The sequence below is a fragment of the Streptomyces sp. NPDC028368 genome, assembly GCF_055565615.1.
Genome location: NZ_JBVHTY010000031.1, coordinates 1 through 40,658 on the forward strand (window position 1 = coordinate 1; position 40,658 = coordinate 40,658).

The following is a 40,658-nucleotide window of genomic DNA, read 5'->3' on the forward strand; positions in this document are numbered from 1 at the left end:
GGCCCGCTGGGCATCAGTTACCGACAACGGCGGGATCTTCGGTCCAGGACGACTCACACTCAACCAACGACGAAACTCCGACTCAGGTCACTAGCCTCTCACCCACCACTGACAATCGATCTTGGAGTCCAGGTCGGATTCGGCAACCCCTGCCGTGAGGCGGCCGACGCCCGCGGCGAGCGTGAGGCCGACGGCTGGCTCTCCCGCTTCCGCGCCCGACCTGGGTAAGCCTTCTCCTCGAGCGGGCCCCGGGACGTAGCGGCCAGCCGATATGCCCAGGGCAGGCAGGGACGCAGTCGGGACCGGTCCAAGGTTGATGGGGCTACACGAATGAAGCCGATGTGTTCGGTCCCTTGTGGTGGCTGACTGGATGGTGGGTGTGCTGGTTTCTCAGCAAAGCTGCCGGCGGCGTGCCACGGCGGTGGCATGCTCCCTGCCATGGATGAGGATTCGCAGGACAAGACAACGCCGGGGTTGTGGGGGCGTATCGCGTGTGCCTGGGCGGTCGCTTTCGCCGCGCTTCATTTTTTCTGGGCGCTGGGCGGCAGCTGGGGCCTCAGCGTCTCGGCGGGGCCCCTGGCCGAGGAACGCCCCGGGTGGTTCGTGGTGGTGGGCTTGTGGGGCGTGGGGTTGCTATGCCTTGTCGGCGGTGTGCTGGGATGGCTTCTCGCCCGGCCGCGGCCTCGTGGCCTGGCAGGACGGATGGTCAAGGCCCTGGGCTGGTGTGCCTGCGCTGTGCTGCTGGTGCGCGGCATCTCCGTCGAGGTGCTGCTGCTGACCGACACTGCGGGCCAGGGAATAGACGTAAGCCCGGAACAGCGGCTGTGGACGCTGTTGTTGTGGAATCCCTGGTTCCTGGCCGGCGGTCTCGTCTTCGGTTTGGCCGCACGGGGGTCCGGAAAAGCGGAGGGCCCAAGTAGCAGCGCCGCCTGACGGTTCCTCGGGGTGCGCGACCGAGGGTGTCCAAGATCGTTCTGTGACGAAGGAACTGGACACCCTGCTGTGACGGCACCGGTATGTGAAGGTCGATGACGAGCTGGAGGCGGAGCGATGGATGGGCCGCCCGCCGCAGTTGAGCGATGCCGAACTGGTCACGCTCGCCGTGGCCCAGGCCCTGCTCGGCTTCCGCTCCGAAGCACGGTGGCTGCGGTACGCGCGCAAGAATCTCGCCGCGATGTTCCCGTACCTGCCGCTGCAGGCCGGGTACAACTAGCGTCTCAAGTCCGCGCTGCCGCTGGTCAAGAAGGCGATACGGAAACGATGCTCGCGGTGGACACGGACTTCTGAGCCAGCGAAAGCGCCAGGCGTTCGGACCAGGACCTCCAGGTAGTGGTCCAGCTCCAGTTGGACGGCGCCTTTGGCGATCAGCCGCTCGTGCCGGGCCACTTCCATGCTCTGGTCGTAAACCACCAGGTGAGAAGCGTGCAGCACGACCCGAACCCGTCTACCGATCAGCCGGACAGGGACCGAGTGGCGGTTGGTGCGGCCGCGCGCGACGAGGCGTACGACGTCGAGTTCACGTCGGGTCAGCGGCTCGACCGGCTCGACCGGCCCGCCCGGCCCGGCCTTCGCGGTGCGAACCGGGCAGGCCTCGGAGATGGTCGGCCGGCCGCGAGGAGGGTGCCAGGTGCGCGAGCAGGCGGACAGTCCCGAAGGAGATCGGCGAGCTTCCGGCCGCCGCGGCCCGCACCGGATGGCGCGACGCGCGATTACGGGCTCTCCAGCCAATCGGTGTACCAGGTACGAAAACCGGGGCTCACCGGTACGAAGCCGCCCCAGTCCGGATCGATCTGCCAGACCTCGCCGGCTCGCGGGCCATTCAGGGCCAGCCGGATGAACATGCCGCAGCCCCGTTCGGCCAGCATGAGCGTGCCCCGGGTCAGCGCATCGGCCGGTGCGCCGATCCGGCCGGGCAGGGGTTCGGCGAGAGGGAACGCCCCGGCGAGTCGGCCCGGCAGTCGGTCTTCCTCCCACTCGCCGTCCACGGCCCACTCCTCGCCGGCCTCCGGGCGGGGGGCGGTCAACGGCATCAACCCGTGGAAGGGGCCGGCGGGGCCGTTCCCCACCTCCGCGACGAAGGACCGGTACTCCATCGGCAGATCGATGCCATGGGATTCCTCGAACGCTCGGATCTCCGCCTCCGGCAGCCGAGGTGCCAGCTCGTACCGGTGCGTGTCTGCCCCGAAGCGCTCCCGTCCCGGGTCTCGTGCCGCCATCTCTCGTATCCGTGCGCGTATGCCGTCCTCGTCCCAGCTCTCCATCCAGAGACCGTAACGGTGACGTCTGCGCCGCGGTCCGTCGCCCTCGCGCAGCCACATGGCCCTGCGGTGATCGTCCGGCGCCGTGATGAGCCCGGTCAGGCTCTCCGGAGCGTCCCTGCGTCCCTGCGTCCCTGCGTCCCTGCGTCCCTGCGTCCCTGCGTCCCTGCGTGGCGCGTGGCGCGGGGGCTTACGGGTGGTACTTCTCCTCGACCGTCTCGCCGGCGCCGGACTTGGGGTTCATGGTGACGCGGACGGTCACGCTGTTGGTCTTCGCGGCCTTCTCCAGCTGGTCCACGGTGCACTTCGAGGTGCCGTAGCCGTCATCGCCGATGGTCACGCGGCCGTCGGTGTCGGAGCAGATCGCGGCGGCGCCGAGGATCTTTGTGGCGTTGGCGACAAAGAATGCCTGGTCCGTGCCGCCGCCCTGGGGCTTGACGATCAGCTTGCCGGGCGCGAGGTACTCCAGCGTGCCGACGATCGTGCGGTGGTTACCCGCGTGGGCGACGCCGCTCCCGGCGGGGGTGGACTCGCTGCCGGCAGCGGTCGGCGCCGTGGCGGACTTGCCGCTGTCCTGGCCCTGCGAGCCGGAGTTGTTCGAGGAGGAACTGTTCGTGGGATGGGTCGAGGCCGAGGCGTGCTGCGCGTCGGACGTGGTCGAAGAGCCCGAGGAGCCGGCGGCGCCCGCCGGCCCGGAGTCCTGCCCGCAGGCCGTGGCCCCCAGGCCCAGCGCCGCCGCGGCGACGATGGCGGCGGCGATGCGGCGGCCGGCGCGGCCGCGGAAGCGGTTGGTGGCGGTGGTGGTGTTCATCGTGTACTCCCGTTGCTCTGTTCTCTCGTCTCGCTCCCGGACGACAATCAGCTTCGAAGATCGGGTTGGCGTTCTGCTAACGGCCGGCTAATGCGGTGCAGCGGCGCACCGCAGCGCGCTTTCCGCTGATGACTGGCTATGGCGGGTCGGTCGGGCGCAAGCAGGGCCGTAGACAAGCTCGGCGCCGACCGCACCGGAGCCGGCCCAGTCGAGTCCGAGTTCGGTGAGCTGCTGGAGTTCGTCCGCGGTGAGCTTGCCGCGCCTGGATTTGGTGTTCGACAGAAAGACACCGAGCTTGGCCTCGGTCCCTCCGGGAGGGTCTCTGTGTGGTCCCGGGAGACGCTCACGGAACCGGTGCGGTCCCTTGGCCACTGGCGCTGGGCTGCAAGGCCCACACAGCGATAGCGTCGGCGCATGCTGATCCGGTTACGGCACCCGTGGCGCGCCAGACTGATGGTGGCCTGCACCGTCCTCGCCCTCGTCACGGCCGGGGTGACCCTGCTGCTGCGGGACGCGGCCCCCGCCCCGTACAAGCCCCTGTCCGGCCTGCCCCGGCACCAGGGCATCCCGCAGTACGTCACCTACGCATACGAGGGGGACCGCAACGCCCCTCCTGGACCGGCCACGATCGCCGGATCCGTCATGCTCGCGTTGGCTTCAGGCCTGGGCATCGGGGGCTGCCTGATCGCCCGCCGACGCGCGGCCTGACCAGCCCGCCTCATCAGTGAAGGGCAGCAGGACGGTGACGCGGACTGCGGGGCACTGATCGTGGCGCGGGTGGCGTGGGAGTTGGTGCGGGCCAGGCATCTTCGTGGGCACGGGCAGGGCGGCGCCGCTGGACAGGAGGCGGCGCCGCCCCGGCCCCTGGTGCGGGAGCCGGGGCGGCGCCGCTGCTGTTAGATGACCGGGCCGAAGAGGCCGTTGCCGGCCACGTCGGCGTCAGGGCTGGTGTAGTACTGCCGCATCGCGCTGAGGAGTTCGTCGACGCTCAGCTTGCCGCTGCCGTCGGCGTCCAGTGCCTGGAATGCGGCCGCGCGGTTGTCCGGGGAAGTACGGAAGACCTCCTGCCATGCCTGGAACTCCTTCTCGTCGACCTCGCCGTCGCCGTCCGTGTCCAGCAGACCGCAGATCGCCTGGGTAAGTGGCCGGAACGCCGCGTTGAAGCCGTCCGTGGAGTTGATGAATGCGCCCTTCATGCCGGCGCGGTACTCCTCGGGGGTGAGCCGCTGGTCCCCGTCGGCGTCGGCCGCGCCCGACAGGGCGTCCCAGAACTGCACCATGCCGTCCATGAGCGCGGTGCCCTTGGGCGAGGTGGGCGATTCCCCGAAGGCGGAGAGCAGCTGGGTGCCCAGGGTGAGCAGGTCCTCGCGGTCCACGGAGCCGTCGCCGTCGGCGTCGACATGGCCGAAGCACACGTCGATCTTCCGGTCGAGCAGGGCGTCCCCGGTCAGTGTGGTCATGCTGTGCCTTTCTTCTCGTTCCCCGGACGGCGTCGTTTGTCGGCGTCCGGAAGTTGGTGGGGTGGCGGCCGGCGCCATGTGATCGAAGAGCGTGGGATCGGTCGGGTCGGCGGCCACGCTGATGCCCTGCAGGCGGGTGGTCCGTACGAAGGCGAGGTTGGCCTCGCCGAATACACCGCCGGTGGCCCCGGTGCCGCCGATCATCGGCAGGACGGGGAGGGTGCCGATGTGACTGTCGTTGACCTTCAGTACGCCGCCGTTGGTGACCTCGGCACAGAAGCGGTCGATCACTTCCGGGTCGCGCGCCCAGAGAGAGTTGCGCAGGCCGTAGCGGTTGTTGTTGACGAACGCGATCAGCTCGTCGAGGAGTCGTCCGTGCCGGGAGTCGTCCCGCACATCGGGTCGCTCGGACGCCCCGGTCATCTCCGGTACGACCACGCACATCAGCGGGAAGAACGTCTCCTCCCGTACGGCGCGCATCTTCGCCGCCGGCTCCAGGCCGTCCGCGCGCAGCAGAACGGGACGGATGAAGGGCCCCCGAGGGGTGGGAGTGTCGTGGACATCGACGAGTTCGCCGCCGCACAGGAGACGAGCGCCGAGCCCAACCGCCTCCTCCATCACCTCTAGACACTGCGCCCGTTTGACGACGGGGCTCAGGACCACATCCGGATCCTCGGGCGGACCGACCCGGAGGCCTGCCACATGCCGGTGCAGGCGCTCGATGAACCGGTCGGCGATCTCCGGGTGGACGAGGGCGAACTTGGGCGCGATGCACAACTGGCCCGACCCGTGGAAGCGTTCGGCGGCTGCCCGAACTGCCTGGTCGACATCGGCGTCGCGCCACACCACGATGGCGTCGTTCCCGGCCAGCTCCAGGACCGGCTTCTTGCCGTGCTCCAGACAGGACTGGGCCAGTTGTGTGCCGTGCTGAGCGGGACCGAAGTAGAAGATGTCGTCGCACTCGTCCGACGCCAGCCAGGTGCGCAGCGCAGCGCGCGAGGGGCCGCACAGGACGCTGAGCGTTCCGGGCGGTGCGCCGTACCGGTCGAGGAGGGGGGCGACGAGCTCGTGGTAGACGAAAGCCACCCCCAGGGGGCCGGTGGGCGGCGCGTTGACGACCAGGGCGTTGCCGGCGGCGAGCACCAGGACACCGAAGAGGGAGGAAATGGCCGCGGCATTGCGCGCCGGATTCAGGCACACCACTCCATCGGGTTTGCGAACCAACCGCACTCGCCGCCCGGCCTGTTCCCCCATCCACTCCAACGTCTGCTGCGCGAAGGCGAGGGAATCGGGGTGCGTGATGCTCAGCAGGGACGCCAGTTCCCAGCGCGCCACCTGTACCGGGTGGCCCTCGGCAACCAGGACGTCCACAAACTCCTCGGCACGCGCACGCAGCACACAGTGGAACGCGGCAGCGAAGTCCAGCCGCCGCTCCAGCGGTACCCGGGACCAACCCGGCTGAGCCCGGCGCGCCAGCGCCAGCGCCTCCCGGGACTGCGTATCGGTGGAATGGGCCACGCGCCCCGCCAGCCGTGGATCGCGTCGGTCGGCTTCGGTCCCCTTTCCGCAGTCCAGCCGGGCCTTGAGCGCCATGACCTCGTACAGCTCCTCCAGCAGGGCGCCCATGCGCGGCCAGTGGACCCAGCCCTCGCCCGGCTTTGGTGTGCCGCCGAGGAGGACGTCGTAGGAGCGGGGGCGGAGGGGGGAGTGGAAGTCATGCACGGGCAGAGCATGCGTACCGGGACTCCATGCGACACCAGGCACGCTCAACTATCGCCGCAATGAGTGGACTTGAAGATCATCTGGTTTACGGCGCGCTCGTACGCCGACTGTGCAGGCGTCTCCTGTGCAACCCTCTCCGCCCCAGCATCTCCCTGGCTCCCGTGCCCCGGAGACCGGAGCCCAGCCCTCACGCATCACGGTTCGCTGACGCAACTGCCGGTCATTCCTCGTTTGTCCGGTAGGCCGCCGAGCCGGGCGACGACGGGATCCCTTCCCGTGGCCTTCTCCAGGCGCAGGCGCAGGCGCAGGCTCGGGCGGTGCTCTGTGCCATAGGAAGGATGACGAACAGGCCCCTTAACAATGGACCGACCATGAGCGTTCATGTGCCCTTGCCGTTTCAGGCCTGCTCCGCGACTGGAGCTGACGTGCGTGATGGGCAGACTGCCAACAGCGTCATCGGCGTAGAGCGGCCGCACCGGACCAACCCGGAGATCGCCCGCGGCCAGGAGTATCTGCTCGACTGGTGCCGGTCCTTCGGGATCACCCCGGAGCATTAGGTCACCCGCCGCCGAGGAAGCGAGCTGGCCCCATCGCCCAGTGTGACGGGGCCAGCTCGTGTTGCGCCTCGGCGGTGCGTATACCCGCGCCACTCGTCTGGGGCTGGGGCAAACAGCGATCCGGCGGATGCAGTGTTCAGCGAATACCACACACTGGATCGGCGGGATGACGAACCGGGTCCGGCAGGTTCACGTGCCGGACCCGGCAGTGTCAGCCATTCATGGCCGCCCAGAACTCCTCGAAGGACATCTGACGGTCGCCGTTGGTGTCGAGCGAGTCGATCAGCTCCTGGGCCTCCGCTTCGGTGATCTGCGAGCCCTCCAGCTCCGCCACGACCTTCCGGTATTCGTCCGCGGTGACCTGGCCGTCCCCGTCGACGTCGTAGCGCTCGAAGACCTTCCGCGCCGCCGTCTCCACGATGTCTGCCATGTGCTCCGCCCTTCTGCGATCTTCGCTGACGGGCCCAGGTTATCCGCCTGCCCGGAGCAATGCGGGCGCGCCCAACCTGCTTGGCTGTTGTGGGCCGGGCGGGGGGCGTTGCGGTCGTCGGTGAGCTCGAAGTCGAAGGCGTCAATGTTCTGCGCCATCCGGTCGGGATTGACCGACTTCGGGATCGTGACGACGCCTCGCTGGATCAGCCGGCGGAGCACGACCCGCGCCACGGACTTGCCGCGCGCCTTGCCGATCTCGCTCAGAACGGGCCTCGGTGACCAGGGAACCCCGTAAGGCTTCTGCCGTCGCTTGACGGGCGCGAGGACCGTCAGTGACGCCCGGCGACACGGCCGACCACGGGCAGGTGCGGACGTGGGCGGGCGGCCTGTCCGGGCGTCGTTCTGGATATGGATGAGGACCGGATGTAAGGCCCGGGCCCAGGCTTCGGTCCGCTTCTCCAGGCGGCTGCCACATGGCCGGGTGACGGACATGATGTCGCTGGGGCCGTCCAGCGCGAGGCGGTGCCATCGCCCGCGCGGGACGATGGCCGCGGTTCCGGCCGCCAGGTTGATTTCCTCCTCCTCGTCTCCCGGCTGCTGCGGGCGGAAGTGGAGGCGTATCCCGCCGCTGAGACAGGAGACGACTTCCTCCGCGTGGGGGTGGAGTTCCCAGTGGTCGCCGTGGACGCTTGAGCCTTAGCCAACCGCGAGCTTCGCGTGGTCGGTGTCCGGGAGCCAGTCGCGCTGGGGGGCGTAGTCGAGCCAGCGCCGGGAGCGGCCGGTTTCGGTGAAGCCGCGCAGCAGGGTGTCGAGCTGCGGATGGCGGGCGGACTCGCGCCAGGCCAGCGACCAGGCGTACAGCGGGGTCGGTTCGACGAGCGGGATGGCGCGCAGGCCCGCGTGGTCGGGGAGCGGCGCGTCGGAGGGGAAGAGGGTGAAGCACCCGGCGTCGCCGCGGAGGTGCTGGACGAGGTGGTCCAGGCCCAGGTTGGGGCCGTCCTGCCGTCGGGTGAGGGCGAAGTCGTCGGCGAAGCGGCGGAGAAAGTCCAGGCGGCTCAGTTCGGCCGGGCACCACAGGGTGCTGCCGCGCAGGTCGGCCGGGCGCAGCGCGTTCGCGCCGGCCAGCGGATGGGACGGGCCGACCAGCGCGTCGACGGGCTCCAGCCGCACCAGCCGCTGAGTGAGGCCCGCATCGCGGCCGTCGGGTAGCGGGTGCACCCGGCCGAAGCCCAGGTCGCTCTCGCCGCGCAGCAACGCCTGCGCGACCGAGGGCCAGTCGCGTCCCGGGCCGGGCTCCAGCCGCACCGGCCCGAGCGCCTGCACGGCCTGGGCGACGGTGCGCATCGGAGCGTAGAGGTGCCCCCAGGTGTCGATCCGTACGACCGAACCGGCGCTGCCCACGGCCGCGATCGCGCGCTCGCCCGCCGCCAGCGCTTCCTGCGCGGCCGGCAGGAACCGTTCGCCCGCCTCGGTCAGCCGGACGCCGCCCTCGCGCTCGAACAGCCGGGCTGCCACCAGCTCCTCCAGCCGTGCGATGCGCTTGGACAGCGCCTGCTGACTGGTGTTCAGCTCTTCGGCCGCGCGTCGGAAATGCAGCGTCTTGGCGGTCGTGGTGAACGTGCGGACCAGGGCGAGGTCGAGATCCATGCCGCTGACCTTATGCGACAACCGCACGTTGTCGGCCGGGCGACTTCGTTGTTGGCCGGGCCGCCCCGCCACCCGGTCAGATGGTCCTCGACGCCGCAGCAGGCGCCGCACCGGGGGAGGGCCCCGGAGGCCAACGAGGAGGGAACCATGATGAAGGCCCTGATACCGACAGGAGATCCCGCCGAGCCGGTCGTGCTCGCCGACGTCCCCGAGCCGACCCCACGCCCCCATGAGGCGCTGGTGAAGGTCGAGGCGTTCTCGGTCAACCGGGGCGAGACGTTCAAGTTGGAGAAGCCCGTGCCCGGCGAGCGCCCCGGCAAGGACATCGCGGGGCTGGTGGTGCAGCCGGCCGCCGACGGAAGCGGACCGGCCGGGATCACCCGGGTCGTGGGCCACCCCATGGCGGGCGGCTGGGCGGAATACGTGGCGGTGCCGACGGACTCCCTCGCGGAACTACCGGACGGCGTCTCGGTGCTCCAGGGCGCGGCGTTGCCGCTGGCCGGGCTCACCGCATTGCGGCTGCTGCGTGCCGCGGGGCCCGTGCCGGGCCGCCGGGTTCTGCTGACCGGCGCATCCGGCGGTGTGGGCCACTACGTGACCGAGCTTGCGGCCGCGGCGGGCGCACAGGTCACCGCCGTCACCCGGGACGCCGAACGAGGGGCCCGGCTGGCCGGACTCGGCGCCGCCGAAATCGTCCACGACGTCGCCGACGCCCGCGGCCCCTACGACGTCGTGCTGGAGTCGACCGGCGGCCCGGCCCTCCCGCTCGCACTGGCGCGGCTCGCCAGGCGCGGCACGCTCATCTGGTTCGGCCAGGCCAGCCGTACCCCTGCCACGCTCGACTTCTTCGACTTCTTCAGCGGCCCTGAGTCGGCCGTCATCCGCCACTTCCACTACCTCGACGCGGACTCCCGCCTCGACGACGACCTGGCCGCGCTGGTCCGGCTGACCGACGAAGGCCGTCTGCACCCGGAGATCGGCCGTGTCACGGACTGGGCCGCCACCGCGACCACCCTGACCGACCTGCGCGACCGCCGCATCCGCGGGAAGGCCGTCCTCACCCTGTCCTGAAACCGTCCCCCGACCGGAAACCCCGCAGACCACACCAAGGAGCACGACCATGAGCAGCACCCCTGACCCCCGTACCGTCGTCATCCGCTACGTCGAGGCCGTGCGCGACGGCGACGCCGACGTGATCCACGACAGCTTCGCCGAGGACGCGACCTGGCACTATCCCGGCAGCCTGCCGGTCTCCAAGGTGTGGCACGGCCGCGACGCGATCATCAACGACTTCCTCGGCGGCATGGGGCCCGCCTTCGTCCCCGGCAGCCTGGAAATAGCCCTGGTCAGCACCCTCGCCGAGGGCGACCGCGTGGTCGCCGAATGGACCTCCAGGGCCACGACCGTGCACGGCGGCATCTACGACAACCGCTGCCTCGGCATCTTCACCGTCCGCGACGGCAAGATCACCTCCGTCATCGAATACGCCGACACCCACCACGTCGCCGCCACCCTCTTCTCGGACCACGACACCCCCCGGCCCGTCGGCGACGCGTAAGCCGCACACCGCCGGATGGCCGGGATGCCGGCAGACACTGCGGGGTGCGGCTGCCCGGGAAGTGGCTTTCAACGGGCGTCACCGGTGCGCCGGTCGCCGGACCGTTGTTTTCCCGTCACCCGGCCATACGGTCCGGCACCATGGCCGTCGGCCGGACGGCCGCAGGCGGCGGAGCGGCGGGGAGACGGAGGGCCGCCGCCCCTGAGGTCGCCAAGGCACAAGCGATCACGACGTAGACCGCCCGGTATTCACTGGTGGCATCGGCGAGGCGTCCGGTCACCAAGGGGCCGGCGAAGCCGGCGATGTTGCCGAGCGCGTTGATCCCGGCGATGGCGGTCGCCGCGTGGCGGCCGCCCAGGGCGCCGGTGCACCGGTTCCAGAAGACGGGTGCCGCGGCCAGGCCCCCGGCGACCACCACAGTGAGGGCGGCCAGGGTGAGCAGGGGCAGGTGGGAGAGTGCGGCCACAGTGGCGGCGAGCGCGGCGGCCGCGACGGGCATGGCGATGAGCGACGCCCGGCGGTCCTTCCGGTCGCCGCGGCGGCTCCAGACGAGCATGACGGGCGCCCCGACGACGTACGGGAGGGCGGCGAGCACGGACACTCCGAAGGTGTCCACGCCGGGGAAGAGGCCGGCGAGGGCCTGCGGAAGGAAGAACTGGAGCGAGTAGGCGGCGAAGCACAGTCCCGCGTGCACCAGCCCGAAGTGCGCGACGCGGCCGAACACGGCGCGCTCCCCGACGGTGGGTGATGCGTCCTTGGCCAGCTCGGCGGCCAGGGCCTGCCGTTGATTGGCCGTCAGCCAGGCTGCCTGGCGTGGCGAGTCCGGCAGCAGGCGCAGTGCGGCGATCCCGAGTACGACGGCGGGGGCTGCCTCGACGAGGAACATCGCCCGCCAGCCGCTGAGGCCGAGGAGGCGGGAGTGCTCGACCAGCAGGCCGGAGAATGGCAGGCCGACGGCGGTGGCGATCGGAATGGCCAGCAGGAACAGAGCCAGGGCGCGGGTGCGCTCGCGGGCGGGGAACCAGGCGGTCAGGTAGGCGACGACACCGGGGAAGAAGCCTGCCTCGGCCAGTCCGAGGAAAAACCGGGCCAGATACAGGCCGCGGGCATCGGTGACGAACGCGGTGGCGGCCGAGCACAGCCCCCACGCGGTGACCACACCGGCCAGCCAGCGGCGGGCGCCGAACCGGCCCAGGGCCGCGGCCGCCGGGACGTGGAAGACGACATACCCGACGAAGAAGATCCCCGCGGCCGTACCGTAGGCGGTGGCACTCAGATGCAGCTCGGCGTTCATGGCCAGCGCGGCGACGCCGATGTTGGCGCGGTCAAGGAAGTTGATCACGTACAGCACGAACAGCAGCGGCAGCAGCCTCCTCGCCACCGTGTGCACCGCCTGCCGGCCAACCGCTCCGTCCCCCGCCACCGCCCCGTCCGCGCTCGCTGCCATCGGTCGCCGCCTCCGCTCCTCGCGTCACCTGGTGCCGCGTTCCGTCTGTCGCTTTCGTCCAACGACGGGAGCGGGTGCCGGGTGTGCGTTGCGAGGAGCGCAGGGTTCTCGGCAACCCGAACGGGTCGCGGGGGTGCCTCGTTCGGCCCAGCACGGCCCCTGCAACGAGGGGTGCCGGCGCGAGTGCACCTCGCGCCCCCCAAAGGAGACGGCGTCACGGGCCTGCGGCGATGTGAGGAACTCGTGGCCCGTCGCTCCTTCTGCCACTTCGCCACCGACCCCCTCTACGAGTGGGCCACCACGCGTGAAGAGCGGTTCGGCTCCCATCCGATCCAGATCCAGGGACGGTAGTCATGACGGGGCGTCACCATCCGCTCGTGGCAGCCCAGTTCCCTGCGCTGACCTTGACGAGATCGTTGCGTCATCTGCAAGCTGACGGCGCAGTAGTCGCCCCGCCGCAAACAGGACCGGTCCCCACCCCGTACGTACGGGGTGGGGACCGGTTGCTGTTCTGGTTCGTCAGACCATGGGAATCAGGAGTGAGGGAAGGTCGCCGGCCTGAACGGCTTCCTGGTCGATGGACAGGCCGCAGTAGTTGCCGACGGCGGTGAACACCGCTACAGGCAGCCGGGGCCCGTGCTCCTCGTAGTAGGCGGCCACTTCGGATGCGGGGTAGTCGGGTATGGACGGGAACACTGCGCCCGCTGCGTGGAGTGCCGAGTCCAGGGCGGACGCCTCGCCGGTGTCCTCCCCGAACTCGGCCCGCCGGGCGCGCTCGTCACCGGGGATATGAATGACCTGCGACGGCGGGCTCCACCGGTCCAGCGTCACGCAGACGATCTCCTCGCCGGGGTAGGGCCACATCGACTCCACCTTGCGGTAGCCGGTGGACCACGTCGCCATGCCCCAGTCCTCCAGTACGTACAGCCAGTCCCCGCACGTCCCGTACATGACGGGATTGACGCCGGCCGGTGGCCCGCCCACCGGCGCGGTGAGGTCCCTGTACGGGGTGCGGGCGGCGAGTTCGTCGAGATCGGCGCCCAGGTTGATGAGGAACTCGTCCGCATCGACGTCGCGGGCGCAGGTCAGCGATATCCCGCCGAGCATTCCGGGCAAGGCGGCGGATTTGTCTGTGGTGCTGTGTGCGCCTATCCAGGCGATCCCGTTAGACATACTCATCACGCTAGTGGGGTGTGCTGACAAGGGGCCGTCGCGTACGAATCGGCGCACCGTCATGTGTGCACCCTCGGCAATCCCGCAGCAGGGACAAGGCCGCCGCGACACCGGCCGTACCAGCACCGGCGTGGTACCTAGAAACGACAGCGTTCCCTCGGCGCAGATCGGTCGCCACCCGGGCAGAAGATCTCTTCACGTCGCGGACGCGGGTACCAGTACCAAGGCCGGAATATGGCCACCTCGGCGCGGCGGGGTGCGGTGCCGTCACGTTTCGGATTGGCTCACCATCCGCCGTGCTGCCCAGCTCTGTTACGCCAACAGGACTCGTTTGCGTAAGAGTTGGAAGCCTGCACGGCCGAACATCTGGCGCTTGAGCAGCTTGATCCGATTGACATGCCCTTCGACGGCACTCGAGTTCCAGAGCAGGGTGAGGCCCGCGATAACGGCGTCACGGTCGCGTTCGATGCCGGCGGCGAGGGTGCTCGCGTACCGGTGCCGCCGTGTATTGGGGTGCAGCCGAGCCTAGGGGGCAGGGCGGATGGGGGCGGAGCGGACGGGGGCGGAGTCGTTCTCCGTGGAGACAGCGGCGCTCAAGGACGTGGGGCTGGGAGCGTCGGACTTGTTGGCCTTGAGCTTTTGCCACACGGTGCTGAGCGCCTGCAGATCGTCCTGGTCGAGGAGGTCCGTGAAGACGGGGGCGAGGCACTCGCGGCGGGTGGCGTCGGCCGCCGCGAAGAGCCGGTGGCCCTCGGGGGTGAGCGAGACCTCGACGGAGCGGGCGTCGCGGGGAGAGGGGGTGCGGGTGACCAGCCCGCGGCTCTGGAGGGCGTCGACGACGCGAGAGACCTGGCTGCGGCTGAGCATGGTGCTGTTGCCCAGGACCGAGGCCGGAACAGGGTCGGGGCTGGAGGCCAGCCAGAGCAGGACCTCGAACCAGGAGACCGGAAGGTCGTGCGCCTTGCTCAAGGCACGGTCCACGCGGTCCGTCAGGACGGTCCCGGCCCAGACCAGCCCGTAGAAGGCGTGGTCGGCCACCGGCATCTCTGCCTGTGTGAGCTTCTTCTTCGGCATGTCATCAGCTTAGCGGTTGCGTGTACGCACACGTAAAGATTATGGTGTGTGTACACGCACTTAAATGTGTCGAGATCCCCGTGCCACGAAAGGCCTCCCCATGTCTTCCCAGACCCCCAAGGTCGTCCTCATCACCGGCACCTCCTCCGGCATCGGCCTCGCCGCCGCCGTATCCGCCGCACGCGCAGGCTGGACGACGGTCGCCACGCTGCGTGACCCCAGCCGCTCCGACGCCCTGCGCAAGGCCGCCGCCGAGGCGAGCGTGGAGCTCGACATCCGCCGGCTCGACGTCACGGACGAGGCCTCGATCACCTCCGCGATCGAAGGCGTGCTCGCCGACTACGGACACCTGGACGCCGTCGTCAACAACGCGGGCGCCGGACACCTCGGCACCCTGGAGAACGAGTCCGTGGCTGAGGTCCGCAAGGTCATGGAGGTCAACTTCTTCGGCGTGCTCAACGTCTCGAAGGCGGCCATGCCTCACCTGCGCGCCTCCGGCGGCCGTCTGATCACCGTCACCAGCGTCGGTGGCGTCATCGGACAGCCCTTCAACGAGGCCTACTGCGCGGCCAAGTTCGCCGTCGAGGGATACATGGAGAGCCTGGCCCCCGTGGCCGCGGCGCACGGCGTGTCCGTCTCCGTGATCGAGCCCGGCGCCGTGGCCACCGAGTTCGTCGCCAATGTCGGTGTCGACCTGGAAGAGGCCGCCGCCGGTGCCGGGGCGTACGCGCCCCAGCTGAACGCCTACCTGAACCGCACGGTCGCCCAGTTCCTCGATGACGCGCAGACCGCCGAGGGCGCCGCCGAGTCGGTGATCGAGGCGCTGACCGCGGACGAGCCGCCCTTCCGCCTCCAGACGTCCGACTGGGCCCGAGGCTTCGTGGCCATCAAGCTCACCGACCTGGATGGCTCCGCGGTCCTCGGCATCACCAACGGCTGGGTCGCCTGACCGCACCCACCCGGCGAGGGGCCGGCACCCCGCAGATGCCGGCCCCTCGGGCCGTGCCCGCACTCCGGTGTACGGGGTGCGTGAACCGTCCTGATCAGCACCCTCGGCAAGAACCGCCCCCGCGCGGACGCGGTCCTCACCGCGCCTGACGACGGGGCGCCGGTGTTGTTCGTGGAGGCCGACAACGGCACCGCAGCCTCCTGGACGACCTGGGCGAGCATCACGACGACCTGCCCAGCTGAACCGGATCACCACGGAAACCGCTGGTCGGTCGCCTTGGCACACGACAGGATGCAGGCATGCGTTACGCCCATAAGGATTCCGAGCTCAGCGAGTTGGTCCGCCGATACGTCGCGACCGACCGGCGCTACCTCCGCCTCGGCGGCAGTCTCCTGCGACTCGGGGACCGTGAACGCACGCAGTTCGCCCGAGAACTGGCCGAGGCTGCTGACAAGATCACGCCTCGCGAGCTCGGCATCCTCCTCGAAGGCGGATGGCGCGAACGCAAGACCGCAGCCTGGCTGATCGCCATCGCTCGCCGGACCACGTTCCGCGACCGGCTTGGTGAACTCCTGCTCGCCAGCGAAGTGTGTTACGCGGGTCAGGGATACTGCGTCGCGCTCGCCGCCTTCGGTGCGGCCGAGGACGCCGGCCTGCTTGCCGACTACCTCGATCGCTACTTGGCACGTCCTGACCTCGACTACGACCAAGACTTCGCCATCGGCGCACTGCTGCATCTCGACACCACCCGCGGCACCGATCACGCGGCTCGGTTCCTCGCCTCGAACGGTCTGTGGGAGCGGTGGGCCGGCGGCAGGGACCTCGATCCGCACAGCTACCGCCGGATTATCGAACGGTTCTGCGCGTTCGCCGCCGAAAGCACTGGGCATCGCGCGACGACGAACCAAGAATGCTGAACTCGGCAGGGTGACACTCCATCGAAGGGAACTACCCTCGCAGGACTCGAAGTTGTCCAGATAAGCAGCGAACCATCACAGCCGGAGAGTACGGGGCGCTGCTCCGAAACGCTCAGCCGGCCAGATGTCGTGCCCACTGGCCAACCGAAGCATTCAGTCACGCGTCGGCTGTGACGGAGCGCCACAGTTGGCGGCTTCAGCCAACTCGAATGCTCAGGATTGTCTTGGCTTGGTGCACAGGAAACACCCGTCCCAGTGCGGCAGCGCGCTAAGGATCCGGTGTTGTGGGCATGAGGCCATCGCACGTTCCTCCGGTCCGGGGAAGTCTCCGGCGAGGTGAGTGTCGTCGGCCGGTACGAAGGACTCGACCATGGCTTTGAACTGGTACAGGTAGTCCTGGGCGAAGGGAGGGTCGTAACCCAGCTCGCTCCAACGGTGGCGGCTCAACGCGAGCGCGGTGGCGCGCAGCACGAAGTCCTTCGACCGGGCACGTCTCTGCGCAGTTGCGCCCCACGCGATGTCTTGCAGGTCGAATCCGACAGCCCCTCGCCCCATTACATTCTGGTCCTGCAGCGACAGTAGAGCCGCGAAGCGGTAGTCCCACACATCATCGGCAAGATCAGATACCGCCAGCATCAGCACGTCGATGAACACCTCCGTGCCGCCGTTGGACAGGTACAGACTCCGTTCCCCACCACCAAATACGTTCCCCACCGGGCCACGGTACGACGCCTTGGCGCTCCGGAGCTGCGGCTTTGCAAGGACGGGCACTCATCTCCCCCCCGCCGGCCACCGGCCGCCCGTCAGTGGAGGCCGGCACGCTCCGCGAGCGCCGGGTGCCACGCGCGACCCAACCCTGGATAACGCACCCGCCGACTCTCCCGCTCACGTCCGCCAAGTGACACGGTGGGCGGGTGCTCGGTGGTGATATCGGGTGTCGGTGGTGATATACGGGAAGCGCTTTGCGTGCCCGGTGCGTACGGTCTGTCGGATGACCCTGTCTCATGACGTGGCCGGAGACGGTCCTGTGCTGGTGCTGCTGCATTCCGGGGTGTGCGACCGGCGGATGTGGGATGCGCAGTGGCCGGCACTGGTCGCTGCGGGGTATCGAGTGGTGCGCTGTGACTTCCGCGGCTTTGGGCAGACCTCTGTTGCGGACCGGCCGTACAGCGATGCCGCGGACGTGCTGGAGCTTTTGGACGGCATCGGTGTCGCGCGGGCGGCGTTGGTAGGCGCCTCGTACGGCGGCAAGGTCGCACTGGAGGTCGCCGCACTGCGGCCGGATCTGGTGGGCGCCATGGTGCTGGTGTGCTCCGCGCTTCCGGGGCACGTACCCTCCGGTGAGCTGATCGAGCTCGGTGAGCGTGAAGATGCGCTGATCGAAGCGGGAGACATTGCCGCAGCGGTGGAGCTGATGGTCGACACCTGGCTGGGCCCACAGGCCGATGCTGCCGCCCGTCAGGCGGTGCGCCGGATGCAGGGGAGGGCCTTCGAGGTGCAGTTGGCCGCCGCCGAGGAGTTCGAGCAGGTCGAGCCCGAGGTCGACCTGACGGCAATCCGAGCCCCCACACTCGCCCTGTCGGGCACGCACGATCTACTGGACTTCCGGCGGATCGCCGCGCGACTGCCCGGTCTGCTCCCCGACGCCCGCCATGTCGAATTGCCGTGGGCCGGACATCTGCCGAGCCTTGAGCGGCCTTCCGTCGTCACGGATCTGCTCGTCGCCTATCTGCGCGAGCGGATCCCCGTCGCCTGAGCCTGCTCGCGGTATGTCGTGCCATACGCCGGTAGCGAGCGGCATCCTCGCCTTCAGCCAGGCCGAGCCGACGCCCGGCACAGACGGCCCGCAGCCCCTGGACGGCAAGTGGCTCGAAGGCCGGGCACACGAACTGACCGTCCTGCGCCGGCAGTACACCCCGCAGACCTGGATCGACCTCCTCCAGCGCCACGGCTTCACCGGCATCGACGCCCAGGTACTGCCCGCCCTCGAAGCCGGGAAGCTCGGCACGCTCATGGCGCAGGCCCGCACGCGCGCATAGCCGCTGCCGCGTCTCGCTGTGGTGGCACCGGGTTCCACTGCATCCCGTTCCGTTCATCACCCGCGCGGACCCCGGCCTGCCCCGGCCGGCCAACAAGGGAGGGCGGGCGGCTGGTGCGTGCTGTCGCACCGCCGTGCGCAACAGCGCCGAGCCAGGCGCGTACCGTCGTGCCAGAGAAGCCGAACCAGGTCGCGGGGTGGCGATGAAGGACCAGGACAGCCAGGCGGGCGGCCTGCGCGTACACACCGGTGCCGAGCGTCCCGAGGAGAGGGAAACGGACGAGATCGGGGTGCGGGCAGCTGAGCTGCGGGCCGCGCTCAACGGCATCCGCAGTATCCGCCACCTCACCAACCCCGGTGCCGACCCGGGCGTGCGCCCTGCCGAGTGGGAGCGGCGCCGGCTGCTGCACACGGTGAGCCTGCTACTGGAAGCCGAAGGCATACCTCCCTCCGCCGCCGATGAGAGCGGCGAGCCGGTGCGGACCGGCTACCGCACCAGCGAAGGAGACCGGCTCGGGCAGGTGTTGGTGCGCTGGGTCGGGCCCCGGGGGAGCGGCGTCCGCCACCAGGAACAAGAACACCTCCGGCAGTGCCGGACGGTACTGCGCCACTGGGGGTTCGAGGCGCTGGAGGTACGCGGGCCCGGCGGCCGCCGCTACCTGGAAGTCGAGGCCATTCTCGCTTGAAGGCAACAGCCTGTCCGCCGGTCATGGGCGCGCGTCGGGAAGCCGAGCCGGGCAGGCCACTCCGGCCCGACATCGGCAGGGGACCCGGTGGGTTGACCACGGTCACCGTCACCGGCCGGTGCGGTCGGCCGGGGGCGTCGTGAGACGGTGACACGGCGGAGCGTGGTGCCCGGCGGCGGGGTCAGCCGCCGGGAAGGGGGTCGGGGTAACGCTTGAGGACCTGGGCGGGGTTGTCTTCTCCTGTGGGCCAGAGCACCACGTGGTAGCGGTCCTCACCGTCCAGGCCGTCCTCGGAGACGGTGTGCAGGCCGTGGGAGTAGATGCGCACGGCGTAGCTGCCGGGGTTGAGGGAGATGCGGGGCAGCTCGTCGCTGAAGTCCTGCATGGAGATCAGCAGACGTCCGGACGGAAGTGCGAGGCCGGCCTGGGTCACGTGGTCGGCCTGCCGCAGTTCCGCGTCGTCGGCCGGCGGCGTGCGGCGCACATCCACGGTGACGGGGACGTCGAAGGGGCGGGCGGCTCCGATGCCGACGATGCCGGGGGCGGCGTTGATCCAGTTCTTGACCAGCGGGTCGAACCAGGTGGGCTCGGGTTCGCCCAGGCGTGCGTCGTCGTCCTGGATCAGGAGGGTGGAGTAATCAGCGAGGACGTCGAGCTCGTGGTGAGAGAGGTGATGGGGGTCGCTCGGAGGTGGGGCGGAAGTCATCTGGAAGTCGGCTCCGTCGGGCAATGGGTACAGAGTCTGGCGAGGGCGCCGCGGATGCGCATGCACCGGGCGGCGTCCTTGACGGCGAGGCTGTCACCCTCGTAGGTACCACCGAGGGTGAAGAAGCGCAGAGGGATCAGACGTTTGTCGTGTGCGAGGACGCCGTGGCGGTCCTGCCGGCCGGCGGCGAAGGCACAGGCGCCGCGCACCTCGGGGTCGGGTGGAGTCGGTGCTGTAACACGCCGACCTATATGGATCCCATGCCGGGCATCGGGGTCGCGACCAGCACGGCGAGCACCGTGGCGGCGGCGGCGAGGACGCCCGCCGTCGCCACGGATATCCTGGCCGATCAGTCCATTCCGGCAGTGGCGATCCGGCCGGCGTAGCGCTGCGTCCAGGTCGTGTCGGTGTCGACGGTGACGCCCACGTCGTAGTAGCCCTCCTGGGTCGGCCACATGACGACCTTCGTCTCGCCGTGGGCCACCGTGACCTTCTGGGTACGGCCGAGGTAGTCGTTAGCGGTGAGCGTGTAGTCCACCGACTTGGTGCCGTCGTTGTGCAACGTGAGTTTCACCTGAGGCTCGTGCTTGGTGCCCTCGCCCTTCAGCAGGTCGACTTCCACGCGCGGGAGGCCACCGTCCCTCTTTCCAGCGGCCGCGACCTGGCCGGCGAAGGAGCGCACAAAGCCGTCGTTGGAGTAGAGCGAGAACGCGTATTTGCCGTCGGTTGCCTTGGCGTCCCAGGTGTACTCGCGCGGCTTGCGCGCGGTGACGGTGAACGGCGTGCTGGAGAACGCCTGGTACTTGTCGGGGAAGACCTGGAAGCTCAATGCCTTGTCCTTCGGGCCGCCGGTCAGGGTCATCCTGGCGGTGACCGTCCCCGACGCGCGGTCCTCCGAGATCGTCGCGTGCGGATGGAAGCTCAGCGGGCGCGGCTTCATGTGGTCGGCGGCGATCGACACCGACTGCTCGGCGAGCGGGTCCGGGAAGGTGGCCGGCCCAGGTTGCGGGTGGGCGAAGTCGAGCGCGCTGGTCAGGTCGCCCGCGATCGAGCGCCGCCAGTCGCTGATGTTGGGACAATGGAACGGCCTGCCGAGGTGGGTCGCCCAGGTCTCGAGGAACTTGATCGTCGAGGTGTGGTCGAAGACTTCCGAGGCGACGTACCCGCCGCGGGTCCACGGCGAGACCAGCAGCATCGGCACCCGCGGACCGAAGCCGAGCGGGTAGTCGCCGACGTACTCGCGCGCCGTGCCCGGCTCAGGCCATGGCGGCAGCACGTGGTCGAACTTCCCGTCGTTCTCGTCGTAGTTGAGGATGAAGAGGGTGTGGTTCCAGATATCGGGGTTGCTCTGCAGGATGTCGAGCAGCTTCTTGACGTAGCGCTCGCCGTGCAGGGTGTCCGCGCTCGGGTGCTCGGACCAGCCGTACGGCGCCACGATCCAGGAGACTGCCGGCAGCGGGTGTTCCGCGCCCGGCCGGCAGGCGTCATGGAGGTTTTTGAGGACCGCGTCGAGGTTCTCGTCGGAGTCGTCGTTCGGCGAGGTCATGCCGGAGTAGTACGTGGCGTTGCCGCGCCAGATCAGCCCGGTGCCGGGCCGCAGCTTGGGGTCGTCGGCGCTCAGCCCCTCCGGGTCGAACCCCTTGAAGTACTTCAGCTCGTTGTCGCCGTAGTCGCCGACCCAGGTGCTGATGTAACCCTGTCGCCCGTTGCCGCTGTTGTCGGAGTAGAGCCGCCAGTCGATGCCGGCCTGCTGGAGCTGCTCGGCCACCGTGATCCAGGGACGGGAGTAGTTGGACTCATCGGTGTTGCCCGTCTCGCTGTTGGCCGTACCGCTCCACAAGTACTTTCGGTTGGGGTCGGTCGGCCCGAACTCAGAGCAGAAGTTCTGGTCGGCGATGGTGTACTGCGCGGCGACCGAGTGGTAGAAGCCCATGTAGGTGTCGCTGTGGTAGTTCATGCAACTGGCGCCGTTGTGCTGCACCCACAGGTCCCATTTGCGATGGTCGACGTCGCCCCAGGCTCCGTGGTCGTTTCCCCAGGCTCCGTCGTCGACCTGCGGGGTGACGATGTTGCCGCTGCCGTCCTTCTGCTGGAAGACGGTGGTGCCGTCCTGGAACCGCAGCGCCTGCTTGTCGCTGAAGCCGCGTATGCCGGGGAACGTGCCGAAGTAGTGGTCGAGGGACCGGTTTTCCTGCATCAGGATCACGACATGCTTCAGGTCGGACATGTTGCCCTTGAAGCCCTTTGGCAAGACGTACCTGGGCTTCGGAGCGGCGTGCGCGCTGCCCGCCCCGGCGGTCGCGCCGAGCACCAGCGACCCGGCGGCGACCCCTGTGCCCTGGAGGAACCTACGGCGTGTGGTGCCGGTCGTCGTCTCGGGTCTGTCGCCGAGCTCGGACTCGGACGTCGGGTTGATCGGATCGGGGGCCATGGAAGCTCCTCGCAGGGCATGGAAAGTCGGGGGATGGGTGCTGCTGCCCGTTCATCGAAGCGAGCGGACACCAACTCCGTGTGAACACCGGTCGAGCGATCGGCAGGACAACGACTGCGAGATTGTCAATTTCTGCATGTATGTGGTGTTATGCGTCCTTCACGACAGCCGTAAGTCGTGATCTTCATGGCGCTATTGGGCAGGGTCACGACGTCGAACTCCGAAGTGACCTATGCCTGCGGGCCCTGTGGGCCTTCGTCATCTACGACCCGGTCGCCGTGACCGTGGCCGTGGGCCACGGGAACTGAGTGGCCGGGGCCGCCCGCTCATGGTGTGTGCGGGCCGCGCCGAGGTGTCCAGGGTCCCTACGGCGGCGCTGCGCGTTGAGCTTCGCTCGCCTTGGACAACTCGCCCCGTCCCAGGACCTGGCCGGCTGTCGGGCGGCTCCTCCGCTGTGGCAGCTCCTCGCACGCTGGGCTTGAGTTTTCACGTCGTGAGTTCAGACACGACACAGCCAGGGCCTGTCGTCGGCGCTGGGGTGCGGTCCTGCTGAGCAGTACGCGGCGCCGCGTACTGCCGTTGATGACAGTGCGTCTACGAAACTGCGAGACTGGTCCCGCCGGCCGTCGCGCGCCCTCGGGCGAAGAGGTGAGGAGCCAGAGTGGTCAGACAGGACCGTGCCCTGCCGGCGATTCCGGCACCCGCCGATGTGTGGATGCTGGTGCGGCAGCAGCCGACCGTGCTGCGCCGATCCACCCGCGAACTGGCCGCAGCGCTCGCCGACGCCTATGGTCCCCGCTTCGCGGTCTGGCACACCGACGAGCTGCTCTTCGGCGTCCAAGGCGGGCGGCTGGTGCTGCGCACCCTGGGCGGAGCGGACCTGCCCGCTCCTGAGGTGGTGTGCGTACGCCAGGTGGGCGGCCCCATGCGCAACGACCGCGAGGTGACCTTGCTGCGGCACCTGGAGAGCATGGGCAGCACCCTCATCAACACAGTCGACGCCCAGCTCAAGTCCCGTAACAAGATCTGGCAGTTGCAGGAACTTGCCCTGGCCGGGCTGCCGGTGCCCGACACCCTCTCCTACGCCACCGCCCCCTTGGAAGGCGTCGTCCGCAGCCCCCACCTGGGCACGCCCTGCGTGGTGAAGTCCGTCAGCGGCGCCAAGGGCGGGCAGGTCTTCCTCGCCCGCGACCCGTGTCTGCTGCACGAGGTGGCCGGTAGCCTCACACAGGACGCGCCGTTTCTCTTCCAGGAGCACGTGGCCCCTTCGCATGGCCGTGCCCTGCGCGTGGTCGTGGTCGACGGCGAACCGGTGGGCACCGTACTGCACACCTCCCTCGGCGGCACCCTTGCTGCCAACATCGCCAAGGGCGGCTCCGCGACGCTGTGTGCGGGCCGCTACCCGCAGGCAGAGGAGCTGGCGGTGCGCGCGGTCCGCGCCCTGGGCCTGGACATCGCTGGGGTAGACCTGTTGTTCACCTCCGAGGACACCTACACCGTCTGCGAGGTGAATGCTGTCCCGGCCTGGCGCCCGGGGATGACCGCGATCACCTCCGCCATTACGGCCTGCGTCGCCCATCGTCTGTCCGCCCGCGGCGATGTGGCACCGCCGCCAACCGTGGAGCCGCCCCAAGGCCACTTCGCAGAAGGTTAAAGAACAACCCTGGGGCGTGTCCGCCGTGCCGTCTCCGATGAACCGGTATCCCAGGCGCTCACGCAACGCCTGCCGGCAGTGACGGACACGAACTCGCCGCTCCGCTCGAACTCCACGCGATCGGAACGTCCGTTGTGGAGGTCGCCTTCGCCCTCGACGCCCCGGACGTTGGTGGTGGCGACTCTGTTGCCGGCGACCTGCCCGGCCTCCTGGATGGCGGTCTCGTACTCGCGGTGGATGGAGCCGATGTCGCCGCTGCGGGCCAAGGCCGCCACACCGAATTCTTCGAGCACGAACACCGCTGCATAGATGCTCAGTTCGTCATCCTCGAAACCTGCGGCGCCTTCGACGACGCTGCGCACTTTCTCCCCGGACACCATGCCGTTCTCGTCGAGAACCGCACCTATCCGCACGTACGTCATCGATGAAACGTTCGACATGGAGCGGATCTTGCCGGCCGAGCGTCCTCTTCGCGCCCATTCGGACCCAAAGCCGTCTCTTACGACCCAGACACCGGCGACGGGGACATCCAGGATATCGATCGTGGGTCGTACAACGGCTGGAAATTCGAGCGGAATGGCATTCCTGAGAGGTCGGACGAGACGGAGTAGTTCCGTGGTGTGCGGCTGGTGACACAGTTCTTACCGCCACCTTGACTTCCGCTCGGGCCGCGCGAGCGTCCGGTGCCGAGGCGGGCACCACCGTGGTGATGCAGTCACTGTGCCAGACAGTGATCTGCGTGGTGCCGTAGCCGTACCAACCTGATCCCCTCGCAACCCGCTCTCGGGAGTCGGCCTGTGGCCAGTGGGCCAGTCGCTCTTCGTCGTCCCCGTGGACAACTCAGTCGGCTGATGCCGGCTTCTGTTTCTGGCGGACTTCTGTCAGTGGCTTCGTCCACTTCCCAGCGGCAGCGTTTTTCTGCTGGTTTGGGCGGCAGTTGCGGATCTTGCGGCCCGTGATTGTTCACGAGAGATAGCAGCGCGGGCGAACACGCGGTGCGCCGTGCCCGCGGTGACGCCTTGTGAAAAATGTAGGTGATGAATGATCTGTGAGGTGGTGTTGGGTGATAGGAGGGCCACCCGGCCAACTTCTTGTGTCATCTGCCAGTACGGCGGCCAGGCAGCGCGGAGGACACTTTCCGTCACGACCGCGGCCCGGCGAGCCTCTGCATCCGGAGGGGCCGGCGTGGCCATGTGCAGGACGAAGCACAGAAGGGGGCGCACGTGAGCGTGCAGCAGTACGACGAGATCGGCGAGGCATTCGAGGGGTTCAAGTCCCTGCCACTCATACGTTACGGGGAGGTACCGAGCTTCCTGGGCATGGTCGGGGACGTGAGCGGCAAGTCGGTTCTCGACCTGGCGTGCGGCACCGGTTTCTACAGCAGGGAGTTCAAGCGGCGCGCCGCCACGGATGTCCTCGGTGTCGACATCTCCGTCGGGATGATCGCCGCCGCGCGGGAGATCGAGCAGCGTGACCCGCTGGGTGTGCGCTTCGAGGTCGGTGACGTGGCCGAACTGCGGCCTCTCGACCGGCCCTTCGACATCGCGGTGGGAGTGCAGTGTCTTAACTACGCCGAGAGCATCGCGGCGATGGAGCGGATGTGCCGCACCATCCACCGGAGCCTGGTGCCGGGTGGAGAGTTCTTCATGCTCGCCCAGAAGCCCGACTACCGGTTCGACTGTCCGTCCCTGGACAAGTACGGGTTCCGCTGCGAGCCGACCGGCGAGGAAATCGAGACGGGCCTGCGGGCGCGGGTCACGGCTCTCCTCGACCCGCAGCCGATCAGCATTGTCACCACGGCACCGCGCCGCGAGGTCTACGAGGAGTGTCTGCGGGCCAGCGGGTTCAGTGAGATCGAGTGGGTTCCGCTGCAGGTGTCCGAAGCCGGCATCCGTGAGTTCGGCGAGGACTTCTGGGCGGACCTCCTCGCGAACCCGCCGCTGGAGATGCTGCGCTGCCGTGCCTGACCAGCCGACCGGCCGGACCTCGAGTACGGTTCCTGCCCTGCGGAAGACCTCGGTCCGGCGCGAAACCCGCTGGAGCGGGCCGGGTGGCCACGGCGATGCCGTCGGCGGTGTCCGGCCAGTCGGTGTCCGGCCGGTCGGTGTCCTGGTGGAGGATCTCGTCGTAGATGTCGGCGAGGAAGCCTCCGATCGTCAACTCGGGTTCTGGCTCAACTTCCGTGATGCCGTATGCCGTCATGGCCGATGGTCACGCCATTCGGTTCTGGCGCTGACCTTGGGAGGTGTCCCTCGGAGATCGCTGGCGTTGGCGGAGGCGGAGGCGGAGGCGGAGGCGGAGGCGGAGGCTGAGGCGGTCTTGGCCTGGGCCAGGCTTGGTAAGTTGGCAACCTTCTGGCGCCGCAGGCTCCCGGAGTCCCCGAAGGAAATCGCCATGACGAACCGCGACCTGACACCCGCACGACTTCGCCTCGACAGCGCGCTGGACGACTTGGCCGCTGTCTTTCGCGGGATGACCGCCCACCCCGACGAAAACAACTGTGAGTGCCACTGGGGCAGCGCGGAAGACCTCGCGCAATTGAAGACGCCGGACGCGAAGCTGGACCCCGACCTTCTGCGTCGCACATGGCAGGCAACCGACTGGACCTACAACGCATCCGTACTGCGCCGGATCCTGCCCCAGTTCGCCACTGCCCTCACTCGCGGCCTCATCGCACCTCCCTTCGGCATGGAGGAGGTCGGACTCACCTTCCACCGTGCCAGGTGGCGGCAGTGGCCCGCCGAACAGGCCGCAGCAGTGGAAGAATTCCTGCACGCATGGTGGGCCCACACCCTCACCGATCCCGCCCCCGCCGTGCCGGCGTACGAGGTCTTCGCACTGAACGCCGAAGCCTCGGCCACTCTCAGCCCCTGGCTCCATACCTGGGAAACACAGACTCACCCCACAGCCGACCAGCACCTGGCCGAAGCCGTCACCCACTGGGAAGGCAAACTTCTGGGGGACTGGCTCCCCTGGGACACCTGGCACGACGAGGAAGACACACGCGCCGGGCTGACAGCCTGGCTGCTGCTCCACGCCTCCGCCCGACTGCAGGCCCACGATGCTCCCGAAGAGCTGCTCCACCGCATTCGCCTACTCGGCCTCACCGGCCCCGACCGCTGGGACGACCCGCACTGGCCCGGTCACCGCTACTGAGCCCCCGAACCGTGCGGTGTCACCAGCCCGCACACCGGCGAACGCGCCCCTGAACGGGCCGCGTCACAAGATCAGTGCCAGACCGGAATTACGTGACCCTGCACAGTCACGACAGCAGGACGCGTTTCCGAAGGAGCTGGAAGCCTGCTGAGCCGAACATTTGGCGCTTGAGCTTCTTGATTCGGATGACGTGGCCCTCGACCACGCCTGAGCTCCAGGGCAAAGTCAGACCTGCGATGACGCCGCCGCGGCCGCGCTCGATGCCGGCGGCAAGGGTGCTAAGGGTGCTGCACGGCCGCGTCCGCGATCGACGCGACGAGCAACGGCGCCCGGCCGGCCGCAGCGCGGCAGCTTCATGAGCCATGCCCGCAGCCTGGGCCGCCACCGCGAGGTCGAAGGCGACGAGGAGGCTGGCCGAGCGCAGGACGTGTCGCTCGTCGGGGGTGAGGTCGGAAACGCTGCCTTGTTCTGATCGAACATCAACCTGTACGGAACGTTCCGCCTGGAGATGGACACCCGACTCGACCTCGGCCGGTCGGTGACCGTGCCGAAGCAGCGACAGGCACCAGGTCCCAGCCGTCCTCGGTCAAGGCCGGCAAGCGACCCGTGACCCACCTCAGCCCGGCAGAGCGTCCTCAAGTTGCGCCAGCTCCTCCGTGCTCAGCGTGAGTTCCGCGGCCTTGGCCGAGTCGGTGATGGAGGGCGGGCGGCTGGCTCCCGGTACCGGGATCACTGCCGGGGAGCGGGCGAGCAGCCAGGCCAGGGCGATCTGCTGCGGGCTGACGCCGCGCTCGGCTGCGATGTGGTGGAAGGCGGTGCCGACGGAGGTGGGGCCGGAGGGGCCGTCGAGGGAGCTGCGGGAGATGCCACCGAGTGGGCTCCAGGGCAGAAAGGCCAGACCCAGCTGAGTGCTCAGCCGCAGCTCGGGCTCGCTGTCGCGGACGACGGGCGAGTACTGGTTTTGGACGGAGACGAGTCCGTCGCCGAGGATCTGATGCGCCTGGCGAATCTGGGCGGTAGTGACGTTGGAGATTCCCGCGGCGCGGATCGTGCCGGCGTCGAGCAGCTCGCGCAGCGCGCCGACGGACTCCGCCCAGGGCACGGCCGGGTCCGGCTTGTGCAGCTGGTACAGGCCGATCGCGTCGACGCCCAGGCGCTTGGCGGAGGCCTCGGCAGCTTGCTTGAGGTGGGCCGGGGTGGCGGTGACGGTCCAGGTGCCGTCGCCGGGGCGGCCGCGGCCGCCCTTGGTGGCAACCAGGACGCCGGAGGTGTCGCCGCCGTAGCGGGCCAGGGCGCGGGCGATCAGCAGCTCGTTGTGGCCCGCCTCGCCGGCGTGCCAGTGGTAGCTGTCGGCGGTGTCGATGAGTGTGACGCCGGCGTCGAGGGCGGCGTGGACGGTGGCGATGGCCCGCGTCTCGTCCGGGCGGTGCTCGATGGACAGCGGCATGGCGCCCAGGCCGATGGCGCTGACGGCGGTGTGGGCGATGGTGCGATTCTGCATGGTGGCTCCGTTCCTCAGGTGGTGGGTGACGGCTCGGTGGTGAGGGCTTCGGCGACGGCGCCGGGCAGCCAGTCGGTGGTGTGGGAGAAGGAAAAGCCCAGCTCCTTCGCGCGGGCGTTGCTCATGGCGTAGTGGCGGTCGAAGGAGAACGGCGAAGCCTCCTGGCCCGCCGGGACGGTCCGGTAGACGGGCTCCCGGCCGGCCTGCGTGGCGATGATCGCGGCGAGGTCGTGTACATCGAGCGGGCCGTCGGAGCAGGCGTTGACGGGACCGGTGACGTCGGTTGTGGTCGCCCACAGCAGCAGGTCCGCCAGCTCCTCGTAGTGGATGAAGACCGTGGGCAGCGCCTTCGCGTGCACAGTGATCTCTTCGCCCTTGGTGATGCGCCCGGCGTAGTGCGCCAGCCGGCCGGTGAACTCCTGCGCGCCGCCGCCGAGCACATGGGCGCTGCGCACACTGGCGAACTCGAAGCTGCCGGCGCGGGCGAAGACGGCCTCCGCCTGGCGCTTGCCCTCGGCGTAGTGCGCTTCCAGGTACGCGTCGTCGTGCCAGGGCAGGTCCACGGCCACCAGCCAGGTGGCCGGGTCCACGCTCTCCTCCGGCACCAGCGTGCCTGGAGACACAGCCGGCAGCGCGGCGGTCGCGGGGTCGTAGACCTCGATCGTGGAGGTCATGACGTAGCGCCGGGTGCGGCCGGCGAAGGCGCGGGCGGCGATAGCGGCCTGCACGGGGGTGTAGCAGACCTGGTCCACCACGACGTCGAAGGTGCGGGAGTCGAGCGCGGCCGTCAGGGCGGCCTCGTCGTTTCGGTCGACAACGAGGTGCTCGACGCCGGCGGGCGGTGGGGTGGAACCGCGGTTGATCACAGTGACCTGGTGGCCCGCGGCCTGCAGGCGCTTCACCAGGAGCTTTCCGAAGTACCGGCTTCCGCCGATGACGCAGATCCTTTGCATGCCCCCATCCTGGAGACCTATCGTCATCAGCAGAAGTCCTGACTTACTGGATACGCATTAAGGAAAACTGTTGATCGATGTGCAGCGGCTCCGCGTCCTGCGGGCGGTGGCGGAGCACGGCAGCTTCAACCAGGCGGCCACGGCTCTCCGCCTCACCCCCTCGGCCGTCTCCCAGCAGGTGGCCGCCCTGGAGCGCAGCCTCGGCGCCCAGGTCGTCGCCCGCAGCACCCGCGGCGTCACCCTCACACAGGCCGGCCAGATCATGGTCGGCGCCGCCGAATCCGTCGCCGCAGAGCTCGAACACGCACAACAGCAGGTCGCCCAGCTCAGCACCGGCCGTATCCAACTCACCGTCGCCACCTTCACCAGCGGCGGCAGGCTCCTGCTGCCCGCCGCTCTCACCCGGCTCATAGCAGTCCATCCCCGCACCGTGCTCCACGTCAGGGAGGGCGAACCCGAGGACACCCTGCCGCTCGTCCGCCAGGGCGCCGTGGACCTCGCCCTCGCCTACCACTTCGACGGCCCGCTACCCGTTGGACCGGGACCCAGCTCCAGCCTGGAGTGGACGCCGCTCCTGGAAGACCCCCTGCACGTCGTCCTGCCGCAAGGGCATCCACTCGCCAACCGCGACGCGCTCGACCTCGCCGAGCTGGCAGCCGAACCCTGGGTGCTCGGCTGCCTGAAGACCGAGGCATACCTGCGCCGCTACGCCGAGCGCGCCGGCTTCGATCCGGAAGTGCGCGGGACCACCACCGACTACTTCTTCGCCCGCTCGCTCGTCGCCGCAGGCATGGGAATCTCCCTGATCCCCTCCATTGCGCTCGCCCCGAAGATCCCTGGCCTATGCACCGTCCCGATCAAGTCGCCGGGGCCGATCCGGCACATCGGCGTCGCCGCAATCAGCCGTAGCGACCGGCCCCACGTCACGATGCTCATCCACGCCCTTCGCGAGCAGGCGATACAGCAGCACAAGGGGCGTTGATCCCGCCACGGGCAGCCCCGGCCGGACGCCGACCGGAGCGGCGTTTCGCGCTGCGACACCCGACCTGCGGCGATCATGTTTCATGAGGTGTTTCAAACAGCAGGACGGACGAAACACCCCGGCCGTACGCAAGCCCGGTTCCGCCTGGATCGAGCTGCCCCGCCCCCGCACCGCCGCCACCCAGCCGGCCGGGCAGGTACGCATCGGCTACGCCCGCGCCTCCACCGCTCGCTGGACTCCCAGCTCGCCCGCTGCCGCCGCCTGCGTACGCTCGAACGTCGGCACCCCGAGTGGTGGAGCACGGGAGAGAAGAGGAGACACGGTGCCCCCGATGCTGACCCGAACGCTGGCAGAGTTTGGACTGCGGCCCGAAAGGGAGGAGTTCGATAATCTAACGGCGTCGGTGGGCGCACTCCAGTCTCTGCGCAGCCAACTCATGTCCTCCAAGGCGGTACTGGACGTCTCTGACCTGGAAACCCCGATGGTGCGCAAGTGGCTCTTGGCGTTGCCCATCGCTGGGCACGAAGAGGTCTGTGTGGGCTGGCTTTGGGACAGGACAGCGGTGCGCATGCCGTTCGCGACGTTTGTGGAGCACTACGACGATCTGTGGTATCCCGCCCTCGACGATGTCGTAGTGATAGCAGAAAGAGCAGGGGCGCGAAGCGCCTTGCTGCTCGACCACGAGGAGCGCTTCGTCTGCGGCTCGCTATCCCTTGGCAGAGGCCGGCACGACTGACCAGATGTGCGAGAGGAATTGTCAGGACCTGTGGATCGGTGTGTCATGCGGCTTGTTGATCGCGTCCCCATCAACGGCAAACTCGTCCCGTCCGGGCAGTGGAAGGCGGTGCTAGCCTCGACCGGCGCATGCCCACAGATGTGTCTGGAGTTTGCGATGAGCTTGACCACCGACGACCAGCTGGCGATCCACGAGGTGATCGCACTCCATGGTCACCTGAGTGACGCCGGCGCCTATGAGCGATTCGACGAGGTGTTCACGCCCGATCTCGTGGTTGACGCCAGCGATCTTGGCCTCGCTTCTCTGCCGGCACATGACCCATCCCGGCCGCGCATCGTGTTCACCTTCCCCGGGCATGGCTACCGGCGCGAGCCCCAGGCCCGTGAGCAGGCGGCTCGCGAAGAGGAACTCGCGCTCGGCGAAGCCGCGGAAGCCCTGAACGCCGTGGGCCTGTCTGCCCGGGTCGTCAGCGGGGGCTCGACACCGACGGCGGGACAGTGGAAGCCGGGCATGGTGAACGAGCTGCGGCCCGGCGTGTACGTCTTCAACGACGCGACTCAGTTGGCCATTGGCACCTGCAGTGCAGCCGATCTGGCCCTGCTCGCCGTGGCGACGGTGGTGAGCGTGCCGGCCGCGGGACGCTTCGTGCTCGATGTCGGCAGCAAGGTGCTGGGGTCGGACAGATCCCCGTGGGTGACCGGCCACGGATACCTGCCCGACTTTCCGGACGCCTCCGTCACGTCACTGTCCGAACACCACGCCACGGTCGTGCTGCCCGAGGGCATCAAGGCCCCATCGCTCGGAACTGTGGTCGCGGTCGTTCCCAATCACGTGTGCACGCCGGTGAACCTGGCCGATGAACTGGTCATTGTGCAGGGTGGGCAGATCGTGGACCGCTGGGCGGTGGCGGCCCGAGGGGCCAATACCTGACGGGCAGACAACGGCGCCGGCCAGGCGTGGTCGCGCGCCTGGCCCGAGCGACCGACCGCGGTGTGGGTCCGGTGCGTCAGGAGTCCAGCACAGGGCCTGTGCCGGTGAGGCAGCGGTCGATCAGGTGCGGGCGGTACTGGACCATCTTGCGTTTTCGCTTCACTGCTCGGGTGATCTGGCTGAGATCGGCGGCGGCAGGCTTCGTCACCTACGGCCATAGGGAAGGCACCGGCTTCCTGCTCCGCAAGGGCGTCGATTCGATCGACTGTCGTGGAGCCCCATGGCAGGGAGATCGAGATGTTCGCCCGCAGCACCACAACGCCCGGCACCTTGATGTAGGTTGTCAGCTCCTCTGTCACGTGAAGGTGCTGTGACCTGCGGTTCTTCTGGTTGTCTCAGGTCGTTTCGCCGAGGTGTTGTCTCAGGGACGTGTCATTTCCTCTACCTGCGAGCGGCACGGCCGCCTCAGGCGGAGTGGCTGTGGTCAGACAGGACTCCCTCAATGACCTGGCGATGGCCAGCGGCCTGGTTCGCATCGGTGTCGATGTGCTCCGCCAGAACCAGAACCTTCCACAGCGCCCACCCACGGGCCTACACCCGCGCTGTTCTGCCGACGGCGAAGACCGGCCCGACCGGGCTCGACAATCACTACGGTTCAGTCTCATGACGACAGTTACAACGCGCACGGTCGAGTACCCGGCCGACGGCCTGACGATGATCGGGTACCTCGCGCTCCCGGCCGGTGTCGACCGCCGGCCCGCAGTGCTGCTTGGACCAGAGGGCACGGGGCTCAGCGACGTCGAGCGCCGCCGGGCCGACACCCTCGCCGAACTGGGGTACGTGGCGCTTGCCTTCGACATCCACGGCGGACGCTATTTGGGCGACCCCGAGGAGATGCTGGCCCGTTGCATGCCGTTGCTCGCCGACCCCGACCGGATGCGGGGCATCGGCCACGCGGCACTCGACGTGCTGCGCGCCGAACCGCGGACCGACCCCGACCGGATAGCCGCCGTCGGCTACGGCACCGGGGGCGCGATCGCGCTGGAACTCGGGCGCGATGGCGTCAACCTGCGCGCGATCGGGACAGTCAACGCAACTATCACGGGCCGACCGGGCGAGGCGGCGCGCATCCGCTGCCCGGTGTGGGCCGGGGTCGGGTCGGAAGACCCGATCATGCCGCCCGCGCAACGGGACGCATTCACGGCCGAGATGCAGGCCGCGGGCGTCGACTGGCGCCTCGTGGTCTACGGCGGCGCCTTGCATGCCTTCCACCATCCGCCGGTCGACCACACCGTGCGCCCCGGCGTCGGATACCACCCGCGGCATGCGCAGCGAGCCTGGCATGACGTCGTCGACCTGCTCGCCGAGTGCCTGCCCGTAACGGAGTGAGCTAGAGCGTCAGGACTGCCATCGTCATGACAGGACAGCGGAGAAAATGACACGGAGCTTGAGAACCTACAGGGGTGTAGGTTCTCGCAGCTCGTGGCGCAGGCCGCACCCGCTGAGCAGCAGCAGTTCTTTCACTGCCTCAGGTCGATGGCACAGTCGCTCAGTCTCACGAAGGTGGCACTTCGGCCGACGTACCCGATCCCCGCAACGTGGGTGTCTGTGGGTTCTGCTGCCCGGTCGCACAGCTGCTGGGAGACCTATACCTGGCGAGCCGGGTCACGCACGGTCATCGCAGCCGCATCAGCCGCATCAGCCGACCCGCAGCACGAGCTTCCCGCGTACGTGGCCCTGCTCGCTCACCCGGTGCGCCTCGGCAACCTCGGCGAGCGGGAAAGTCCGCGCGACCGGGAGCGAGAAGTGCCCGGACTCGATCAGCTCGCCGATCTCGCCGAGCGCGTGCACCGCGCGGCCGGCGTCCCCGCGGCTGAACCTCACCCCATGCTCCTGGGCTCCGCCGAAGTCGGCGACCGTGATGACGTGCTCGGCGCTCCCGGCGAGTCCGATGAGCTCGGGCAGCACCCCGCTCCCGGCGACGTCGAGCGCGAGGCCGACGCCGTCGGGAGCGAGCGCGCGAACCCGCTCGACGAGGCCCTCACCGTAGGCGACGGGCTCGGCCCCCAGCGAGCGAAGGTACTCATGGTTTGTCGGACCGGCGGTGCCGATCACGCGCGCGCCGCGCACCACGGCGAGCTGAACCGCGGCGCTGCCGACGGTTCCGGAGGCGCCGTTGATGAGCAGCATGCTGCCGCTCTTGACGCCGAGCTGGTCAAGGGCGCGCGTGGCCGTCTCGACGGCGGCCGGCAGCGCGGCAGCGCCGGGGAAGTCAAGCGACGGCGGGATCGGGCGCATAGTAGGACAGCACCGCCAGCTCGGCCTGGGCCGCCCCCTCGCTGGAGAAGCCGAACACGCGATCACCGACGGCCACATCCGCAACGCCCTGGCCGAGCTCGTCGACCACACCCGCTGCCTCGTAGCCGAGGGTCTGCGGGAGCTCCTCATCCATCAGGCCCTTGCGCTTCTTCCAGTCGCTCGGGTTGACGCCGGCCGCGCGCACCGCAATCCGGACCTGGCCGGGACCCGGATGCGGATCGGGAAGATCCACGATCTCGAGGACCTCCGGGCCCCCGAACTGGTGGAAACGGACTGCCTTCATCAGTTGCTCCGATCTCGGCCCGGATCTCACCGATGGATTCCGAAAACACGCCGGAATGACGGTTCGACTCAGTGTACGAATGGACGTTCGGCATCACCGTGCGCACAACCGGTCCAAGGCCGACTGGCTCTCATCGTCCGCGGCGCGGTAGATCACCAAGCGCTGGTCCGGATCTTGAAGTGGCATCAGCACTTCGAAATGCACTGCGATCACACCGACGTCAGGATGCCGCATCATCTTGCGCCCGCGGCCGTTGACCTTGATGTCTCGCTCGGCCCACAAGCGCGCGAATTCCTCGTCACGAGTGGTGAATTCGGCGATGAGGTCGGTCAACGCCTGATCCTCCGGATGCGCGGCCCACGCAGCGCGCAAGTGGGCGATCCCCTCCCGTACGACGCGTCCGCGGTCGACATAGAGCTCACGAATCTTCGGATGCATCAGGCACAGCCACATCGCATTGCGCTGTGGCGGCGGCAGGGTGTCGAAATCCAGTAGCAGCCTCGCCATTTCGCCGTTCCAGGCCAGGATGTCGTAGCGGTGGTTCATCAGCATGACCGGCAGCGGCGACAGGTCGGCGACCAGCCGAGCCAGCGCCGGCGCTGCGGTGGTGGCGGGCTTGTCGGCATTGCGGGGGCGCTGCTGGGCCAGGTTGAAGAGGTAGGCGCGTTCGCCGGGGGCCAGGCACAGCGCCCGGGCCAGCGCCTCCACCACGTCCGCTGAGGGCCGCAGCCCGCGGCCCTGTTCCAGCCGCACGATGTAGTCGGTGCTGACCCCGGCCAGTTCGGCGACCTCTTCGCGGCGCAATCCCGGGGTCCGCCGGGCCTGCCGACGCGACGGCAGGCCGAAATCGTGCGGGTCCAGGCGTTCGCGCCGGGTCCGCAGGAACGCGGCCAGTTCCTGTGTCGTGTCCACGGTGTGGGTCGTCATGTTCGGTCCAACAACCAGGGTAGGACTGGCGTTCCCAGGAACTTCTTTCCCTTATCCCCGGCTCGCGGCGGTCACAGACTTGTTCTCGACAGCGGATCACAAGCACAGGAGGACACGATGTCGCTCACCCTCGACACCTACCGGCTGCTGGGCCGCTCCGGGCTGCGGGTCTCACCGCTGGCGCTGGGCGCGGCGACCTTCGGCACCGACTGGGGCTGGGGCGCCGAGCAGGACGAGGCGCGCAAGCTGTTCGACCTCTACGTCGAGCGCGGCGGCAACTTCATCGACACCGCCAGCACCTACACCAATGGCAGCTCCGAGCGCCTGCTGGGCGAATTCACCCGCGACAACCGCGAAAGCCTGGTGCTGGCAACGAAATACACGACGCTGCGCCGGCCCGGCGATCCGAATTCCGGGGGCCCTCACCGCAAGAGCCTGTTCGCGTCGGTGGAAGCCAGTCTGCGACAGCTGAATACGGACTACATCGATCTGCTCTACCTGCACGTGTGGGATTTCACGACGCCGGTCGAGGAGATCCTGCGCGGCATGGACGATCTGGTCCGGCAGGGCAAGGTCTTGTACGTGGCGATCTCCAACGCCCCGGCCTGGCAGGTGTCGCGCATGCAGGCGATCGCCGACCTGCGCGGCTGGTCGCCGCTGGTCGCGCTGCAGATCGAGTACAACCTGATCGAGCGCACCGGGGAACGTGACCTGATCCCCATGGCACACGAGATGGGGTTGGGGGTGATCCCGTACTCACCGCTGGCCGGCGGGGTGCTCACCGGCAAGTACAGCCGCGACGACCTGACCGCGACGAACGTCGCAGACAGCACCCGCAAGAACCTCACCATCGCCAACGGCGCGCTCACCGAACGTAACCTCGCCATCGCGGACGTCGTCAAGGAGGTCGCCACGGAGCTGGGCCGCACACCCGCCCAGGTCGGGCTGGCCTGGACCCTGCAGAACCCGGGCGTGACGGCACCGGTCATCGGCGCCCGCACCCCCGCGCAGCTGGAGGACAATCTGGGTGCCCTGGAGGTCGACTTCACCATCTCCCAACTGGTCCGCCTCGACGAGGCCGGCGCGATCGAACTCGGCTTCCCGCACGACCTGCTCGCCGGCGACGCGATGCGCGCGGTGACCCGCGGCGACCTGAAGGTCGAAACCCGCCGCTGATGCCCGATCGAGCGCCGAGGGCAGCACTACCGAGGCCCTCGGGGCGATCATCGGCACACCTCTGCGTGGATGTGCGACCTGATCAGGAGTGGATGTGCGACCTGATCAGGAGATGATGGAGAAGACGCACATGGCACAAGTGACGCCCGCGCGCGCCCGAGTGGGCCCTGAAGTTCATGGACGCCATCGATACGTTGGAGTTCGATGGAAGGCTTCGCGCCGCTGACCGAGGACACCGACATGTTCTTCGGCACCGCACACGTCCACGGCGTCGAAGCCGCTCGCGGGCTCGGCGGGGCCTACGCCCTCGCCGGCTCCGCCGGGAAGCGCCGGGCGAAGGCCGGGGCGTGCTCCGGGCGCGGGCCGAACGCGACCAGGCGGGAAGGAAGTTGGCGAAATCCGGGGAGGTACCGGGCGGCCAGGACCATCGAGGTGGGCGGGCCGACCCGGCGGCCGGTGAGGACCGGGGCGAAGAACCCGTCGTGCAGCATCAGCTGCACTCGCTGCAGGATCACCATGGGCCGCCACCTTCTCCGCTGGACCTTCGCGAGGTCGGCGGTGGTCAGCCGGCCCAGTCGCAGCGGTTCGGCGAGCAGCGTGGCCGCCGCGACCGCGTCCTGGACGGCGAGATTGATCCCCACTCCGCCGGCCGGGGACATCGCGTGGGCGGCGTCGCCGATGAACAGGAGGCCGTCGTCGTACCAGTGCGGAAGCCGGTTGAGCCGGACGTCGAGCAGGTGGACGTCGTCCATGCTCGGCAGCTGGTCGACCCGGTCCGCGTACCGCGGCATCAGGTCGGCGATCCGCGCCCGGAAGCGTTCGATGCCTTCGGTGCGCAGACGGGGGTCGGATCCCTTCGTGGTGAAGTAGGCGATCTGGAAGTAGTCGTTCCTGGTGATGCTCAGCGCGAACTCGCCAGCCCGGAATGCGGGGACCAGCTGGGGTTCCTGGGTCTGCTCCGCGACATGCCTGGGCAGCCGGAACCACCAGGTGTCGAACGGGACCGGGAACTCCTGGGGCACCAGGCCGGCGTCCTGGCGCAGCGCGGAGTGGCGGCCGTCGGCGGCGACGGTGAGGGCGGCGCGCAGCTCGCCCTCCTCGCCGTCCCGGGTGCGGTAGCGGACGCCGACGACCTTGCCGCCCTCCCGGATCAGCCCAGTCGCGGCGGTGTTCATCCGCAGGGTGAACGACGGCTCTCGCCGGGCCTCCTGGGCGAGCAGGTTGAGCAGGTCCCACTGCGGGATCATCGCGATGTAGTTGTACGGCGCGGGCAGGGCCTCGAAGTCGGTCAGCCGCATCTGTCCGCCGTCTGATGTGGGCACCTCCATGTTGCCGAGCCTGCTCTGTGGCAGCGCGGCGAACTTCCGGCCCAGGCCCAGCTCGTCCATCAGCCGCACGGTGGACGCGTGGACCGTGTCGCCGCGGAAGTCGCGCAGGAAGTCGCCGTGCTTCTCCAGCACGGTCACCTCGATTCCGGCCCGCGCCAGCAGTAGGCCCAGCATCATGCCGGCCGGTCCACCCCCGGAGATGACGACGCTCATGGCACTCTCCCCTCGTTCCGACTGGAACTCTCATATATAGAGTCTTTGGAACGGTCTCAGGTGTCAAGTCGTATGATGTTTCACATGCAGGAACACGAGCAGATTTCGGATCTGGTGGCCGCCGCCCTGGCGGCGGCGAGGGAACGCGGCCGGGACGTCGCGGACGTCCCGCTGACGGCGATCGCCGCGGCCGCCGGTGTCTCCCGCAGCACACTGCTGCGCCGGCTGGGCGGCTCCCGGGGCGCGCTGGACGAAGCGGTCCGGCGGGCGGGCGTCGACCCCGGCGGCCGTCGGCCGGTCCGCGAGCGCGCGATCGAGGCGGCGGCGCAGCTCGTCGCCGAGCGGGGCCTCGGCGCGATGACCCTGGACGCCGTCGCGGAGCGGGCCGCGTGCTCGCTTCCCAGCCTGCACACGGTCTTCGACGGCCGGGACGGCCTGCTCGGCGCCGTCTACGAACTCCACGGCCCACTGCCCGACCTGGAGGCCCTGGCAGCCGACCCCCCGGAGCGCTTGGAGGACACCGTGCAGGTGCTCTACCAGGCCGTGGTCACGGCGTTCGACCGCGAGCCGCGCGTGCTCCCGGCGATCTTCGCGGACCTCTTCAGCCGGCCGGACGGGCCCGCCGCGCGAGCGATGGGGGCGTACATCCCGCGCCTGTACGACAGCCTCGCCCGGCTCCTGCTGCCGCACGTGGAGGCGGGCCGGATGCGATCGCTGCCACTCCCGGTCCTGGTCCAGCTCCTGCTGGGCCCGATGGTCACCCACATCCTCCTGCGACCGGTCCTCGAACCCGTGCCGGGCGCCGACCTCCCACCCGTGAACGAGGTCTGCGAACTCTTCACCGAGGCCTACCTGCGCGCGGTCACGCGGCCGGAATGACGGGGTCACCCGCTGACGTCCCGGCACCAGCCGCGGCCCACGTGGCCGACCCCACCGAGCAGTGCGAAGCGCGCGGTGCGAGGGGCTTCCGGGCCGCGCGTAAGCGCACCCCGTGCACCGTCCGCGCCACCCCGGACCGGAAACTCGTCGGGCGCCAGGAACCTCGTCCGGGTAGTGCCGACGCGCTACGCGGGGGTGTGCCCGGATCCAGCCTTTGAATTCATTGCGGCCGTAGGTGGTGAACACCGGGTTGGCCGGGTCCAGGGTGCCGCCGCGCGTCTGGTTGGCCAGGTGCGGTGGGAGCGGTACGGGGGTGATCTCCGCGTCGAGCCGGGGGTTGAGGAAGAAGGCGATCGAGGTACGGTCCGAGCCCGCGGGCGGGCTGATCACGCGGTGCGTGGCGGCCAGGACGTAGCCGCTGGTGGCGAGTTCGAGCATCTCGCCCAGGTTGACCACCAGCGTGCCGGGCCGTGGGACGGCGTCCGTCCAGCCGCCTTCCTCGTCGGCGATCTGCAGCCCGCCCTGCGCGTCCTGGAGGACCATGGACAGGAAACCGTAATCTTTGTGCCGGCCCGCGCCCTGTTCGTGGCCGGGGTCCGGCCGGGCCGGGTAGTGCAGCAGTTTCAGTCGCGCATGGGCCTGTTCGCCGAACCAGTTGGCGAACGGATCCTCGCGCAGGCCCATTCCCAGTGCCAGGGCACTCAGCAGCGCGTAGCCGATGTCGTACAGCTCCGCCAGCAGACCGAGCAGGGTGGGCCGCAGCTCGGGCAGTCCAGCGGGCCACTGATTGGGGCCGGTCAGATGGCGCCAGGGCGGCGCTCCGGCGGCGTACGGAAGTGCCGGGCGCTCCGGCCCGACGTCGAACAGCTCTCGCCAGTCCCTACGCCCACCGGTGAGTTCACGGCCTGCTGGGGTGTAGCCGCGGAAGTGCGGGGAGTGGATGTTCTCCACCGCCAGCCGCCGGTGTTCCGGCAGAGCGAAGAAACGCCTGGCCAGGTCCAGGAGTTCCGCCGACCGTGGCTGGGTGATGCCGTGCCCGGTCAGGTAGCAGAAGCCGGAACGGTGAGCGATGTCCCGCAACCGGTCCGCGAACGCCGGTCGGGACACGGAGTCGTGCCATGCCCGCAGGTTCAGTTCGGGCAGCTGCGGTGGACGACCGTGCTGGGCGGTCATCCTGTCCTCCCGAAGTACAGGCTGCGGGTGTAGGAGTTGAGCTGCCTGCCGGGAGCGGAGTTGTACGACAGGGTGGCGCTGATGCGCGGGGTGGGGCCGGATACGGGGGTGACCCGGTGGAGGGAGACCCGGCCCGAGTGCAGGACCAGCGTTCCGGGTGTGGTGACCAGGTCGCGGGTCAGCGCGTGCCGCTGGCCGGCAGCGATGGCGCGCAGGGCGTCGCGGTCCTGTTCCACCGCGGCCCGCGAACGCGGCACGTACTCCAGGACTCCGCCCTGTTCGGGCGCGAGGAGGTGCAGGACGATCGTGTACTCCGACACATCGAAGTGCCAGTCCTGTTCGTCGCGCTCGTGGTGGACATGGACCGTCATGGCCCCTAGCGGGTCGGCCGAGCGGAACACCGGCCGGCCGACGACCGCGGAGACGAACGCCAGCAACGGCTCCCAGTGGTAGAGAGCCCTGAGCGGGGAGCCGGGTTCGATACGGTCTTAGTACTGCAACCGCATGTGGGGTGTGTGGCCTCGGCGTTGGTAGTGGCAGTGGCGGGCTCGGGCTTGGCTGCGTCTGCGGAAGTGTGACCAG

At 69.1% G+C, this 40,658-nt stretch carries 38 protein-coding genes and 6 pseudogenes; 20 read left to right on the forward strand and 24 right to left on the reverse strand.

Annotated features, from left to right (window positions below):
* Positions 1-438 precede the first annotated feature (438 nt).
* Entirely contained in the window at positions 439-933 is a 495-nt protein-coding gene (locus tag ACZ4S3_RS39050; RefSeq protein ID WP_467943382.1) for a DUF3995 domain-containing protein, read from the forward strand.
* A gap of 85 nt (positions 934-1,018) precedes the next feature.
* A pseudogene (locus ACZ4S3_RS39055) lies at positions 1,019-1,210 on the forward strand (IS982 family transposase); the annotation flags it as partial.
* On the opposite strand, the gene ACZ4S3_RS39060 reads toward ACZ4S3_RS39055, so the two are convergent.
* The 3 genes from ACZ4S3_RS39060 to ACZ4S3_RS39070 form a co-directional block, all read right to left on the reverse strand.
* The gene (locus ACZ4S3_RS39060; RefSeq protein ID WP_467943384.1) at positions 1,210-1,431 is read right to left on the reverse strand and encodes a hypothetical protein; all 222 of its coding nucleotides are present in this window, start codon (positions 1,429-1,431) and stop codon (positions 1,210-1,212) included. The pseudogene ACZ4S3_RS39055 and the gene ACZ4S3_RS39060 sit on opposite strands and share 1 nt — an antisense overlap.
* Before the next feature lie 278 nt (positions 1,432-1,709).
* Positions 1,710-2,261 carry an SMI1/KNR4 family protein gene (locus ACZ4S3_RS39065; protein WP_467943385.1) on the reverse strand — a complete coding sequence of 184 codons (552 nt, stop codon included), beginning with the start codon at positions 2,259-2,261 and terminating at the stop codon, positions 1,710-1,712.
* A 187-nt stretch (positions 2,262-2,448) separates the two neighbouring features.
* Entirely contained in the window at positions 2,449-3,069 is a 621-nt protein-coding gene (locus ACZ4S3_RS39070) for a hypothetical protein (protein ID WP_467943387.1), read from the reverse strand.
* A gap of 414 nt (positions 3,070-3,483) precedes the next feature.
* On the opposite strand from ACZ4S3_RS39070, the gene ACZ4S3_RS39075 reads away from it, so the two are divergent.
* Entirely contained in the window at positions 3,484-3,777 is a 294-nt protein-coding gene (locus tag ACZ4S3_RS39075; protein ID WP_467943388.1) for a hypothetical protein, read from the forward strand.
* Between the two features lie 188 nt (positions 3,778-3,965).
* Here the strand turns inward: ACZ4S3_RS39075 and ACZ4S3_RS39080 are convergent, their stop codons facing one another.
* Positions 3,966-6,251 (reverse strand): aldehyde dehydrogenase family protein, encoded by a 2,286-nt coding sequence (locus ACZ4S3_RS39080; RefSeq protein ID WP_467943390.1) that lies wholly within the window; start codon positions 6,249-6,251, stop codon positions 3,966-3,968.
* Between the two features lie 425 nt (positions 6,252-6,676).
* Between ACZ4S3_RS39080 and ACZ4S3_RS39085 the strand changes: the two genes are divergently transcribed.
* Positions 6,677-6,808 (forward strand): hypothetical protein, encoded by a 132-nt coding sequence (locus ACZ4S3_RS39085; protein WP_467943392.1) that lies wholly within the window; start codon positions 6,677-6,679, stop codon positions 6,806-6,808.
* 211 nt (positions 6,809-7,019) lie between these two features.
* Here the strand turns inward: ACZ4S3_RS39085 and ACZ4S3_RS39090 are convergent, their stop codons facing one another.
* The 3 genes and pseudogenes from ACZ4S3_RS39090 to ACZ4S3_RS39100 form a co-directional block, all read right to left on the reverse strand.
* Positions 7,020-7,238 carry an EF-hand domain-containing protein gene (locus ACZ4S3_RS39090; protein ID WP_467943394.1) on the reverse strand — a complete coding sequence of 73 codons (219 nt, stop codon included), beginning with the start codon at positions 7,236-7,238 and terminating at the stop codon, positions 7,020-7,022.
* A gap of 104 nt (positions 7,239-7,342) precedes the next feature.
* Positions 7,343-7,510: pseudogene (locus ACZ4S3_RS39095) on the reverse strand (aldo/keto reductase); the annotation flags it as partial.
* Between the two features lie 426 nt (positions 7,511-7,936).
* Positions 7,937-8,887 carry a LysR family transcriptional regulator gene (locus tag ACZ4S3_RS39100; protein ID WP_467943396.1) on the reverse strand — a complete coding sequence of 317 codons (951 nt, stop codon included), beginning with the start codon at positions 8,885-8,887 and terminating at the stop codon, positions 7,937-7,939.
* A 150-nt stretch (positions 8,888-9,037) separates the two neighbouring features.
* Between ACZ4S3_RS39100 and ACZ4S3_RS39105 the strand changes: the two genes are divergently transcribed.
* Positions 9,038-9,958 (forward strand): zinc-binding dehydrogenase, encoded by a 921-nt coding sequence (locus ACZ4S3_RS39105; RefSeq protein ID WP_397886525.1) that lies wholly within the window; start codon positions 9,038-9,040, stop codon positions 9,956-9,958.
* A gap of 49 nt (positions 9,959-10,007) precedes the next feature.
* A complete protein-coding gene (locus ACZ4S3_RS39110; RefSeq protein WP_467943398.1) occupies positions 10,008-10,445 on the forward strand; it encodes a nuclear transport factor 2 family protein in 438 nt (145 codons plus the stop codon).
* Positions 10,446-10,560: 115 nt separating this feature from the next.
* Here ACZ4S3_RS39110 and ACZ4S3_RS39115 read toward each other — a convergent pair whose 3' ends face one another.
* The 4 genes and pseudogenes from ACZ4S3_RS39115 to ACZ4S3_RS39130 form a co-directional block, all read right to left on the reverse strand.
* A complete protein-coding gene (locus tag ACZ4S3_RS39115) occupies positions 10,561-11,892 on the reverse strand; it encodes an MFS transporter (protein WP_467943400.1) in 1,332 nt (443 codons plus the stop codon).
* 519 nt (positions 11,893-12,411) lie between these two features.
* Positions 12,412-13,065, reverse strand: coding sequence for a hypothetical protein (locus ACZ4S3_RS39120; RefSeq protein WP_467943402.1), 654 nt, complete (start codon positions 13,063-13,065; stop codon positions 12,412-12,414).
* 312 nt (positions 13,066-13,377) lie between these two features.
* Positions 13,378-13,542, reverse strand: a pseudogene (locus ACZ4S3_RS39125) (ISL3 family transposase); the annotation flags it as partial.
* Positions 13,543-13,590: 48 nt separating this feature from the next.
* On the reverse strand, positions 13,591-14,139 hold the full coding sequence (locus ACZ4S3_RS39130; protein WP_467943404.1) for a MarR family winged helix-turn-helix transcriptional regulator: 549 nt from the start codon (positions 14,137-14,139) through the stop codon (positions 13,591-13,593).
* A 100-nt stretch (positions 14,140-14,239) separates the two neighbouring features.
* Between ACZ4S3_RS39130 and ACZ4S3_RS39135 the strand changes: the two genes are divergently transcribed.
* Both ACZ4S3_RS39135 and ACZ4S3_RS39140 read left to right on the forward strand, forming a co-directional pair.
* The gene (locus ACZ4S3_RS39135; protein ID WP_467943406.1) at positions 14,240-15,088 is read left to right on the forward strand and encodes an SDR family oxidoreductase; all 849 of its coding nucleotides are present in this window, start codon (positions 14,240-14,242) and stop codon (positions 15,086-15,088) included.
* Positions 15,089-15,387: 299 nt separating this feature from the next.
* Entirely contained in the window at positions 15,388-16,005 is a 618-nt protein-coding gene (locus tag ACZ4S3_RS39140) for a DUF6000 family protein (protein ID WP_467943408.1), read from the forward strand.
* A gap of 213 nt (positions 16,006-16,218) precedes the next feature.
* Here ACZ4S3_RS39140 and ACZ4S3_RS39145 read toward each other — a convergent pair whose 3' ends face one another.
* Positions 16,219-16,719 (reverse strand): hypothetical protein, encoded by a 501-nt coding sequence (locus tag ACZ4S3_RS39145; RefSeq protein ID WP_467943410.1) that lies wholly within the window; start codon positions 16,717-16,719, stop codon positions 16,219-16,221.
* A 277-nt stretch (positions 16,720-16,996) separates the two neighbouring features.
* On the opposite strand from ACZ4S3_RS39145, the gene ACZ4S3_RS39150 reads away from it, so the two are divergent.
* The 3 genes from ACZ4S3_RS39150 to ACZ4S3_RS39160 all read left to right on the forward strand — a co-directional run bounded on the left by ACZ4S3_RS39150 (position 16,997) and on the right by ACZ4S3_RS39160 (position 18,729).
* The gene (locus ACZ4S3_RS39150; RefSeq protein ID WP_467943411.1) at positions 16,997-17,761 is read left to right on the forward strand and encodes an alpha/beta fold hydrolase; all 765 of its coding nucleotides are present in this window, start codon (positions 16,997-16,999) and stop codon (positions 17,759-17,761) included.
* A gap of 13 nt (positions 17,762-17,774) precedes the next feature.
* A complete protein-coding gene (locus tag ACZ4S3_RS39155) occupies positions 17,775-18,044 on the forward strand; it encodes a hypothetical protein (protein WP_467943413.1) in 270 nt (89 codons plus the stop codon).
* Positions 18,045-18,240: 196 nt separating this feature from the next.
* Complete coding sequence (locus ACZ4S3_RS39160) at positions 18,241-18,729, forward strand: hypothetical protein (RefSeq protein ID WP_467943414.1); 489 nt, start codon at positions 18,241-18,243, stop codon at positions 18,727-18,729.
* A 181-nt stretch (positions 18,730-18,910) separates the two neighbouring features.
* Here the strand turns inward: ACZ4S3_RS39160 and ACZ4S3_RS39165 are convergent, their stop codons facing one another.
* Together ACZ4S3_RS39165 and ACZ4S3_RS39170 are read right to left on the reverse strand one after the other, a co-directional pair.
* Positions 18,911-19,435: a hypothetical protein gene (locus ACZ4S3_RS39165; RefSeq protein WP_467943416.1), complete on the reverse strand. Its 525-nt coding sequence runs from the start codon at positions 19,433-19,435 to the stop codon at positions 18,911-18,913.
* 349 nt (positions 19,436-19,784) lie between these two features.
* Complete coding sequence (locus ACZ4S3_RS39170; protein WP_467943418.1) at positions 19,785-21,866, reverse strand: alkaline phosphatase family protein; 2,082 nt, start codon at positions 21,864-21,866, stop codon at positions 19,785-19,787.
* A 661-nt stretch (positions 21,867-22,527) separates the two neighbouring features.
* On the opposite strand from ACZ4S3_RS39170, the gene ACZ4S3_RS39175 reads away from it, so the two are divergent.
* Complete coding sequence (locus tag ACZ4S3_RS39175; RefSeq protein ID WP_467943419.1) at positions 22,528-23,520, forward strand: RimK family alpha-L-glutamate ligase; 993 nt, start codon at positions 22,528-22,530, stop codon at positions 23,518-23,520.
* Here ACZ4S3_RS39175 and ACZ4S3_RS39180 read toward each other — a convergent pair.
* Positions 23,517-23,960: a hypothetical protein gene (locus tag ACZ4S3_RS39180; RefSeq protein WP_467943421.1), complete on the reverse strand. Its 444-nt coding sequence runs from the start codon at positions 23,958-23,960 to the stop codon at positions 23,517-23,519. The two genes, ACZ4S3_RS39175 and ACZ4S3_RS39180, sit on opposite strands and share 4 nt — an antisense overlap.
* Positions 23,961-24,743: 783 nt before the next feature.
* Here ACZ4S3_RS39180 and ACZ4S3_RS39185 point away from each other — a divergent pair.
* Both ACZ4S3_RS39185 and ACZ4S3_RS39190 read left to right on the forward strand, forming a co-directional pair.
* Complete coding sequence (locus tag ACZ4S3_RS39185) at positions 24,744-25,487, forward strand: class I SAM-dependent methyltransferase (RefSeq protein ID WP_467943422.1); 744 nt, start codon at positions 24,744-24,746, stop codon at positions 25,485-25,487.
* Between the two features lie 427 nt (positions 25,488-25,914).
* The gene (locus tag ACZ4S3_RS39190; protein ID WP_467943424.1) at positions 25,915-26,676 is read left to right on the forward strand and encodes a hypothetical protein; all 762 of its coding nucleotides are present in this window, start codon (positions 25,915-25,917) and stop codon (positions 26,674-26,676) included.
* A gap of 106 nt (positions 26,677-26,782) precedes the next feature.
* On the opposite strand, the gene ACZ4S3_RS39195 is transcribed toward ACZ4S3_RS39190, so the two are convergent.
* From ACZ4S3_RS39195 to ACZ4S3_RS39205, 3 genes are all read right to left on the reverse strand, one after another.
* Positions 26,783-27,040 carry a hypothetical protein gene (locus ACZ4S3_RS39195; protein WP_467943448.1) on the reverse strand — a complete coding sequence of 86 codons (258 nt, stop codon included), beginning with the start codon at positions 27,038-27,040 and terminating at the stop codon, positions 26,783-26,785.
* Between the two features lie 252 nt (positions 27,041-27,292).
* Positions 27,293-28,177, reverse strand: coding sequence for an aldo/keto reductase (locus tag ACZ4S3_RS39200; protein WP_467943426.1), 885 nt, complete (start codon positions 28,175-28,177; stop codon positions 27,293-27,295).
* A gap of 14 nt (positions 28,178-28,191) precedes the next feature.
* Positions 28,192-29,130 (reverse strand): NAD-dependent epimerase/dehydratase family protein, encoded by a 939-nt coding sequence (locus ACZ4S3_RS39205; RefSeq protein ID WP_467943428.1) that lies wholly within the window; start codon positions 29,128-29,130, stop codon positions 28,192-28,194.
* A gap of 70 nt (positions 29,131-29,200) precedes the next feature.
* On the opposite strand from ACZ4S3_RS39205, the gene ACZ4S3_RS39210 reads away from it, so the two are divergent.
* The 3 genes from ACZ4S3_RS39210 to ACZ4S3_RS39220 all read left to right on the forward strand — a co-directional run bounded on the left by ACZ4S3_RS39210 (position 29,201) and on the right by ACZ4S3_RS39220 (position 31,778).
* Positions 29,201-30,112, forward strand: a complete 912-nt coding sequence (locus tag ACZ4S3_RS39210) for a LysR family transcriptional regulator (protein WP_467943430.1) — start codon at positions 29,201-29,203, stop codon at positions 30,110-30,112.
* Positions 30,113-30,443: 331 nt separating this feature from the next.
* Positions 30,444-30,848 carry a hypothetical protein gene (locus ACZ4S3_RS39215; RefSeq protein ID WP_467943432.1) on the forward strand — a complete coding sequence of 135 codons (405 nt, stop codon included), beginning with the start codon at positions 30,444-30,446 and terminating at the stop codon, positions 30,846-30,848.
* A gap of 156 nt (positions 30,849-31,004) precedes the next feature.
* The gene (locus ACZ4S3_RS39220) at positions 31,005-31,778 is read left to right on the forward strand and encodes a nuclear transport factor 2 family protein (RefSeq protein ID WP_467943434.1); all 774 of its coding nucleotides are present in this window, start codon (positions 31,005-31,007) and stop codon (positions 31,776-31,778) included.
* A 76-nt stretch (positions 31,779-31,854) separates the two neighbouring features.
* Here the strand turns inward: ACZ4S3_RS39220 and ACZ4S3_RS39225 are convergent.
* A pseudogene (locus ACZ4S3_RS39225) lies at positions 31,855-31,974 on the reverse strand (IS630 family transposase); the annotation flags it as partial.
* A gap of 467 nt (positions 31,975-32,441) precedes the next feature.
* On the opposite strand from ACZ4S3_RS39225, the gene ACZ4S3_RS39230 reads away from it, so the two are divergent.
* A complete protein-coding gene (locus ACZ4S3_RS39230; protein WP_467943436.1) occupies positions 32,442-33,167 on the forward strand; it encodes a dienelactone hydrolase family protein in 726 nt (241 codons plus the stop codon).
* Positions 33,168-33,476: 309 nt separating this feature from the next.
* On the opposite strand, the pseudogene ACZ4S3_RS39235 reads toward ACZ4S3_RS39230, so the two are convergent.
* Positions 33,477-34,380, reverse strand: a pseudogene (locus tag ACZ4S3_RS39235) (NADP-dependent oxidoreductase).
* A 93-nt stretch (positions 34,381-34,473) separates the two neighbouring features.
* On the reverse strand, positions 34,474-35,307 hold the full coding sequence (locus ACZ4S3_RS39240; protein WP_467943438.1) for a helix-turn-helix transcriptional regulator: 834 nt from the start codon (positions 35,305-35,307) through the stop codon (positions 34,474-34,476).
* A 117-nt stretch (positions 35,308-35,424) separates the two neighbouring features.
* On the opposite strand from ACZ4S3_RS39240, the gene ACZ4S3_RS39245 reads away from it, so the two are divergent.
* Complete coding sequence (locus ACZ4S3_RS39245) at positions 35,425-36,483, forward strand: aldo/keto reductase (RefSeq protein ID WP_467943440.1); 1,059 nt, start codon at positions 35,425-35,427, stop codon at positions 36,481-36,483.
* Between the two features lie 299 nt (positions 36,484-36,782).
* On the opposite strand, the gene ACZ4S3_RS39250 is transcribed toward ACZ4S3_RS39245, so the two are convergent.
* On the reverse strand, positions 36,783-38,024 hold the full coding sequence (locus ACZ4S3_RS39250) for an FAD-dependent oxidoreductase (protein ID WP_467943442.1): 1,242 nt from the start codon (positions 38,022-38,024) through the stop codon (positions 36,783-36,785).
* A 357-nt stretch (positions 38,025-38,381) separates the two neighbouring features.
* Between ACZ4S3_RS39250 and ACZ4S3_RS39255 the strand changes: the two genes are divergently transcribed.
* Positions 38,382-38,903: a TetR/AcrR family transcriptional regulator gene (locus ACZ4S3_RS39255; RefSeq protein WP_467943444.1), complete on the forward strand. Its 522-nt coding sequence runs from the start codon at positions 38,382-38,384 to the stop codon at positions 38,901-38,903.
* A 345-nt stretch (positions 38,904-39,248) separates the two neighbouring features.
* On the opposite strand, the pseudogene ACZ4S3_RS39260 reads toward ACZ4S3_RS39255, so the two are convergent.
* Together ACZ4S3_RS39260 and ACZ4S3_RS39265 are read right to left on the reverse strand one after the other, a co-directional pair.
* Positions 39,249-40,076, reverse strand: a pseudogene (locus ACZ4S3_RS39260) (isopenicillin N synthase family dioxygenase); the annotation flags it as partial.
* The gene (locus ACZ4S3_RS39265) at positions 40,073-40,558 is read right to left on the reverse strand and encodes a HalD/BesD family halogenase (protein WP_467943446.1); all 486 of its coding nucleotides are present in this window, start codon (positions 40,556-40,558) and stop codon (positions 40,073-40,075) included. The gene ACZ4S3_RS39265 and the pseudogene ACZ4S3_RS39260, both read right to left, overlap by 4 nt.
* Between the last annotated feature and the right edge of the window lie 100 nt (positions 40,559-40,658).

Bases quoted from the DNA above. Each gene is read 5' to 3' on its own strand.
- ACZ4S3_RS39230 (WP_467943436.1), top strand. From the start codon at position 32,442: ATGACGACAGTTACAACGCGCACGGTCGAGTACCCGGCCGACGGCCTG.
- ACZ4S3_RS39180 (WP_467943421.1), bottom strand. From the start codon at position 23,960: ATGTCGAACGTTTCATCGATGACGTACGTGCGGATAGGTGCGGTTCTC.
- ACZ4S3_RS39110 (WP_467943398.1), top strand. From the start codon at position 10,008: ATGAGCAGCACCCCTGACCCCCGTACCGTCGTCATCCGCTACGTCGAG.
- ACZ4S3_RS39090 (WP_467943394.1), bottom strand. From the start codon at position 7,238: ATGGCAGACATCGTGGAGACGGCGGCGCGGAAGGTCTTCGAGCGCTAC.
- ACZ4S3_RS39100 (WP_467943396.1), bottom strand. From the start codon at position 8,887: ATGGATCTCGACCTCGCCCTGGTCCGCACGTTCACCACGACCGCCAAG.
- ACZ4S3_RS39155 (WP_467943413.1), top strand. From the start codon at position 17,775: ATGTCGTGCCATACGCCGGTAGCGAGCGGCATCCTCGCCTTCAGCCAG.
- ACZ4S3_RS39130 (WP_467943404.1), bottom strand. From the start codon at position 14,139: ATGCCGAAGAAGAAGCTCACACAGGCAGAGATGCCGGTGGCCGACCAC.
- ACZ4S3_RS39065 (WP_467943385.1), bottom strand. From the start codon at position 2,261: ATGGAGAGCTGGGACGAGGACGGCATACGCGCACGGATACGAGAGATG.
- ACZ4S3_RS39250 (WP_467943442.1), bottom strand. From the start codon at position 38,024: ATGAGCGTCGTCATCTCCGGGGGTGGACCGGCCGGCATGATGCTGGGC.
- ACZ4S3_RS39135 (WP_467943406.1), top strand. From the start codon at position 14,240: ATGTCTTCCCAGACCCCCAAGGTCGTCCTCATCACCGGCACCTCCTCC.
- ACZ4S3_RS39170 (WP_467943418.1), bottom strand. From the start codon at position 21,866: ATGGCCCCCGATCCGATCAACCCGACGTCCGAGTCCGAGCTCGGCGAC.
- ACZ4S3_RS39150 (WP_467943411.1), top strand. From the start codon at position 16,997: ATGACCCTGTCTCATGACGTGGCCGGAGACGGTCCTGTGCTGGTGCTG.
- ACZ4S3_RS39115 (WP_467943400.1), bottom strand. From the start codon at position 11,892: ATGGCAGCGAGCGCGGACGGGGCGGTGGCGGGGGACGGAGCGGTTGGC.
- ACZ4S3_RS39200 (WP_467943426.1), bottom strand. From the start codon at position 28,177: ATGCAGAATCGCACCATCGCCCACACCGCCGTCAGCGCCATCGGCCTG.
- ACZ4S3_RS39255 (WP_467943444.1), top strand. From the start codon at position 38,382: ATGACCCTGGACGCCGTCGCGGAGCGGGCCGCGTGCTCGCTTCCCAGC.
- ACZ4S3_RS39205 (WP_467943428.1), bottom strand. From the start codon at position 29,130: ATGCAAAGGATCTGCGTCATCGGCGGAAGCCGGTACTTCGGAAAGCTC.
- ACZ4S3_RS39220 (WP_467943434.1), top strand. From the start codon at position 31,005: ATGAGCTTGACCACCGACGACCAGCTGGCGATCCACGAGGTGATCGCA.
- ACZ4S3_RS39140 (WP_467943408.1), top strand. From the start codon at position 15,388: ATGCGTTACGCCCATAAGGATTCCGAGCTCAGCGAGTTGGTCCGCCGA.
- ACZ4S3_RS39165 (WP_467943416.1), bottom strand. From the start codon at position 19,435: ATGACTTCCGCCCCACCTCCGAGCGACCCCCATCACCTCTCTCACCAC.
- ACZ4S3_RS39105 (WP_397886525.1), top strand. From the start codon at position 9,038: ATGAAGGCCCTGATACCGACAGGAGATCCCGCCGAGCCGGTCGTGCTC.
- ACZ4S3_RS39215 (WP_467943432.1), top strand. From the start codon at position 30,444: ATGCTGACCCGAACGCTGGCAGAGTTTGGACTGCGGCCCGAAAGGGAG.
- ACZ4S3_RS39050 (WP_467943382.1), top strand. From the start codon at position 439: ATGGATGAGGATTCGCAGGACAAGACAACGCCGGGGTTGTGGGGGCGT.
- ACZ4S3_RS39240 (WP_467943438.1), bottom strand. From the start codon at position 35,307: ATGACGACCCACACCGTGGACACGACACAGGAACTGGCCGCGTTCCTG.
- ACZ4S3_RS39190 (WP_467943424.1), top strand. From the start codon at position 25,915: ATGACGAACCGCGACCTGACACCCGCACGACTTCGCCTCGACAGCGCG.
- ACZ4S3_RS39070 (WP_467943387.1), bottom strand. From the start codon at position 3,069: ATGAACACCACCACCGCCACCAACCGCTTCCGCGGCCGCGCCGGCCGC.
- ACZ4S3_RS39245 (WP_467943440.1), top strand. From the start codon at position 35,425: ATGTCGCTCACCCTCGACACCTACCGGCTGCTGGGCCGCTCCGGGCTG.
- ACZ4S3_RS39120 (WP_467943402.1), bottom strand. From the start codon at position 13,065: ATGTCTAACGGGATCGCCTGGATAGGCGCACACAGCACCACAGACAAA.
- ACZ4S3_RS39075 (WP_467943388.1), top strand. From the start codon at position 3,484: ATGCTGATCCGGTTACGGCACCCGTGGCGCGCCAGACTGATGGTGGCC.
- ACZ4S3_RS39195 (WP_467943448.1), bottom strand. From the start codon at position 27,040: ATGGCTCATGAAGCTGCCGCGCTGCGGCCGGCCGGGCGCCGTTGCTCG.